The organism is Streptomyces sp. NPDC028314, from assembly GCF_055565795.1.
Genome location: NZ_JBVHTP010000002.1, coordinates 305,330 through 357,068 on the forward strand (window position 1 = coordinate 305,330; position 51,739 = coordinate 357,068).

Annotated in this window: 48 protein-coding genes and 1 pseudogene (1 of these 49 only partly in view); 23 read left to right on the top strand and 26 right to left on the bottom strand. The window is 72.9% G+C overall.

Annotation, left to right across the window (positions count from 1 at the left end; genetic code table 11):
• The 3 genes in view from paaC to paaA are tightly spaced (each overlapping or abutting the next) and all read right to left on the bottom strand, a layout consistent with a single transcriptional unit that may run on beyond the window.
• On the bottom strand, window positions 1-627 hold the 5' portion of the coding sequence (paaC, locus tag ACZ4TG_RS05575; RefSeq protein ID WP_468160030.1) for a 1,2-phenylacetyl-CoA epoxidase subunit PaaC. 132 nt of this gene lie to the left of the window's left edge; the window shows 627 of its 759 coding nt (coding positions 1-627); it begins with the start codon at window positions 625-627; its stop codon lies beyond the left edge, outside the window.
• Window positions 624-908: a 1,2-phenylacetyl-CoA epoxidase subunit PaaB gene (gene paaB / locus ACZ4TG_RS05580; protein ID WP_468160031.1), complete on the bottom strand. Its 285-nt coding sequence runs from the start codon at window positions 906-908 to the stop codon at window positions 624-626. Before paaB ends, paaC begins: the two co-directional genes overlap by 4 nt.
• Window positions 905-1,987 (bottom strand): 1,2-phenylacetyl-CoA epoxidase subunit PaaA, encoded by a 1,083-nt coding sequence (paaA, locus tag ACZ4TG_RS05585; protein WP_468160032.1) that lies wholly within the window; start codon window positions 1,985-1,987, stop codon window positions 905-907. The genes paaB and paaA overlap by 4 nt, the downstream gene beginning before the upstream one ends.
• A 147-nt stretch (window positions 1,988-2,134) precedes the next feature.
• Between paaA and ACZ4TG_RS05590 the strand changes: the two genes are divergently transcribed.
• From ACZ4TG_RS05590 to ACZ4TG_RS05600, 3 genes are read left to right on the top strand one after another with little or no spacing between them, the layout of a single operon-like run.
• Window positions 2,135-2,857: a DUF5819 family protein gene (locus tag ACZ4TG_RS05590; protein ID WP_468160033.1), complete on the top strand. Its 723-nt coding sequence runs from the start codon at window positions 2,135-2,137 to the stop codon at window positions 2,855-2,857.
• On the top strand, window positions 2,854-4,110 hold the full coding sequence (locus ACZ4TG_RS05595) for an HTTM domain-containing protein (RefSeq protein WP_468160034.1): 1,257 nt from the start codon (window positions 2,854-2,856) through the stop codon (window positions 4,108-4,110). The genes ACZ4TG_RS05590 and ACZ4TG_RS05595 overlap by 4 nt, the downstream gene beginning before the upstream one ends.
• A 44-nt stretch (window positions 4,111-4,154) precedes the next feature.
• Window positions 4,155-4,913: a TrmH family RNA methyltransferase gene (locus tag ACZ4TG_RS05600; RefSeq protein ID WP_468160035.1), complete on the top strand. Its 759-nt coding sequence runs from the start codon at window positions 4,155-4,157 to the stop codon at window positions 4,911-4,913.
• An 18-nt stretch (window positions 4,914-4,931) separates the two neighbouring features.
• On the opposite strand, the gene paaN is transcribed toward ACZ4TG_RS05600, so the two are convergent.
• On the bottom strand, window positions 4,932-6,614 hold the full coding sequence (gene paaN / locus ACZ4TG_RS05605; protein WP_468160036.1) for a phenylacetic acid degradation protein PaaN: 1,683 nt from the start codon (window positions 6,612-6,614) through the stop codon (window positions 4,932-4,934).
• Window positions 6,615-6,781: 167 nt separating this feature from the next.
• Between paaN and ACZ4TG_RS05610 the strand changes: the two genes are divergently transcribed.
• A complete protein-coding gene (locus tag ACZ4TG_RS05610) occupies window positions 6,782-8,317 on the top strand; it encodes a 3-hydroxyacyl-CoA dehydrogenase (protein WP_468160037.1) in 1,536 nt (511 codons plus the stop codon).
• The gene (locus ACZ4TG_RS05615; RefSeq protein ID WP_468160038.1) at window positions 8,314-8,901 is read left to right on the top strand and encodes a TetR/AcrR family transcriptional regulator; all 588 of its coding nucleotides are present in this window, start codon (window positions 8,314-8,316) and stop codon (window positions 8,899-8,901) included. Before ACZ4TG_RS05610 ends, ACZ4TG_RS05615 begins: the two co-directional genes overlap by 4 nt.
• A gap of 145 nt (window positions 8,902-9,046) precedes the next feature.
• Here ACZ4TG_RS05615 and ACZ4TG_RS05620 read toward each other — a convergent pair whose 3' ends face one another.
• The gene (locus ACZ4TG_RS05620; RefSeq protein WP_468160039.1) at window positions 9,047-9,631 is read right to left on the bottom strand and encodes an Lrp/AsnC family transcriptional regulator; all 585 of its coding nucleotides are present in this window, start codon (window positions 9,629-9,631) and stop codon (window positions 9,047-9,049) included.
• A 178-nt stretch (window positions 9,632-9,809) separates the two neighbouring features.
• On the opposite strand from ACZ4TG_RS05620, the gene pdhA (ACZ4TG_RS05625) reads away from it, so the two are divergent.
• Genes pdhA (ACZ4TG_RS05625) through ACZ4TG_RS05635 form a run of 3 tightly spaced genes read left to right on the top strand, consistent with a single transcriptional unit; the run spans window position 9,810 to window position 13,278 of the window.
• Window positions 9,810-10,943 carry a pyruvate dehydrogenase (acetyl-transferring) E1 component subunit alpha gene (gene pdhA / locus ACZ4TG_RS05625; RefSeq protein ID WP_468160040.1) on the top strand — a complete coding sequence of 378 codons (1,134 nt, stop codon included), beginning with the start codon at window positions 9,810-9,812 and terminating at the stop codon, window positions 10,941-10,943.
• The gene (locus ACZ4TG_RS05630; protein WP_468160041.1) at window positions 10,943-11,953 is read left to right on the top strand and encodes an alpha-ketoacid dehydrogenase subunit beta; all 1,011 of its coding nucleotides are present in this window, start codon (window positions 10,943-10,945) and stop codon (window positions 11,951-11,953) included. The genes pdhA (ACZ4TG_RS05625) and ACZ4TG_RS05630 overlap by 1 nt, the downstream gene beginning before the upstream one ends.
• Window positions 11,953-13,278, top strand: a complete 1,326-nt coding sequence (locus ACZ4TG_RS05635) for a dihydrolipoamide acetyltransferase family protein (RefSeq protein WP_468160042.1) — start codon at window positions 11,953-11,955, stop codon at window positions 13,276-13,278. Before ACZ4TG_RS05630 ends, ACZ4TG_RS05635 begins: the two co-directional genes overlap by 1 nt.
• 116 nt (window positions 13,279-13,394) lie before the next feature.
• On the opposite strand, the gene ACZ4TG_RS05640 is transcribed toward ACZ4TG_RS05635, so the two are convergent.
• Window positions 13,395-13,763 carry a hypothetical protein gene (locus tag ACZ4TG_RS05640; protein ID WP_468160043.1) on the bottom strand — a complete coding sequence of 123 codons (369 nt, stop codon included), beginning with the start codon at window positions 13,761-13,763 and terminating at the stop codon, window positions 13,395-13,397.
• Between the two features lie 23 nt (window positions 13,764-13,786).
• Window positions 13,787-14,923 carry a helix-turn-helix transcriptional regulator gene (locus ACZ4TG_RS05645; protein ID WP_468160044.1) on the bottom strand — a complete coding sequence of 379 codons (1,137 nt, stop codon included), beginning with the start codon at window positions 14,921-14,923 and terminating at the stop codon, window positions 13,787-13,789.
• 168 nt (window positions 14,924-15,091) lie between these two features.
• Here ACZ4TG_RS05645 and ACZ4TG_RS05650 point away from each other — a divergent pair, with 168 nt between their 5' ends.
• Window positions 15,092-15,877: a site-specific integrase gene (locus tag ACZ4TG_RS05650; RefSeq protein WP_468160045.1), complete on the top strand. Its 786-nt coding sequence runs from the start codon at window positions 15,092-15,094 to the stop codon at window positions 15,875-15,877.
• On the opposite strand, the gene ACZ4TG_RS05655 is transcribed toward ACZ4TG_RS05650, so the two are convergent.
• From ACZ4TG_RS05655 to ACZ4TG_RS05700, 10 genes are all read right to left on the bottom strand, one after another.
• On the bottom strand, window positions 15,874-16,851 hold the full coding sequence (locus ACZ4TG_RS05655) for an NAD(P)H-quinone oxidoreductase (RefSeq protein ID WP_468160046.1): 978 nt from the start codon (window positions 16,849-16,851) through the stop codon (window positions 15,874-15,876). The two genes, ACZ4TG_RS05650 and ACZ4TG_RS05655, sit on opposite strands and share 4 nt — an antisense overlap.
• Window positions 16,852-16,897: 46 nt before the next feature.
• Window positions 16,898-17,998, bottom strand: coding sequence for a potassium channel family protein (locus tag ACZ4TG_RS05660; protein ID WP_468160047.1), 1,101 nt, complete (start codon window positions 17,996-17,998; stop codon window positions 16,898-16,900).
• The gene (locus ACZ4TG_RS05665; RefSeq protein ID WP_468160048.1) at window positions 17,986-19,326 is read right to left on the bottom strand and encodes a molybdopterin molybdotransferase MoeA; all 1,341 of its coding nucleotides are present in this window, start codon (window positions 19,324-19,326) and stop codon (window positions 17,986-17,988) included. Before ACZ4TG_RS05665 ends, ACZ4TG_RS05660 begins: the two co-directional genes overlap by 13 nt.
• Window positions 19,323-20,183 carry an NTP transferase domain-containing protein gene (locus tag ACZ4TG_RS05670; protein ID WP_468160049.1) on the bottom strand — a complete coding sequence of 287 codons (861 nt, stop codon included), beginning with the start codon at window positions 20,181-20,183 and terminating at the stop codon, window positions 19,323-19,325. The genes ACZ4TG_RS05665 and ACZ4TG_RS05670 overlap by 4 nt, the downstream gene beginning before the upstream one ends.
• Before the next feature lie 218 nt (window positions 20,184-20,401).
• Entirely contained in the window at window positions 20,402-20,941 is a 540-nt protein-coding gene (locus ACZ4TG_RS05675) for a bacterial proteasome activator family protein (protein WP_468160050.1), read from the bottom strand.
• A gap of 115 nt (window positions 20,942-21,056) precedes the next feature.
• Window positions 21,057-23,789 carry an ABC transporter permease gene (locus tag ACZ4TG_RS05680; protein ID WP_468160435.1) on the bottom strand — a complete coding sequence of 911 codons (2,733 nt, stop codon included), beginning with the start codon at window positions 23,787-23,789 and terminating at the stop codon, window positions 21,057-21,059.
• Between the two features lie 101 nt (window positions 23,790-23,890).
• On the bottom strand, window positions 23,891-24,634 hold the full coding sequence (locus ACZ4TG_RS05685) for an ABC transporter ATP-binding protein (RefSeq protein ID WP_468160051.1): 744 nt from the start codon (window positions 24,632-24,634) through the stop codon (window positions 23,891-23,893).
• Between the two features lie 25 nt (window positions 24,635-24,659).
• Entirely contained in the window at window positions 24,660-25,319 is a 660-nt protein-coding gene (locus ACZ4TG_RS05690) for a PadR family transcriptional regulator (RefSeq protein ID WP_468160052.1), read from the bottom strand.
• A gap of 107 nt (window positions 25,320-25,426) precedes the next feature.
• Window positions 25,427-26,026 carry a hypothetical protein gene (locus ACZ4TG_RS05695; RefSeq protein WP_468160053.1) on the bottom strand — a complete coding sequence of 200 codons (600 nt, stop codon included), beginning with the start codon at window positions 26,024-26,026 and terminating at the stop codon, window positions 25,427-25,429.
• Between the two features lie 133 nt (window positions 26,027-26,159).
• A complete protein-coding gene (locus ACZ4TG_RS05700; RefSeq protein ID WP_468160054.1) occupies window positions 26,160-27,803 on the bottom strand; it encodes a protein kinase domain-containing protein in 1,644 nt (547 codons plus the stop codon).
• 229 nt (window positions 27,804-28,032) lie between these two features.
• Here ACZ4TG_RS05700 and ACZ4TG_RS05705 point away from each other — a divergent pair, with 229 nt between their 5' ends.
• Window positions 28,033-29,646: a protein kinase domain-containing protein gene (locus ACZ4TG_RS05705; protein ID WP_468160055.1), complete on the top strand. Its 1,614-nt coding sequence runs from the start codon at window positions 28,033-28,035 to the stop codon at window positions 29,644-29,646.
• An 84-nt stretch (window positions 29,647-29,730) separates the two neighbouring features.
• Here the strand turns inward: ACZ4TG_RS05705 and ACZ4TG_RS05710 are convergent, their stop codons facing one another.
• On the bottom strand, window positions 29,731-30,147 hold the full coding sequence (locus ACZ4TG_RS05710) for a pyridoxamine 5'-phosphate oxidase family protein (RefSeq protein WP_468160056.1): 417 nt from the start codon (window positions 30,145-30,147) through the stop codon (window positions 29,731-29,733).
• A 152-nt stretch (window positions 30,148-30,299) separates the two neighbouring features.
• Window positions 30,300-30,962, bottom strand: coding sequence for a response regulator (locus ACZ4TG_RS05715; protein WP_468160057.1), 663 nt, complete (start codon window positions 30,960-30,962; stop codon window positions 30,300-30,302).
• 325 nt (window positions 30,963-31,287) lie between these two features.
• Between ACZ4TG_RS05715 and pdhA (ACZ4TG_RS05720) the strand changes: the two genes are divergently transcribed.
• The 4 genes from pdhA (ACZ4TG_RS05720) (at window position 31,288) to ACZ4TG_RS05735 (ending at window position 35,905) form a co-directional block, all read left to right on the top strand.
• The gene (pdhA, locus tag ACZ4TG_RS05720) at window positions 31,288-32,490 is read left to right on the top strand and encodes a pyruvate dehydrogenase (acetyl-transferring) E1 component subunit alpha (protein WP_468160058.1); all 1,203 of its coding nucleotides are present in this window, start codon (window positions 31,288-31,290) and stop codon (window positions 32,488-32,490) included.
• A gap of 5 nt (window positions 32,491-32,495) precedes the next feature.
• Entirely contained in the window at window positions 32,496-33,476 is a 981-nt protein-coding gene (locus tag ACZ4TG_RS05725; protein WP_468160059.1) for an alpha-ketoacid dehydrogenase subunit beta, read from the top strand.
• 12 nt (window positions 33,477-33,488) lie between these two features.
• Entirely contained in the window at window positions 33,489-34,985 is a 1,497-nt protein-coding gene (locus ACZ4TG_RS05730; protein ID WP_468160060.1) for a dihydrolipoamide acetyltransferase family protein, read from the top strand.
• Window positions 34,986-35,149: 164 nt separating this feature from the next.
• Window positions 35,150-35,905, top strand: coding sequence for a hypothetical protein (locus tag ACZ4TG_RS05735; protein ID WP_468160061.1), 756 nt, complete (start codon window positions 35,150-35,152; stop codon window positions 35,903-35,905).
• Between the two features lie 39 nt (window positions 35,906-35,944).
• Here ACZ4TG_RS05735 and ACZ4TG_RS05740 read toward each other — a convergent pair whose 3' ends face one another.
• Together ACZ4TG_RS05740 and ACZ4TG_RS05745 are read right to left on the bottom strand one after the other, a co-directional pair.
• Window positions 35,945-36,358: a PPOX class F420-dependent oxidoreductase gene (locus ACZ4TG_RS05740; protein ID WP_468160062.1), complete on the bottom strand. Its 414-nt coding sequence runs from the start codon at window positions 36,356-36,358 to the stop codon at window positions 35,945-35,947.
• Between the two features lie 78 nt (window positions 36,359-36,436).
• Window positions 36,437-37,660, bottom strand: a complete 1,224-nt coding sequence (locus ACZ4TG_RS05745; protein ID WP_468160063.1) for a DUF1266 domain-containing protein — start codon at window positions 37,658-37,660, stop codon at window positions 36,437-36,439.
• A gap of 97 nt (window positions 37,661-37,757) precedes the next feature.
• On the opposite strand from ACZ4TG_RS05745, the gene ACZ4TG_RS05750 reads away from it, so the two are divergent.
• From ACZ4TG_RS05750 to ACZ4TG_RS05760, 3 genes are all read left to right on the top strand, one after another.
• Window positions 37,758-38,972 (top strand): FAD-dependent monooxygenase, encoded by a 1,215-nt coding sequence (locus tag ACZ4TG_RS05750; RefSeq protein WP_468160064.1) that lies wholly within the window; start codon window positions 37,758-37,760, stop codon window positions 38,970-38,972.
• A gap of 128 nt (window positions 38,973-39,100) precedes the next feature.
• Entirely contained in the window at window positions 39,101-40,990 is a 1,890-nt protein-coding gene (locus ACZ4TG_RS05755; protein WP_468160065.1) for a C1 family peptidase, read from the top strand.
• Window positions 40,991-41,001: 11 nt separating this feature from the next.
• Entirely contained in the window at window positions 41,002-41,322 is a 321-nt protein-coding gene (locus ACZ4TG_RS05760) for a protease inhibitor I42 family protein (RefSeq protein ID WP_468160066.1), read from the top strand.
• On the opposite strand, the gene ACZ4TG_RS05765 is transcribed toward ACZ4TG_RS05760, so the two are convergent.
• Entirely contained in the window at window positions 41,297-42,520 is a 1,224-nt protein-coding gene (locus tag ACZ4TG_RS05765; protein ID WP_468160067.1) for a DUF418 domain-containing protein, read from the bottom strand. The genes ACZ4TG_RS05760 and ACZ4TG_RS05765 overlap by 26 nt on opposite strands.
• 172 nt (window positions 42,521-42,692) lie before the next feature.
• Here ACZ4TG_RS05765 and ACZ4TG_RS05770 point away from each other — a divergent pair, with 172 nt between their 5' ends.
• Window positions 42,693-43,343, top strand: coding sequence for a GntR family transcriptional regulator (locus ACZ4TG_RS05770; protein ID WP_468160068.1), 651 nt, complete (start codon window positions 42,693-42,695; stop codon window positions 43,341-43,343).
• Complete coding sequence (locus tag ACZ4TG_RS05775) at window positions 43,340-44,647, top strand: MFS transporter (RefSeq protein ID WP_468160069.1); 1,308 nt, start codon at window positions 43,340-43,342, stop codon at window positions 44,645-44,647. The genes ACZ4TG_RS05770 and ACZ4TG_RS05775 overlap by 4 nt, the downstream gene beginning before the upstream one ends.
• A gap of 13 nt (window positions 44,648-44,660) precedes the next feature.
• Here ACZ4TG_RS05775 and ACZ4TG_RS05780 read toward each other — a convergent pair whose 3' ends face one another.
• Window positions 44,661-45,485, bottom strand: a complete 825-nt coding sequence (locus ACZ4TG_RS05780; protein ID WP_468160070.1) for a maleylpyruvate isomerase family mycothiol-dependent enzyme — start codon at window positions 45,483-45,485, stop codon at window positions 44,661-44,663.
• A 137-nt stretch (window positions 45,486-45,622) separates the two neighbouring features.
• Here ACZ4TG_RS05780 and ACZ4TG_RS05785 point away from each other — a divergent pair, with 137 nt between their 5' ends.
• Window positions 45,623-46,402 carry a carbon-nitrogen family hydrolase gene (locus tag ACZ4TG_RS05785; protein WP_468160071.1) on the top strand — a complete coding sequence of 260 codons (780 nt, stop codon included), beginning with the start codon at window positions 45,623-45,625 and terminating at the stop codon, window positions 46,400-46,402.
• 87 nt (window positions 46,403-46,489) lie between these two features.
• Window positions 46,490-46,891, top strand: a complete 402-nt coding sequence (locus tag ACZ4TG_RS05790) for a hypothetical protein (RefSeq protein WP_468160072.1) — start codon at window positions 46,490-46,492, stop codon at window positions 46,889-46,891.
• On the opposite strand, the gene ACZ4TG_RS05795 is transcribed toward ACZ4TG_RS05790, so the two are convergent.
• Entirely contained in the window at window positions 46,888-47,412 is a 525-nt protein-coding gene (locus tag ACZ4TG_RS05795; RefSeq protein WP_468160073.1) for an LURP-one-related/scramblase family protein, read from the bottom strand. The genes ACZ4TG_RS05790 and ACZ4TG_RS05795 overlap by 4 nt on opposite strands.
• A gap of 32 nt (window positions 47,413-47,444) precedes the next feature.
• Between ACZ4TG_RS05795 and ACZ4TG_RS05800 the strand changes: the two genes are divergently transcribed.
• The gene (locus ACZ4TG_RS05800) at window positions 47,445-48,263 is read left to right on the top strand and encodes an ATP-grasp domain-containing protein (protein WP_468160074.1); all 819 of its coding nucleotides are present in this window, start codon (window positions 47,445-47,447) and stop codon (window positions 48,261-48,263) included.
• On the opposite strand, the gene ACZ4TG_RS05805 is transcribed toward ACZ4TG_RS05800, so the two are convergent.
• Entirely contained in the window at window positions 48,253-49,293 is a 1,041-nt protein-coding gene (locus ACZ4TG_RS05805) for an acyltransferase family protein (RefSeq protein WP_468160075.1), read from the bottom strand. The genes ACZ4TG_RS05800 and ACZ4TG_RS05805 overlap by 11 nt on opposite strands.
• Window positions 49,294-49,570: 277 nt before the next feature.
• On the opposite strand from ACZ4TG_RS05805, the gene ACZ4TG_RS05810 reads away from it, so the two are divergent.
• Window positions 49,571-51,406: an NHL domain-containing thioredoxin family protein gene (locus tag ACZ4TG_RS05810; protein WP_468160076.1), complete on the top strand. Its 1,836-nt coding sequence runs from the start codon at window positions 49,571-49,573 to the stop codon at window positions 51,404-51,406.
• On the opposite strand, the pseudogene ACZ4TG_RS05815 reads toward ACZ4TG_RS05810, so the two are convergent.
• Window positions 51,351-51,739: pseudogene (locus ACZ4TG_RS05815) on the bottom strand (hypothetical protein); the annotation flags it as partial. The gene ACZ4TG_RS05810 and the pseudogene ACZ4TG_RS05815 overlap by 56 nt on opposite strands.

Genomic DNA, 51,739 nt, shown 5'->3' on the forward strand with positions numbered 1-51,739 from the left:
GGTGAGTCCGGCCCGCTCCAGCACACCGCCCACGGCGGCGAGCCAGCGCTGCTCCAGGGCGGCCCAGTCCATGCCGTCGAGCCCGTCGACCGGCTGGAACAGCTCTCCGGTGTACTTCCACAGCCCGACCAGCCCGGCCCGGATCCGGGTCCGGCTCTCCTCGGTGCCGTCACCGAGCCGCAGCGTCCACTGCTCGGCGTGGTCGCGGTGGTAGGCGGTCTCCTTCACGGCCTTGGCCGCGAGCGGGGCGAACGGGCCGTCACCGGCGGCCAGTTCCGCATACAGCTCGTGCTGGTAGAGGGAGAAGTAGAGCTGCCGGGCGATGGTGTGGCCGAAGTCGCCGTTGGGCTGTTCGACCAGCTGGAGGTTGCGGAAGGAGCGCTCCTCGCGGAGGTACGCCAGCTCGTCCTCGTCGCCGGCCATGGACAGCAGCACGCGGGCCTGTCCGAGCAGGTCGAGGGCGATGTTGGCGAGCGCGACCTCCTCCTCCAGGACGGGGGCGTGGCCGGCCCATTCGCCGAGGCGGTGGGAGAGGATCAGCGCGTCGTCGCCGAGGGCGAGGGCGGCGGCGAAGTGGACCGGCGCGGTGCCGGTCGTGTCGGTCCTGGTCGTCTCGGTCCCGGTCACAGGTGGCGCACCCCCTCGGGGATCTCGTAGAAGGTGGGGTGCCGGTACGGCTTGTCGGCGGACGGGGCGAAGAAGGGATCCCGCTCGTCCGGTGAGGAGGCGGTGATCTCGGTGGAGGGCACCACCCAGATCGAGACGCCCTCGCCGCGCCGCGTGTACAGGTCACGGGCGTTGCGCAGGGCCATCTCCGCGTCCGGGGCGTGCAGGCTTCCCGCATGCGTGTGCGAGAGGCCGCGGCGCGAGCGCACGAACACCTCCCACAGGGGCCAGTTCTGCGTCATACCCGTGCCTCGCTTCCGGTGCTTTCCGTGCCCGTCGTGCTGTGCGTGCCTGTCGTCGTGCTGGTCGTGTCGGCCGTGCTGGTCGTACCGGCCGTGCTCGCCGTGCTGCTCGCGTGCTTCTCGGCATACGCCGCGGCCGCCTCGCGGACCCAGGCGCCTTCCTCGTGCGCCGTGCGCCGCTGGCTGATGCGGTCCTCGTTGCAGGGGCCGTTGCCCTTGAGCACATCCCAGAACTCGGCCCAGTCGATGGCGCCGAAGTCGTGGTGCCCCCGCTCCTCGTTCCACTTGAGGTCCGGGTCGGGCAGGGTCAGGCCCAGGGCCTCGGCCTGCGGGACGGCGATGTCCACGAAGCGCTGGCGCAGTTCGTCGTTGGAGTGCCGCTTGATCTTCCAGGCCATGGACTGCGCGGAGTGCGCCGACTCGTCGTCCGGCGGGCCGAACATCATCAGCGAGGGCCACCACCAGCGGTCGACCGCGTCCTGGGCCATCGCGTGCTGCGCTTCGGTGCCCTTCGAGAGCGCCATGAGCAGCTCGAACCCCTGGCGCTGGTGGAAGGACTCCTCCTTGCAGATCCGGACCATGGCGCGCGCGTACGGACCGTAGGAGCAGCGGCAGATCGGGACCTGGTTGGTGATCGCCGCGCCGTCCACGAGCCAGCCGATCGCGCCGACGTCGGCCCAGGTCAGGGTGGGGTAGTTGAAGATCGACGAGTACTTCTGCTTGCCCGAGTGGAGCTTGTCGAGCAGCTCGTCGCGGCTGGTGCCCAGGGTCTCGGCGGCGCTGTAGAGGTACAGCCCGTGTCCGGCCTCGTCCTGGACCTTGGCCATCAGGATCGCCTTGCGGCGCAGCGAGGGCGCCCGGGTGATCCAGTTGGCCTCGGGCTGCATTCCGATGATCTCGGAATGGGCGTGCTGAGCCATCTGGCGGACCAGGGAGGCGCGGTACTCGTCGGGCATCCAGTCGCGCGGTTCCACCCGCTCGTCTGCCGCCACGGCGGCGTCGAAGGCAGCCGCCAGCTGGGCCCCGAGGTCTGTCCCCAGGGCTGTGTCCTGCCCAGATTCCGGGGTCACTGCGACCATCCCGGCCCCCTGTCAGAGTTTGTCGGCTGGCCGTTCGTCCACCCGACCGACCGATCGTTCGGTTCATCCTCTTCAATGGTGAGACGGCGGCCCGTAGGGTGTCAACCTCTGTGGGCAACCCGGTGGACGCCGGATGATCGGGGCGGGATGGATTCGAACGAGCGCGAGCCTTCGGAACAGCCCGTTCCGGGGGCCGGCACGACGGGTGCGGGAGAGGGTGCGGCGGGCTCCCCGGCAGCGGCCACGAAGCCGCCCAGGGCCCCCGGGATCGCCGGTCTGTCCACCCCGTACCGGGTTCTGACGGGTCTCGCCCTGGCCGTCGTGGCCGCGGCCGCCTGCGGGCACCTCGCGCTGGTCTTCCTGCACGTCGCCCCGTCCAACACGCTGAGCAAGCGGCACGCGGCCGCCGTCGACGAGTGGATCTATCCCGAGTTCGAACAGAACTGGAAGCTCTTCGCCCCCAACCCCCTCCAGCAGAACATCGCGGTCGAGGTGCGGGCGGAGGTGCTCGGATCCGACGGCGGGCTCACGACCAGCGGCTGGACCGACCTGTCCGCCGAGGACGGCGCGGCGATCCGGCACAGCCTGCTGCCGAGCCACACCGAGCAGAACGAGCTGCGGCGGGCCTGGGACTTCTTCACCGGCTCCCACGACGAGGACAACAAGCCGAACGGCGACCGGGGCGCCCTGTCGGAGCAGTACCTGCGGCGCATCGCGCTCGACCGGCTCGCGGCACGGGAGCGGCCGGGCGAGCGCATCGTACGGATCCAGCTCCGCTCGGCGACCACCGGCGTGGCCGCGCCCGCGTGGAGCGACGAGCAGAACGACACCCAGACCTACTACCGGGAGCTGCCGTGGTGGACGGTATGACGCCGGGCACGGGGCGGCCGGAGCCGGGGCCGGGACCTGCTTCTGGGCCGGAGCCGGGGCCGGGGCAGCCGGGGCCGGGCCTGCGGCCGCGGGCCCTGGCCGCGGCCGGGCAGGGGCTGGCGGTGGTCACCGGCCGGGCGCTGGGCCCGTACCAGAGCGCCCTCGTGCGCATCGGATTCTCCGGGACCTGGCTGTTCTTCCTGCTGCGCGAGTTCCCGAACCGCCACGAGCTGTACGGGCCCGACAGCCCCTGGAGCTGGGCGATGGCGGAGCAGCTGATCGCCTCGAACCATGCCTTCACGGTGCTGATGTGGTCGGACTCGAACGGCTGGTTCGAGCTCGTCTACGCCGTCTCCGTCGTCGCGAGCGTGCTGCTGATGCTGGGCTGGCGGACCCGGGGCACCTCGGTGCTGTTCATGATCGGGGTGCTGTCGCTGCAGAACCGCAGCGTGTTCATGGGGGACGGCGGGGACAACGTCATCCACCTGATGGCCCTCTACCTCGTGCTGACCCGCTGCGCGCAGGTCTGGTCCCTGGACGCGCGCCGGGCGCGGCTGCGGGGCTCGGCTTCGGCGGGAGCCGCGGGGCCGGTGCTGTGGGCCGTGCTGGGCCTGCTGTTCGCGTACGGGGCGATGACCGGGCGGTTCAGCCAGGGCTGGCTCGCCGCCTTCGCGGCGGTGTGGGTGGTGCTGGGGCTGTGGTGGCTGGTCGACCGCTTCGAGGCACAGGGGGAGGGCCGGGCGGTACTCGACGTCCTGGCGAACCTGCTGCACAACGCGGGGATGCTGGTGATCACGGCGGAGGTCTGCCTGATCTACGCGACGGCCGGCTGGTACAAGATCCAGGGCTCGCGGTGGCAGGACGGGACCGCGCTGTACTACCCGCTGGGGCTGGACTACTTCACCCCCTGGCCGGGGCTTTCGGGGGTGCTGGCGGGCAGCGGGACGATGGTGATGCTGCTGACGTACGGGACCGTGGCGGTCCAGGTCGCGTTCCCGTTCACGCTGTTCAACCGGCGGATCAAGAACGTGCTGCTGGGGCTGATGATGCTGGAGCACGCGGCGATCGCGGTGCTGCTGGGGCTGCCGTTCTTCTCGCTGGCGATGATCGCGGCCGACGCGGTGTTCCTGCCGACGGCGTTCCTGGTCCGGCTCGGTGCGCGGGCCGCCGCGCTCGGGCCGAGCCGGGGTCCGGCCGCTCCCGGCGCGGTGGTGGCCGTCGAGGACGTCGTCCCCAGCCCCGTGCCGCGCTGATCCCGGCGCGAGGCCGGGGGCCCGGGGCTCGTAAGGTCGGCGGTATGAGTGAGCGCTTGAGTTCCGGTGAGGTCGCGCGGGAGTGGCGGGAGGCCGCCGGGCAGGACGGGCTCGTGCTGCTCGACGGGTTCCACGCGCTGAAGCACGCCCTGCGGTTCGGGGCCGAGGTGCGGGCGGTCGTCGCGGACGACCCCGAGGCCGTACGGGCCCTCGCCGCCGAGCTGGCTCCGGACGTGGAGGCGGACGTGGCGCGGCTGGTGCGCCGGGCCGACCTCAGGGGGCTGCTGGCCCGTGTGCACCCCACCGGGGTCGCCGCGCTCGCCGTACGGCCCGACCGGGAGGCGGGCCGCGAGGAGCTGCGCCGACTGCCCCGGAAGGCACCCGTCGTCGTCCTCGACAACCCCCGCAACCTCGGCAACGTCGGGGCCGTCGTCCGCCTCGCCGCCGGCTTCGGCGCCACCGGTGTCGTCACCCGCGGCGACCTCGACCCCTGGCATCCGAACGTGGTCCGGGCCGGGGCCGGTCTGCACTACGCCACCACCGTGGACCGGGTCGAACTGGAGACCCTGCCGCCCGGGCCGCTGTACGCGCTCGACCCGGAGGGCGAGGACATCCGTGCCCTCACCCTCCCGGACGACGCCCTGCTCGCCTTCGGCTCCGAACGCCACGGCATCTCGCCCGAGCTGCGCGCCCGCGCCGACCACCTGGTGTCCCTGCCGATGCGGCCGCAGGTCTCCAGCTACAACCTGGCCACCAGCGTCGCGATGACGCTGTTCCACTGGGGCGGCCCGAAAACCGGCTGAGCCGTCCCCCTGCCGGGCCTACGCCTGGCGGCGGACCTCCACCACACGGAACCGGTTCGCGACGAACGCGCCGTCGCAGAGCGCGGCGTTCGCCGCAGGGTTGCCGCCCGAGCCGTGGAAGTCGGAGAAGGCCGCGGTCTGGTTGACGTAGACCCCGCCGGTGAGGTTCAGCGACAGCTGCGCCGACTCCTCCAGGCAGACCTCCTCGATGGCCCGCTCGGTGTCCGCGGACGTCGTGTAGGCGCCGACCGTCATCGCGCCCTTCTCCCGCACCGTGCGCCGCAGCAGCTCCAGGGCGTCCGCCGTGGAGTCGACCGCCACCGCGAAGGACACCGGGCCGAAGCACTCCGAGAGGTACGGGGCGTCCGGGTCGGGCTTGGCCGCGTCCAGCTTCACCATCACCGGGGTACGGACCACCGCGTCCGGGAATTCGGGGTTCGTCACCTCGCGCGAGGCCAGCGCGACCTCGCCCAGACCGGCCGCGGCCTCCAGCCGCGCCTTGACGTCGGGGTTGACCAGCGCGCCCAGCAGGGCGTTGGCCCGGGCGTCGTCGCCCAGCAGGCCGCCGACCGAGGCCGCGAGGTCGGCCACGACCTCGTCGTACGTCTTGTGCCCGGCGTCCGTCTCGATGCCGTCGCGCGGGATCAGCAGGTTCTGCGGGGTGGTGCACATCTGGCCGCTGTACAGGGACAGCGAGAAGGCCAGGTTGGACAGCATGCCCTTGTAGTCGTCGGTGGAGTCGAGGAGGACGGTGTTGACGCCGGCCTTCTCCGTGTACACCTGCGCCTGGCGGGCGTTGGCCTCCAGCCAGTCGCCGAACTCCGTGGACCCGGTGTAGTCGACCAGCTTGATCTCGGGACGGAGCGCGAGGGTCTTGGCGATGCCCTCGCCCGGCCGCTCCACCGCCAGCGCCACCAGGTTCGGGTCGAAGCCGGCCTCGGCGAGGACCTCGCGGGCCACCTGGACCGTCAGCGCCAGCGGCAGGACGGCGCGCGGGTGCGGCTTGACCAGTACGGCGTTGCCCGTGGCGAGCGAGGCGAACAGGCCCGGGTAGCCGTTCCAGGTCGGGAAGGTGTTGCAGCCGATCATCAGCGAGATGCCGCGCGGGACCGCGGTGAAGGTCTTGCCGAGCTCCAGCGGGTCCTTCTTGCCCTGCGGCTTCGACCAGTCGGCCTGCCCCGGGACCCGGGTCTGCTCCTCGTACGCGTAGGCCACCGCCTCCAGGCCGCGGTCCTGCGCGTGCGGGCCGCCCGCCTGGAACGCCATCATGAACGCCTGGCCGCTGGTGTGCATCACCGCGTGCGCGAACTCGTGCGTCCGCGCCGAGATGCGGGCCAGGATCTCGATGCAGACCACGGCGCGGGTCTCGGGACCGGCGTCGCGCCAGGCGGCCATGCCGGCCCGCATCGCGGGAAGCAGGACCTCGGGGTCGGCGTGCGGGTACTCCACGCCCAGCTCGGGGCCGTACGGGGAGACCTCGCCGCCCGTCCAGCCGTCGGTGCCGGGCTGCCCGAGGTCGAAGCGGGTGCCGCGGAGGGCCTCGAAGGCGGCGAGGCCGTCGGCCGGGGCGGTTTCCCCGTAGGCCTTCGGGTGCTCGGGATGCGGGGACCAGTAGGCGCGGGTGCGGATCGCCGACAGCGCCTGGTCCAGGGTGGGACGGTGCTTCTCGGTCAGCTGGGGGACGGTGGACTCGGCGGCCATCAGGGACCAACTCCTCGTTGAGCCGGGCAAGATCAGGCTGGTTCGCAGGCTGAGATCAGGCAGGGGCGGGTGAAGAAGAGCAGACTGGAGTTAGAGTAACCGAACGATCGGTCGGGACAAGAGGGCCCGGCAGACCTGTGGATAAGTCGGTGCGGGAGGATCGGGTCATGACAGCAATCGAGCGGTCCCGCACTGTGGCGGTCGTCGGCGCCGGCACGATGGGCCAGGGCATCGCCCAGGTCGCCCTTCTCGCAGGTCACCGCGTGCTGCTCTACGACATCGACGAGAACCTCGCGCAGGACGGCTGCGGCCTCGTCCAGGACCGCGTCGAGCGCATGGCCGCCAAGGGCCGGCTGGATCGCGCCGAGGCCGACGACGCGATCGGCCGGATCGGACCGGCCCGCGCACTCGCCGACCTCGCGGACGCCGCCCTCGTCATCGAGGCCGTCGTCGAGGACGTCCCCGTCAAGCGGGCGCTCTTCGCCGCACTCGAAGAGGTGGTTTCGCCGGACGCGCTGCTGGCGACCAATACCTCCTCCCTCTCCGTCACCGAGCTCGCCGCCGGGCTCGCACACCCCGGCCGCTTCCTCGGCCTGCACTTCTTCAACCCGGCGCCGCTGCTCCCGCTCGTCGAGGTGGTCAGCGGTTTCGCGACCGACCCGGCCGCCGCCGAGCTGGCGTACGACACCGCCAAGGCCTGGGGGAAGACGCCGGTGCGCTGCGCCGACACCCCCGGCTTCATCGTCAACCGGATCGCCCGCCCCTTCTACGCCGAGGCCTTCGCGGTGTACGAGGAGCGGGGCGCCGACCCGGCCACCATCGACGCCGTGCTCCGCGAGAGCGGCGGCTTCAAGATGGGCCCGTTCGCGCTGACCGACCTGATCGGGCAGGACGTCAACGAGGCCGTCACCCGCTCCGTCTGGGAGTCGTTCTTCCGGAGCCCGAAGTTCACCCCCTCCCTCGCGCAGCGCCGCCTGGTCCAGTCGGGCCGCCTCGGCCGCAAGTCGGGGCACGGCTGGTTCCCGTACGGCGAGGGCGCGGCCGAACCGGTTCCGCACACCGCCGGGCCCGAGGAGGCCCCCGCCAAGGTCACCGTCGTCGGGGACCTCGGCCCGGCGGCCGAGCTGGCGGACCTCCTGGAGGAGGCCGGGATCGCGGTCACGGCCACCGAGCACGGGGGTCCGTACATCCAGCTCCCAGGCGAGGGGCAGCTGGTGCTCGCGGACGGCAAGACCTCGGTCGAGTTCGCGGACGTCGTCTACTTCGACCTCGCGCTGGACTACCGGGGCGCCACCCGGATCGCGCTCTCCGCCAGCGAGGACACCAGTGAGCGGACCCTGGCCGAGGCGATCGGACTCTTCCAGAAGCTCGGCAAGAAGGTCTCCGTCATCGGCGACGTACCCGGCATGATCGTCGCCCGGACCGTCGCGATGCTGATCGACCTCACGGCCGACGCCGTCGCGCGCGGAGTGGCCGGCGCCGAGGACATCGACACGGCGATGCGGCTCGGCGTCAACTACCCGCTGGGCCCGGCCGAATGGCACGACCGGCTCGGCCGGGACTGGGCGTACGACCTGCTGCACCACCTCGACGAACGCTGTCCGGGCGGCCGCTACGCGCCCTCGCTGGCGCTGTACAGGCTCGGCTACGCGGTGGGCGAAGAGGAAGAGGAAGCGGCCGACGCCGAGGGGGACGCCCAGTGACCACGGCCAGACGGGACACCTACACCCCGGAGACCCTGCTCTCCGTCGCGGTCCAGGTCTTCAACGAGCGCGGCTACGACGGCACCTCGATGGAGCACCTCTCCAAGGCCGCGGGCATCTCCAAGTCCTCGATCTACCACCACGTCGCGGGCAAGGAGGAACTCCTGCGCCGGGCGGTCAGCCGCGCGCTGGACGGCCTCTTCGCCGTCCTGGAGGAGCCGGGAGCGGTACGCGGCCGCGCGGTCGAGCGCGTCGAGTACGTCACGCGGCGCACGGTCGAGGTACTGCTGGCGGAACTCCCGTACGTGACGCTGCTGCTGCGGGTACGCGGCAACACGCGCACCGAGCGCTGGGCGCTGGAGCGCCGCCGCGAGTTCGACCACGCGGTGGCGGAGCTGCTGAAGGCCGCCGCGGCCGACGGCGACCTGCGGGCGGACGTGGACATCCGGCTCGCGACCCGGCTGCTCTTCGGCATGGTCAACTCGCTGGTCGAGTGGTACCGCCCGCATCCGGGCGCGGACCACACCCAGCTCGCGGACGCGGTGGTCCACATGGCCTTCGACGGCCTGCGCACCGAGCCGTAGCCCGGACGGCCCAGCGCCGCCGCGCGGATCCGCCGGGGGCCCCGGCCGGGCTGCCGTGCCGATTCGCACTGCCGATCCGCCGGGGCCCGGCCGGGCACAGGCGCGGATCCGCAGGAACCCGGCCGGGCTGCCGGGCCGTGCGCCCTCAGGCCGGGCCCGGGTCCTCCATGACGGCCGGGCCGCCGGACGGGCCCGGGTCGAGGAGGTCCGTCTCCTCGAAGACCAGCAGGGTGCGGGTGGAGAGGACCTCCGGGATCGACTGGAGGCGGGTGAGGACCAGTTCCCGCAGGGTGCGGTTGTCCGGCGTGTGGACCAGCAGCAGGACGTCGAAATCGCCGCTGACCAGGGCGATGTGCGCCGCGCCCGGAAGCTCGCGCAGCTGCTCGCGGACCGTCCGCCAGGAGTTCTGGACGATCTTCAGGGTGATATACGCCGATGCGCCCTGACCTGCGCGTTCGTGATCGACGCGGGCCGTGAAGCCCCGGATGACCCCGTCGTCGATCAGCCGGTTGATCCGCGCGTACGCATTGGCCCGCGACACGTGGACCTGCTCCGCCACCGACCGTATCGACGCCCGGCCGTCCGCCTGGAGCAGCCGCATGATCGACCGGTCGATCGGATCCAGCGGCCGGGGCGGCGGGGGTGGCACGGGAGGTGCCGGCGGGGTCCCCGTCGCACCACCCGGCGGGACCGATGCGGAGCCCGCTCCGGCCATTTGTTCATCCGGCATTGCCCACTGCCTCCCTCTGCTGGACGTCCTGCACCCATCCCAGGGCCCCGCCGCCACTTTGTCCACAGCCTGGAGCCGCCTGTAGCCAAATTGCGCAGACAACCGAACAATCGGTAGGTGAGGCGCCTCACACCCGGGGCCCGCCCTGCCCGCTTCCCACGAGGAGGTGTACGCCGCCATGACGGTCCAAGAGCTGCCCGGTGCCGGTGCGTCCCACCGTCCCACCCCGCCGCCCGCCTGGAGGCCCCGTACGGATGCCGCCCCGCTGCTCCCGGACCCCGAGCCGTACCGGGTGCTGGGCACTCCGGCCGCGGACAAGCTCGACCCCGAGCTGATGCGCCGGTGCTACGCCGAGCTCGTGCGCGGCCGCCGCTACAACGCCCAGGCCACCGCGCTGACCAAGCAGGGCCGGCTCGCCGTGTACCCCTCCACCGTCGGCCAGGAGGCCTGCGAGATCGCGGCCGCGATGGTGCTGGAGGAGCAGGACTGGCTCTTCCCGAGCTACCGGGACACCCTCGCCGCCGTGGCGCGCGGACTGGACCCGGTCGAGGCGCTGACCCTGCTGCGCGGCGACTGGCACACCGGGTACGACCCGCGCGAGCACCGGATCGCCCCGCTCTCCACCCCGCTCGCCACCCAGCTCCCCCATGCGGTCGGCCTGGCGCACGCCGCCCGGCTGCGCGGGGACGACGTGGTCGCGCTCGCCATGGTCGGCGACGGCGGCACCAGCGAGGGCGACTTCCACGAGGCGATGAACTTCGCCGCCGTCTGGCAGGCGCCGGTGGTCTTCCTGGTCCAGAACAACGGCTTCGCGATATCCGTCCCGCTCGCCAAGCAGACCGCCGCCCCCACCCTGGCCCACAAGGCCGTCGGGTACGGGATGCCGGGCCGACTGGTCGACGGCAACGACATCGCCGCGATGCACGAGGTGCTGACCGAGGCGGTCCAGCGGGCGCGCGCGGGCGGCGGTCCGACGATGATCGAGGCCGTCACGTACCGCATGGAGGCCCACACCAACGCCGACGACGCGACGCGCTACCGCACGGACGCCGAGGTGGAGGCCTGGAAGGCACACGACCCGGTGGCACTGCTGGAGCGCGAGCTGACCGCCCGTGGCCTGCTGGACGCGGAGGGCATCAAGGTGGCCAAGGACGCGGCCGAGGCGATGGCGGCGGCGCTGCGCGACGGGATGAACGCCGATCCGGTGCTCGACCCGATGGACCTCTTCGCGCACGTCTACGAGGAACAGACCGGCAGACTGCGCGAACAGGCGGAGCTGCTGCGCGCCGAGCTCGAAGCGGAGAACGAGTGATGACGACCGCAGTGGCGAAGCCGGCCGCCAAGCCGGCGACCATGGCCCAGGCCCTGGGCAGGGCGATGCGCGACGCGATGGCCGAGGACCCGACCGTCCACGTCATGGGCGAGGACGTCGGCACGCTCGGCGGGGTCTTCCGGATCACGGACGGGCTCGCCAAGGAGTTCGGCGACGACCGCTGTACGGACACCCCGCTCGCGGAGGCCGGAATCCTCGGCGCCGCCGTCGGCATGGCCATGTACGGGCTGCGGCCGGTCGTGGAGATGCAGTTCGACGCGTTCGCCTACCCGGCCTTCGAGCAGCTGATCTCGCACGTCGCGAAGATGCGCAACCGCACGCGCGGCGCGATGCCGCTGCCGATCACGATCCGGGTGCCCTACGGCGGCGGGATCGGCGGGGTCGAGCACCACTGCGACTCCTCCGAGGCGTACTACGTGGCCACGCCCGGCCTGACGGTGGTCACCCCGGCGACGGTGGAGGACGCGTACGGGCTGCTGCGCGCGTCCATCGCCAGCGACGACCCGGTGGTCTTCCTGGAGCCGAAGCGGCTGTACTGGTCGAAGGCCGACTGGAACCCGCAGAGCCCCGCCGCCGTGCCGGGCATCGGCAAGGCCCTGGTCCGGCGGACGGGCACGAGCGCGACGCTGATCACCTACGGGCCCTCGCTGCCGGTGTGCCTGGAGGCCGCCGAGGCGGCGCGCGAGGAGGGCTGGGACCTGGAGGTCGTCGACCTGCGCTCGCTGGTTCCGTTCGACGAGGAGACGGTGGTCGCCTCCGTACGGCGGACCGGGCGCGCGGTCGTGGTCCACGAGTCCGGCGGCTTCGGCGGGCCGGGCGCGGAGATCGCCGCCCGGGTCACGGAGCGGTGCTTCCACCACCTGGAGGCGCCGGTGCTGCGGGTGACCGGGTTCGACATCCCGTACCCGCCGCCGATGCTGGAGAAGCACCATCTGCCCGGTGTCGACCGGATCCTGGACGCCGTGGCCCGCCTGCAGTGGGAGAACTGATGCCGCAGGTACTGGAGTTCAAGCTGCCGGACCTCGGTGAGGGGCTGACCGAGGCGGAGATCGTGCGCTGGCTGGTCGCGGTGGGCGACGTGGTGGAGATCGACCAGCCGGTGGTCGAGGTCGAGACGGCCAAGGCGATGGTCGAGGTCCCGTGCCCCTACGGGGGCGTGGTCACCGCGCGCTTCGGTGAGGAGGGGACGGAGCTGCCGGTGGGAGCTCCGCTGATCACCGTGGCGGTGGGGTCGGGGACGGAGCCGCTGGACTCCGAGGAGCCGGCCGGTTCCTCCGGCTCGGGGAACGTCCTGGTCGGCTACGGTACGGACCACTCGCGCCCGGCGCGGCGCCGACGGGTCCGCCCGACGGCGGGGGCCCCGGCCCCGGCTCCGGCCCCGTCCGTGCCGGTGGCGCCCGCCGCCGTGACGCCCGCCGCCGTGGCGGTCGTCGCTCCGGCCGGGCCGGTGCCGGTGATCTCGCCGCTGGTGCGGAAGCTGGCCCGGGACAACGGCGTCGACCTGCGGGCGCTGAGCGGCTCCGGGCCCGAGGGGCTGATCCTGCGGGCGGACGTCGAGGCGGCGCTGCGGGCGCCGGTGGCCGAGCCGGTGGCCGCGCCGGTCGTCGCCGCCGCGGCGGTCGCGGGCGAGGTCCGGATCCCGCTCAAGGGCGTGCGGGGAGCCGTGGCCGAGAAGCTGTCGCGCAGCCGGCGGGAGATCCCGGAGGCCACCTGCTGGGTCGACGCCGACGCCACCGAGCTGATGGGCGCCCGGGCCGCGATGAACGCCGTGGGCGGGCCCAAGATCTCGGTGCTGGCGCTGCTGGCCCGGATCTGCACGGCCGCGCTGGCCAAGTACCCGGAGCTCAACTCCACCGTGGACCTGGCGGCGAAGGAGATCGTCCGGCTGCCGTCGGTGCACCTGGGCTTCGCCGCGCAGACCGAGCGGGGCCTGGTCGTGCCGGTGGTCCGGGACGCGCAGACGCGCAACCCGGAGTCCCTGTCGGCGGAGTTCGCCCGGCTGACCGAGCTGGCACGGGCGGGGAAGCTGGCCCCGGCGGACCTGACGGGCGGGACGTTCACCCTGAACAACTACGGGGTGTTCGGGGTCGACGGCTCGACCCCGATCATCAACCACCCCGAGGCGGCGATGCTGGGGGTCGGACGGATCATGCCGAAGCCGTGGGTGCACCAGGGGGAGCTGGCCGTCCGGCAGGTCGTACAGCTGTCGCTGACCTTCGACCACCGGGTGTGTGACGGTGGCACGGCGGGGGGCTTCCTGCGGTACGTGGCCGACTGCGTCGAATCGCCGGCGGTCCTGCTGCGGTCGCTGTAGCCCGTCCCCCGGCCGGGGTCGAGCGGCCGGGCCCCGAGTCCCGGGGGCCCGGCTCCTGGCCCGGGGCGGCGCGGTGACGGCGGGCCGGCCGGCGGACGCCGCAGGGCCGGCCGCCGTCAGTTGCCCGCGGAGAGGTAGGCGCGGATCACCCGGCCCAGGCGCCCGCCGTTCCTCCCCCGGGTGGTGACCAGGAGGACCACCGTCGCCCCCGCGCCGGCGGCGCCGGCCACGAGCAGCAGGGCGGCCTTCACCTCCATGCCGACCGCGGCGAGGACGGCCGCGACGATCACGCACACGCTGATCACCAGCGCGTGGGGCATTCCGAAGCGGGCCGGGCCGCCATCGGGTACCGCTGGGGCGGGCGCGGCGGGGGGCCGTCCGGCCGGGGAGGGGGCGACGGTGGTCTCCGGCATGCGCGTCTCCTGGTCCGGTCGGCGTCCGGCGCTCTGGCGGGAACGGGTGGGGCGGGCGTTTCGGGTGGTCATGGAGGTCCTCCCAGGTGGGCTAGTTAGAAGTAGTCCGCGAGGACTTGGGACCGGACGGGGTGCCGGAGCTTGAGCAGGGCCGTCTCACGGATCTTCCTGATGTGGGCGGGACTTATGCCGTGCAGCCGCGCCAGTTCGGCCTGGGTCGCCCCCTCCATGACGACCTTGAGGATGATGTCCGCCTCCCGATCGGACAGCGTGTCCAGAACGCAGTGCACCTGCTCGGTGAGCAGGGCGCGCGTCACGGCCTCGACGGGGTCGTCCATGACGTCGGGGACGTCGTGCGGCCGGTCCGACAGGAGCGTCAGGGGGATCCCGTTCAGCTGGGTCTCCCAGGCAGGCCGGTGCAGACGGTGCTGGTGGGAGGCGTCCAGGCGCAGCTGCGTGACGGTGTCGAGCACCACGGAGAGCTGGGTGTCGACGCGGTTGCGGGTCCAGTCGTTCTCCAGCAGGGCGGCGGTGGCGCCGTCGACCCGGGAGCGGGTCGGGGCGAGTCCGAGCCAGCGCTCGATGAACCAGCGGACGGTCGCGGCGTCACCGTCGAGCGCCGCCCCGCGGGCCAGCAGCGCGGACGCCAGGGTGATGCGGGCCTGGTCACCGGTGGTGCCGCCGGCCCGGTACGCCAGGTCGCACCAGCGGCGCAGGACGGCGCGCAGCGCCGGGACGACGTCACCGTCCTCGTCCCAGTCGAGGTGGAGGACGGCGGGGAGGGCGGGCCGGATACCGACGTGCAGGGTCGTGGTGGTGCCGTCCTTCTGCGTGGGGGAGGGCAGCGGGGAGCGGACGGTACGCAGCAGGGCGTCGGCGGGATTGGCGAGGGCCGCCCAGACCTGGTGGCGCTCGGGGCCGACGAGGTTGATCTTCTTGTAGGCCCGTACCGCCTTCGCGGTGACGGCCGTGTTCGCCTTCTCGGCGGCGGGCGAGGTCACCCCCGTGCCGTACTGCCGCAGGTATCCGACCCCGTCGCGGGGGTCGCAGAGCAGGCCCCAGACGGGTTCCAGGACCGGGCCGAGGGTACGGGCGATCTTGTGGGCTCCTGTGATGACGGGGCCGGCCTCCAGCCGTCGGAGGTGGCGGCGGAGCAGCAGGAGCTCGGCGACCGTGTCCTGCCCGGTCGGCTCCGCCGTCGTGTTCGCCGTTGTGGTGCCGGCTTCGGCCATCCTGAGCTCCTCGGTCCGTGGACCCGGCGGGCCCTCCTACTTCATAGGGCGAAAAACGGGTGTGCGCGACAGTGCCTTCCGGACCCGGCTCTGACCTGCGTGGACGGCAACCGCCGGGAATCCGGCTTGGGATAACAGAACCTCAGGCCGGACCGTACTATCCCGGGCATGGACCCGGACCCGTACGAGGTGCTCGATGACTGGCTGGGGCGCGCGCCGCTCGTCGAGCGCAGCCGCGCGGACTACCGGGCCGAGGTGGGCGCTTGGCTCGCCTTCATCGGCGAGCGCGTCTGGTACGCCGAGCGCACGGACGTCGACGCCTGGTCGGGGGACGGCGCCAAACCCCGCACCAAGGCCCGCCGCGTCTCGTCCTTACGCGGCTTCTACCGGCACGCCCAGACCTACGACGCCTTCATCGACAACCCCGCCGGACGAGACCTGCGCCCCGCCGTCTCCGGCCTCCCGGCGGGCCGGCCCGCCCTGGACGGTCACCGGGCCGCCCTCTTCCTCGGCGCCCTCGACGGCTATACGGGCCCGCAGTACCAGCGCACGCGCGCCCTCGGCCACCTCATGCTCGGCATGGACCTCCGCGCCCATCAGGCCGTCGCCATCGACCTGGACGACTGGATCCGGGAACGGCACCGCACCACCGCCCGGATCACGCTCAAGGGCGGCGGCAGCCGGATCCGTCCCGTACCGCCGCCCGTCGCGCGCGCCGTCGCCGACTACCTTCCGCACCGCCGGACGGCGGCTGCGCACAGCAGCCCCGCCGCCGGTCCGCTGCTGACCAGCAGCCGGGGCCGCCGCCTCGACAGTCACACCACCCCGACCGCCCTGATGCGGGCCGTCGCCGCCGCGCACCCGCTGCTCGCGGGCACGGCGGCCGCCGTCACCGGCGACGTCCTCGCCGCGACGCCCAGCCCGTACGCCGCCGACCGGTGGGACAGCCTTTAGGTGGTCAGGAGGAGCTTGCCGACGTGGGCGCTGGATTCCAGTACGCGGTGGGCTTCGGCGGCGTCGCGCATGGGGTACGTCGCGTGGACGACCGGCCTCACCCGGCCCGTCGTCAGCAGCGGCCAGACGTGCTCCCGTACCGCCGCGACGATGGCCGCCTTCTCCTCCAGCGGCCTGGCCCGCAGCGAGGTCGCGGTGATCGCCGCCCGCTTGGCGAGCAGCGCGCCCAGGTTCAGCTCCGCCTTCACCCCGCCCTGGAGGCCGATCACCGCGAGGCGGCCGTTCACGGCCAGGGCCTCCAGGTTCCGCGCCAGGTACTTCGCGCCCACGATGTCCAGGATCACGTCCGCCCCGGCGCCGCCCGTCGCGGCCCGCAGTTCCTCCACGAAGTCCTGCTCGCGGTAGTCGATCAGGATGTCCGCGCCCAGCTCCGCGCAGCGCGCCAGCTTCTCCTTGCCGCCCGCCGTCACCGCCACCCGCGCGCCGACCGCCTTGCCGAGCTGGATCGCCATGGTGCCGATCCCGCTGGAGCCGCCGTGCACCAGCAGGGTCTCGCCGGGACGCAGCCCGGCGATCATGAACACGTTCGACCACACCGTCGTGACCACCTCGGGCAGCGCGGCGGCGGTCACCAGGTCCACGCCCTCCGGGACCGGCAGCAGCTGCCCCGCGGGGACGGCCACCCGCTCCGCGTACCCGCCGCCGGCCAGCAGGGCGCACACCTCGTCGCCCACCGACCAGCCGGACACCCCGGGCCCGACCTCGACGATCCGCCCGGAGCATTCCAGGCCGGGGTAGCGGGAGGCGCCGGGCGGGGGATCGTAGAACCCCTGCCGCTGGAGGACGTCGGCGCGGTTCACGGCGCTCGCCGCGACCTCGACGAGCACCTCGCCCTCGCCTGCCACCGGATCGGGTACTTCGGCCCAGACCAGGGCGTCGGGGCCGCCGGGCTGTTCGATCGTGATCGCATGCATGGCCCGGAGGCTACGCGAACCCGCCCGCACGGCCCAGCAGCCCCGGCTACTGGGCGGGCCCCAGGGTTATCGGCGGCGAACTCGGCGGTACCGCGCGGACGATGCTGATCAGGCGGTCCGTCAGCTGGAGCGGGCTCGCGTGCGGGTCGTCGTACGGCAGCAGCCGGTGGCCGCGGAGCACGCTCACCACCAGGTCGTCGGCCTCGCGGACCGGTTTGCCGACCTCCGCCCTCCTGACGGGCCGTTCGATGAGGTCCAGGCCGCTGCCCTGCTGGATCAGGTCCTCCATCACGGCGCCCGCGCTGGGGCTGAGCACGGACAGGCCGAGCAGCCGGCCCGCCGCGCTCGCGCTCGTGATGACCGCGTCCGCGCCCGACTGGCGCAGCAGCGGGGCGTTCTCCTCTTCCCGTACCGTCGCGACGATCTTCGCTCCGCGGTTGAGCTGGCGTGCCGTCAGCGTGACCAGCACCGCCGTGTCGTCCCGCTGAGTGGCGATCACGACCTGCCGGGCCTTCTGCAGTTCGGCGCGGAGCAGCACGTCGGAGCGGGTGGCGTCCCCGACGACCCCCGTGAAGCCCTCCGAGTTGGCCATGTCGATCACCTTGGCGCTCGGATCGACGATGACCACCTGCTCCTTGTGGAGACCGGTGGCCAGCAGCGTCTGCAGGGCCGAGCGGCCCTTCGTGCCGAAGCCGACGACGACCGTGTGGTCTCGCAAGTTCTTCCTCCAGCGGTTCAGCCGCCACTCTTCCCGGGTCCGTTCGGTGAGGACTTCCAGGGTGGTGCCGACCAGGATGATCAGGAACAGTACGCGCAGCGGCGTGATCAGCAGGATGTTCACCAGCCGCGCGCTGTCGCTGTACGGGACGATGTCGCCGTATCCGGTCGTCGACAGGGTCACGGTCGCGTAGTAGACGCAGTCGAGGAAGTCGACCTTCTCGTTGGCGTTGTCGTGGTAGCCGTCCCGGTCGATCCACACGAGCAGGACCGTCAGGAACATCACGAACAGGGCCATGAGCAGCCGGATGCCGACCTGGCGCAGGGGCTTCTCGACCACCCGCTTGGGCAGTTTGATGCGCCGTGAGACGAGTTTCTCGTCCGCGCCCCGGGCCATGGCGTCCTGGCCGTGAAGTTTCACGTGAAACATCCCCCCGCTGCCCAGGGCAGATCGAGTACTTCCAGTTCCTGCCCGGAGCGCGCGCCGTGCGGCGGTACGACGGCCAGCGCGTCGGCGGCGGCCACCCCGCGGAGCATCGCCGGGCCGTGGTAGCGCAGCGGTACCGCGTGCTCGTCGGTCAGCAGCACCGGCACGAGCCGGGTGTCGTACGGGTGGCCGGGCACGTCGCCCTGCACGGCCACCGTGTACCGGGGGCGCTGCCGGCGGCCCGCGAGGGCCCGCAGCAGCGGCTCGGCCAGGGTCAGCAGCCCGGAGACGGCGGCCAGCGGGTTCCCGGGCAGGCCCACGACGTGCCGGCCCGCGCCGCGGTCCCCGAGCCGGGCCAGCAGCATCGGATGCCCGGGCCGCACGGCGACCCCGTCGACGAGCAGTTCGGCCCCGGCGCGGAGCAGTACGGGGTGCACGTGGTCGACGGGGCCGGAGGCGGTCCCGCCGGTGGTGACGACCAGGTCGGCGTCGGAGGTGGTGACGGCCTCGTACAGGGCCTCGGCGCCGGCGGGGTCGTCGCCGAGCCGCCGCGTGGCGGTGACCTGGGCGCCGAGCCGGGTGAGCCACGGGCCGAGCATGGGGCTCAGGGCGTCCCGGATCAGTCCGTCGTGCGGGCGGCCCTCGGTGAGCAGCTCGTCGCCGAGGACCAGGATCTCCACGCGGGGCCGGGGCCGGGTCTCCAGCTCGTCGTACCCGGCGGCGGCCGCCAGGCCGAGCACGGCCGGGGTGACCAGGGAGCCCGACGGCAGCAGCAGGTCGCCGGAGCGGCACTCCTGGCCGCGCGGGCGGATGTCCTGGCCGGTGGCGACGGGCCGCTCGGCGTAGAGCAGGGAGCCGGCCTCGCGGGAGTGCTCGCTGCGGATCACGGCGCTGGTGTCCGCGGGGATCCGGGCGCCGGTGGCGATCCGTACGGCCTCTCCGTCCGCGAGGGGCTCGGGCCGCTCGGAGCCGGCCAGCACCCCGCCGCCGCGGATGCGCCAGGGGCCGGGTCCGGCGACGGCCCAGCCGTCCATGGCGGAGGTGTCGAAGGACGGCAGGTCGGTGAGGGCGTCGAGGGGGCCGGTCAGCACCTCGCCCAGCGCCTCCGCCAGGGGCAGCCGATGGGTACGGGCCCGGACGCCCGCCCCGGCCCGTGCGGCGGCCTCGCGCGCCCGGAGCCAGGGGGCGGCGCGGTGTCCACCGCCGTCCGGGTCGCGGGCGACGAGGGCCAGGGCTTCGTCGAGGGCCTGCTCGGCACTGGCTCCGGAGCGGGGGCCGGCGGCGGAGGCGGTGGTCTCGTCCGGGACGCGCTCGGCGTCGGTGCGGGTCATCCGGAGCCGGCTTCGGGGGCCCCGGGGGTTTCCTCGGCCCACCGCAGCGCCAGTTCGGCGGCCTTGCGGGAGGCTTCGGCCACGGCCTCGGCGGGGTCGGCACCGGCGGCTTCGGCGCGGGCCGCCGCGTAGCCGACGAGGAAGGTGGTCAGCGGGGCTGCGGGGCGGGCGACGCCGTGGGCGGCGTCACGGGCGAGGTCGAGCAGGGTCTTGGTGTCGACGGCGACGTCGATGCCCAGCTCGTTCTTGACGGCGGTGATCCATTCGTCCAGCACGGTCCCATGCTCTCTGATCCGGGCCCTGGCCGACGCGAGATCATCCCAGGTGTCGCAGTCGAACGAGGCGAGTGGTGCGGTGGCGGTCACGGCCGCCAGGTCGAGCTCCGCGGTGAGTGCGCGCAGCGGCAGCCCGGTCAAGTTCCCGTGCTCGGCGGCCAGGAGGGCGATCTCGCGGCGGAGCGGCTCCGCGCGGTAGGCGGCGACGAGGGGCTGGTCCCGCCCGTCGGCGTCGCGCAGCATCGCCCCGTCGGGCCCGGGCGCGTCCAGCAGTGCCCGGACGGTGTCCCGGTCCAGGAAGGGCAGATCGGCGGAGAGCACGAGCACGCGTGCGGCGGTCGTCGCGCGCAGTCCGGCGTCCAGCGCGGCCACGGGCCCGCCGCCGGGGGGGTCCTCGCGGGTCCACCGGACCGGCCGCGAGGTGGCCCGGCGTCCGCCGACCACGACGGTGGCGTCGGCGTCGGCGCAGGCGTCGAGGACCCGGTCGAGCAGGGCTCGGCCGCCGACGTGCAGGGCGGGCTTGTCCGCCCCGCCGAGCCGCCGCGCGGCTCCGCCGGCGAGGACGATGGCGTCGTAGCTCATGCCTCCGAGTATGCGCGGACCATGTTGCGCGCGGGTTCCCGCACTTACCGCGGCCCTACCGCGGCGCTGTGAGCTCGCTCCACCGCGACGCTGTGAGTTCCCGCTGCGGCGGCACGGAAAACGCCGGCCGGGCCGCGTGCGCGGCCCGGCCGGCGTTCGAAGCCCGGGCCCCCCGGCGGGGCCCCCGGCGGGGCCCCCGGAGGCCGGCGCCTAGAGGTCTAGAGGTAGGGGCCCGAGCGGACGGCGCCGTGCGGGCCTTCTTCGTCGTCATCGTGGGAGCCGCCCGGCGGGAGGGCCCGGCGCATCTGCTCCAGTTGTGCGCGCGCCGCCATCTGCTGCGCGAACAGGGCCGTCTGGATCCCGTGGAAGAGACCCTCCAGCCAGCCCACCAACTGCGCCTGCGCGATCCGCAGTTCGGCCTCCGAGGGAATGGCCTCCTCGGTGAACGGCAGGGACAGGCGCTCCAGTTCCTCGACCAGCTCGGGAGCCAGGCCGTCTTCCAGTTCCTTCACCGACGCGGCATGGATGTCCTTGAGCCGGACCCGGCTCGCCTCGTCGAGAGGTGCGGCGCGTACCTCTTCCAGGAGTTGCTTGATCATGCTGCCGATCCGCATGACCTTGGCGGGCTGTTCGACCATCTCCGTCACCGGAACCTCGCGCGACTCGTCATCGGCGCCGCCGACCGTCATCCCGTCCTGTCCGACGATCAGGACGTGCGGGGGACTGTCCTGCGACCGTTCACTCCTCGGCATCTCCATGCCGTCATTCTCTCGCACACCTGCTTACTCACACGGTGTGCCCCCGTACAGGCGTGATCCACCCTGTACGGGGGCACGAGCATGACCCCGCCGTCACCCCGCGGTCACGCAGCGGTCACCCCGCCGCCCGGCGGGCCAGGGCGCCGCTCGACTTGGTGACGAGGGCGGCCAGCACCGCCGCGCCCAGCGGGACCACGACGAGCAGCCCGACCAGCGTCTCCCACGGCACGGAGATCGGCACGTACAGCACGTCGTCGGCCCCGGCGCGCTCGAGGAGACGTTTCATCGCCTCCCGCTCGGTGAGCCGTAGCCCGACCGCCGGCAGGATCCCGGCCACCGAGCCGAGGACGACGCCCATCATGGCCACCACCCCGCACTGGAAGCCGCTCAGCGTCCGCCGCACCCGCGGCGGCGCACCGACCGCGGCCAGCGTCTTCAGGTCGGCCTCGGCGTCGGCCTGGGCCAGCCCGGTGGCGATGCCCGCCGCGCCGATGGTGACGATGCCCGCGAAGATGGTGAGGGCGAGCATGGGGAGCGTGTCCTTGCCCTCGTAGCCCTGCTCGATGTGGACGGGGGCCTCGATGCCGATCTGGTCGATGCGCCCGGCCAGCTGCTGCTTCTGCGAGCTCGTGGGCTTCTCGGCGAGGCTGAAGTACGAGCCGACGGGCGCGGTGCCCAGACCGGCCGCCTTCACGACGCTCGCGGGGAAGATGGCCGCGATCCCGTAGGAGGAGTCCTGGTCGGCCACCTCGTGGACCGGGATGATCTTGTCGGTGCCCTTCGGGTCGTCCCAGGGACCGGAGCCCTTCTGCGACTCCTCGGTGACCACCCGCAGGTTGATCCTGCCGTCCTTGATGTTGCGCTTGTCGAACGAGAGGACCTGGCCCGACTTGAACGCGGACACCGCCGCCGGGTCGGTCACCCCGAGGACGTTCAGCAGCTTCTCGTCGGCGACGACGATGTCGAAGGACGGCATCGTCCGGGGCTGCTTGCACCGCCAGTCCTTGTACAGCTCACGCCGCTGCTGGTCGGTGAAGGACTCGAACGCGTCCGCCGAGGCGTAGAGCGGGCAGCGGTTCTCCTTGGGCTTGATGATCTCCGCGCGGCCGCAGCCCGGATCCAGCGAGTACGAGTCGCACGAGGGCTTCCCGACCGCGATCCGGTCCACGTCCGCCCGTACCGAGACCGGGAGTTCCTTCGAGACGGCGTCGCGGACGGCGGGCATGTCCCGGTACCGGTCGTTCTCATGGCTCGTCACCAGGCCGGCACCGGCCGGCAGCTTGGCGACGTACTCGTAGCGGTTCTGGATGTCCTGGCTGTGTGCGTACGTGGACACCGCGACCGTGCCGGCGACGGCGGCCAGGACCGCGGCGACCGCGGGAGCCGTACGCCCCCGGTTGCGCACGGCGTCGCGCAGCGCGAGCCGCGGCGACAGCGGCAGCCACCGCCCGAGCCGCCCGAAGAGGCCGACCAGGGTCGGGGTGAGGGCGACGACGCCCAGCTCCGCGACGGCGCTGCCGCCCGCGACGACCAGCGTTCCCATCTCGGAGGCGGCCCCGTACAGGGCGATCGCGGCGCCTCCGGCGACGGCGAGCAGGCCGAGGACGGGCAGTACCCGGTTGGCCCGCCGGACTCCGCGGCGGCCGGTCAGCGAGGCCAGCACGGTCTGCCGGGAGGCGGTGACCGCGGGGACGACCGCGGCCAGCAGGCCGGTGATCACGGCGAGCAGGGCGATGGCGAGGAGTTCCAGCGGCCGGACTTCGAAGCCGCCCCAGCGCAGCCCCAGGTACCCCTCCAGCACCGGCTGGAGGGCGAGGGTGAACGCCATGCCGAGGGCGGTGCCGACGACGGCGGAGGCCGCGCCGATGACCAGGCCGCCGGAGAGCACGATGGCCCGGATGTGCCGCCGGTCGCCGCCGTTGGCGCCGACCAGGCCGAGCTGGCGGCGCGAGCGCCGGGCACCCACCGCGAAGGCGGGTCCGGCGAGCAGGCAGATCTCCAGCATGGCCAGGCCGACGACGGTGGCCAGCAGGGTCATCTCGACGGTGCGGTCCGGGCCGTCCTGGCGGAAGTTGCCCTCCTTCTTCTGCTGGTCGTACAGGGGCACTTCGGACTCGGCCGGCGGGTTCAGGCCGACGGCGCGGGAGATGACGACGATGCCCTTGGTGTTGGCCGCCTGGACCATGTTCCACGTGAAACCATCGCCGCCGAGCTTGACGAGGTAGGTGTCGCTGGCCGTCACCCCCTGGGTGCCGGCGGCCTGAAGGGCCTGGTCGAGCGGGGTGAGCAGGGTCCCGGGCGGGGCGATGAGCTCCACGTCGTCCAGCGCGGACGGAAGCTCGTACGCACCCACGACCTTGTAGGCACGGGTGGACCCGCGCGGGGTCAGCTCGGAGCCGACGGAGAAGCCGGACTGGTCCAGGAAGCTCTGGGTGGCGATGACCTCGCCCGGTGCGGAGGGCATCCGGCCGCGCAGAAGCGTCAGCATGCCCTCGACGAGCGGGCTGGCCGTGTCCAGCTCGCGCAGGTTGGTGTCGAGCAGTCCGTGCGTGGTGCGGACCTTGGCGTCGCCCTTGCTGTCCTTGAGGACCTGGGCGCCGGGCGGGACCACGCTCTGCGCCTGGTCCTTGCCCTCGTTGCGCTTGGAGAAGTCGTAGGCGCTGTAGCCGCCGACGGGATCGGAGGTGTTGCCGTCGGGCGACTGGTAGATGGCCGTGCCCATGCCCGAGTCGCGCAACCGGGCGTCGGCGGCGCCGATCTGGCGGTCCAGCGTCTCGGACACGGTCAGGGAGGCGCTGCGCACCGTGAGGTCGGCGGCGCTCACCCCGATGATCGGCAGGGCGATCATCGCGAGGACGAGGGCGCTGCGCCCCTTGGCGCGCCAGGCGTCGCGGCGGGCGATGCGGATCGCCGCGATCCACGAGTGGTACCAGGACTGGAGCGGGGAGGTCACAGGCCGGCCGCCCGCCCCGAGAGCAGGGAGTCGGCCTGGCTGCGCAGGGTCTCGTCGACGACGCTTCCGTCGCGCAGGAAGACCACCCGGTCCGCCCAGGCGGCGAACCGCGGCTCGTGCGTGACCAGGATCCCGGCCGCCCCGGCGTCACAGCGCGAGCGCAGCAGGGCGAGCACCGACTCACCGGTCTCGGAGTCCAGGGCGCCGGTGGGCTCGTCGGCGAGGACCAGGCGGCGGTCGCCGACCAGGGCGCGGGCGATGGCCACGCGCTGCTGCTGCCCGCCGGACATCTCGTCGGGGAAGCGGTCCGCGAGCTGGCCCAGGCCCATCTCCTCCAGGGCGGCCAGGGCGGAGGCCCGCGCCTTGCGGGCGGAGATCCCGTCGAGCTCGCGGGGGAGGGCCACGTTTTCGGCGGCGGTGAGGGCCGGTATCAGGTTGTAGTCCTGGAAGACGTAGCCGATGCTGCGGCGGCGCAGCGCGGCGAGCTGCTTGCGGCTCGCGGTGGTGATGTCGGTGCCCTCGACGATGACGCGGCCGCTGCTGGGCGTGTCGAGTCCGCCGGCGAGGGTGAGCAGGGTGGACTTGCCGGAGCCGGACGGGCCCATGACGGCGACGAGTTCGCCGGGGTACACGGCGAGGTCGATGCCGCGCAGGGCGTGCACCTCGGTGGCGCCGCTGCCGTGGGTGCGGACGAGTTTGTCCAGCTGGAGTACGGGCTGCTGTGACTGCTGGTCAGGCATGAAGGGTTCCCCCTGGGAGGGTGTTTCAGCTCCGCCGCGTACGGGCGGCGGAGGGAAGGTCGGTGGCGTTTCCCGCGGACGGGGCGTTTCCTGCGGACGGGGCGGCCTGCGGCGGATCGGGATCGGCTCTCCGGTCGGCCGGCAGGGAGAGCCGGACGAGCCGCGCCTCGCAGTGGTCGAGCCAGCGCGCCTCGGCCTCGGTCTGGAAGATGAGCTGTTCGAGGACGAGCAGCCAGGCGATGTCGTCGCGTTCGCGGGTGCTGCCGCTCTCGATCGCGGCGAGGGCCTGCGCCTTGAGCCGGGTGTAGTCCTGCATCGCCTTGATCGTGGCGTGCCGCTGGGACTGGATGACGGCGCGGATGTCCACACCGGGTGCGCCCACGGCCATGGCGAGCTTGATGGACAGCTCGTCGCGGGGCGGGTTGGTGCGGTCGACGGGGCGCTCGTACCACTGGTGCAGTTCGGCGCGCCCGGTGTCGGTGATGGCGTAGAGGGTGTGCCCGGCCGGGTCCTCGCCGCCGGGGGCGACGAGGCCGTCGCGCTCCAGGCGGGCGAGGGTGGTGTACACCTGCCCGACGTTGAGGGGCCAGGTGGAACCGGTCCGGGATTCGAACTCGGTACGCAGCTGAGAGCCGTACCGAGGACCCCGTTCCAGCAGGGCGAGAAGGCCGTGGCGGATCGACATACTCAGTATGTATACCGAGTATGCACCCGGGCGCAACCGTCTCAAGGCCTACGTCGCCAGAGGGACAGGAGGGTCCGCACCCGCCTCAGGTGCCGTTGGACGGGGCGTCAGCGACCCCGGCGCAGCCGCACTCCCATGAAGCCCAGACCCAGTCCCATCAGGGCGAATCCGGTCCCGAGCGGCAGTATGTGCGCGGCCAGATCGGCGGCCCGCTCGTTCGGCCCGGTGCCGAGCGCCCCGACCGTCGAACTCTTGCTCGGCGCGGGGCTCGGCCGGGCGGCGGGCTCGCGGTGCGTGCCCCGGGGCGGGTCCGCCCGCCCGGGCTGCTCCGGATGCCCGGGGTGCTCGGGGTATCCCGGCCGCTCCGGCCGCTCCGGCCGCCCGGGCCGCTCCGGATGCCCCGGCTGCTCCAGCCGGCCCGGCCGCTGGGGTCGCGGTCCGAGCGGCCGGGCGGCCAGTACGGTCCGGGGGTCGGCGGGCTCGGCCACGGGCCGCCCGGGCCGCTCCCGCCCGGCGCCGGCGGCGCTGCCGGCCAGCTCCTCGTAGGCCTCTTCGGGTACGTCGGCCACGGGGTCGGGGTGCGCGGAGGAGGTGGCGGCGGGGGTGCGGGCGGGGTTCTGGGCCTGCGCGGGGGCGGCGGCCAGCAGCGCGGCGGCGGCCAGCGCGGTCCCGGCCGTCCAGCGCGGGACGCGGCGGAGTCGAGTCACCAGAGCCCCTCCCGTCCGAGCGTCCGAGACGTTTCGCTCAGATTTACATAGTGGGGCAAAACAGGCACCCCGGACGACCCATCAGGGTCGCCCGGGATGCCGGTGTGTCGCGGACCGCCTCAGCGGCCGGCCGCTACTGGGGGTCGCCGGTCGAGACGAACAGCGTGTACTCCTGGCCTTCCTTGGCCACGTCGGCGCCGGCCACCGGCACCTGCTCCAGCACCGTGTCCTGCCCGAAGACGTTCTCGTCCCGGGTCTCGATCTTGTACTTGCCGCCCGAGGCCTGGATGCAGGACTTCACCGAGAGCAGGTTCTTGTACTTGAAGTCGGGCGCCGCGACCTTGGTCGCGTCCTTGTAGGACTTCGAGGGGTTCTTGCACTTGTCGACCTCGATGGTGCGCGTGAGGTCGGGCCCCCGGTGCCCCGCCGCCGGCGAGCCGGACGCGGAGGACGACGAGGACGGGGTCGCGGTGTCCTTGTCCTTGTCGTCGCCGCCCATGTTGAGCACCGCGATCAGCCCGCCGATGGCCAGCAGAGCCACCGCGATCGCGCCGACGATCACCGGCGTGTTCTTCTTCGGCGCGGCGGAGGCCTGGGCCGGCGCCGGATTCGGCGAGATGGTGAACGGCGGCGGGGTCTGCGGGGCGTACTGGTGCTGCGCGTGCTGCTGGGGCACCGGCGGCGGCGTGTGCTGCTGCGGCGGGTACGCGTACCCGCCCTGCGACGGGGCCTGGGGCGCGTACGGGGACGGCGCCGGGGTGTGCGGCTGGTACGGCTGCTGCACCGACTGCGGCGGCGCCTGGAAACCGGAGTCCACCGGCGGGAACACGGCCGAGCTCACGCCTGCCCCGCTGCCGCCCGCGTGCACGCCCGGGATGATCACCGGAGCGCCGGTCTGCCCGGCCGACAGCACCCGGGCGATCTCGTCGCGCATGGCCGCGGCCGTCGGGAAACGCTCGTTCGGGTTCTTCTTCAGCGCCCGCGCCACCAGCGCGTCCATCGACGGGCTCACCGAGCGGTTGATGGAGGACGGAGCCACCGGCTCCTCCTGCACGTGCGCGTACGCGATGGCCAGCGGCGAGTCGGCGTCGAACGGAATCCGCCCGGTGAGCAGCTGGAAGAGCATGATGCCGACCGAGTACAGGTCGGAGCGGGCGTCCACGCCGCGCCCCAGCGCCTGCTCGGGCGAGAGGTACTGCGGGGTGCCGACGACCATGCCGGTCTGGGTCATAGAGGTGACCCCCGACTGCATGGCCCGGGCGATGCCGAAGTCCATGACCTTGACCACGCCGCGCTTGGTCACCATCACGTTGCCGGGCTTGATGTCGCGGTGGACCAGCCCCATCTCGTGGCTGGTCTCCAGCGCGGCGAGCACGTCGGCGGTCACCTTCAGCGCCTTGTCGGCCGGCATCGCCCCGTACTGGTCGATGTCCGTCTGGAGCACGGAGCCGAGCGGCTGCCCCTCGACGTACTCCATGACGATGTACGGCATGAGCATGCCGTCGAGGTCGCCCTCGCCCGTATCGAATACCGAGACGATGTTCGTGTGCGACAGTTTCGCTACAGCCTGCGCCTCGCGCCGGAAACGCTCGCGGAAGGACGCCTCGCGGCCCAGCTCGCTGTGCAGCGTCTTGATCGCGACCTGTCGGTCGAGGGCCGTGTCGTAGGCGAGATAGACGGACGCCATGCCGCCTTCGCCCAGCAAGTCCCTTAGCTGGTAACGGCCACCGGCCAGGGAGCCGCCTGCGTACCGGCCCTGTGTGCCGTCCTGGCTCATGACTGTTGCTTCCCCTCGGGCTGTGTTCCCACACGTCTGGCAGAGCGCATGTGGCGCCCAGTCTGCCGGAGGGCAAGCACCAGTCAAGCCGGGTACCCGTTCCGTGACCACAAGGCCACCGCGCGCCATTGTCCGAACGGTGACCGGTTCCGAGGCTGTAGCGTTCGTCGGAGCACCCCAAGAGGACCACCGCTGAGTTGCGGCCCGAGAGAGACGACGGCGAGGACTGATGGCACCCGAACCCGAGGGAAACGGCGCCGGGATGGCCGAGGATCCTGAGCATTGGGGCGCAGGCGGCCTGGTGGGAGACGGCCGCTACCGGCTCACCCACCGCCTGGGCCGCGGCGGTATGGCGGAGGTCTTCGCCGCCGAGGACGTCCGGCTGGGCCGGACCGTCGCCGTGAAGCTGCTGCGCGCCGACCTCGCCGAGGATCCCGTCTCCAAGGCCCGCTTCACGCGCGAGGCGCAGTCGGTCGCCGGGCTGAACCACCATGCCGTCGTCGCCGTGTACGACTCGGGCGAGGACCGGGTCGGCCCGAACGTCGTCCCCTACATCGTCATGGAGCTGGTCGAGGGCCGCACCATCCGCGACCTGCTGATCAGCGCCGAGGCCCCGGGCCCCGACCAGGCGCTCATCATCGTCTCGGGTGTGCTCGAAGCCCTCGCGTACTCGCACCAGCACGGCATCGTGCACCGCGACATCAAGCCCGCCAACGTCATCATCACCGACGCCGGCGCGGTCAAGGTGATGGACTTCGGCATCGCCCGCGCCCTGCACGGCGTGCAGTCGACGATGACTCAGACCGGCATGGTCATGGGCACCCCGCAGTACCTGTCCCCGGAACAGGCCCTCGGCAAGGCCGTGGACCACCGGTCCGACCTGTACGCGACGGGCTGCCTGCTGTACGAACTCCTCGCGCTGCGGCCCCCCTTCACCGGCGAGACCCCCCTGTCGGTGGTCTACCAGCACGTCCAGGACGCGCCGATCCCGCCGTCCCAGCTGCCCGACGGCCACCACATCCCGCACGAGCTCGACGGCCTGGTCATGCGGTCGCTGGCCAAGGACCCGGACGACCGCTTCCAGTCTGCCGAGGAGATGCGCGGACTGGTCCAGTACGCGCTCCAGATGCTCCAGGAGCAGGGCCCGAACACCGGCACCTGGAACACCGGCCCCGTCACCATGGCGCTGCCGCACGGCCAGCCCGGCGGCAACGCCACCGCGGCGATGCCCCAGGGCGGTCCGGGCGGCCAGCGCCCGTACCCCTCGCACGCCACGACCTCGCAGTTCCAGCAGCCGATGGTGCCCCCGCTGAACCCCGACGACGGCTCGGCCTTCCCGGGCGGCGGCGGCAACGGGAACGGCGGCGGCCACGGCAACGGCCACGGCAACGGCGGCTACGACGGCTACGACGACCGCCGGGGCGGCGGCCGCTGGAAGATGTGGGTGTTCGCGCTGCTCGCGGTCCTCGCGATCGCCGGCGGTGTCGCGTACGCGGTCAAGACCGTGGGCGGTGGCGGCGGTGGCGGCGAGAACAACCCGCCGGCCACCAAGCAGAGCTCCCCGGGCAACCAGCAGAGCCCGTCGGACACTCCGCAGACCACGCCGTCCGCGCCGAGCTCGGATTCCTCGCGCACGGACGACGAGGAGACGTACAAGCCGACGCCGAGCCGGAGCAAGTCCACGCCGAGCTACAGCCAGCAGCCGAGCAACACGCCGTCGTCGAGCCAGTCGGAGAAGCCCCCGGCCGGCTCCGCGTCGCCGTCGAACTCGTCGAAGCCGTCGACGCCGACGAGCAGCAAGCCGAGCCCGCCGAGCGGCGCGCCGAACCCCGGCGTCGGCTGACCCGCGCCGGGTGACACGTACGTACGGGAGAGGGCCCGGCGGAATTGATTCCGCCGGGCCCTCTCGTGTGTTCGTATCCGCAGATCAGAGCGCGTGCTGGTAGGCGCGGTCGCGATTGCCGGCCAGCGAGTGCACGGTGACGAGCTGGGGTTCGATTCGCATGTAGACGGGGTCGAAGACGGCCCCGTCGATGAAATGCGGACCCGGACCGAATAGTTCCAGTTCTGCGTTGGCCGGTTCCACGATCTGCGCCGTGCCGGTGAACTGCACCGACCACAGTTGCCGGTCCCGGGAATTGAAGTTGTCGGCGCCGTACGCGACCACGCTGCCGTTGCAGGCCTGGTGGTAGCCGAAACCGGCGTGCATTCTCAGGAGGACCTCGCCGTCCACCACGATGTGCCGGGCCAGCGCGAGGAAGGGCAGCGCGCGCATGCTGGTGGCCACCCGGCCGTACGGCACCCGGCGCAGCAGTTCGATGGCGTGGAGTTCCTCAGGGGACATGCGTTCCACTCTCCGCCGCCGACACACGGTCGGGAAGAGGATCCCGCCCCGGGCATCCGGGACGTTGGTCCCGAATGACACGGCGCGACCCGTGGAATCCCGGGGCCGCGGGGCCCTGCCCCGCGCGGCCGTGCCCAGCCGCCCGCAGGGACCTACGCGCGCTTCTCGGCCTGCAGGCGCGCCACGTACGCGGCGGCCTGCGAGCGGCGCTCCATGCCCAGCTTCGACAGGAGGCTGGAGACGTAGTTCTTGATGGTCTTCTCCGCGAGGTGCAGCCGCTCGCCGATGACGCGGTTGGTCAGGCCCTCGCCGATCAGGTCGAGGATCTTCCGCTCCTGCTCGGTGAGGTTGGAGAGCCGGTCGTCGCCCTTGCCGCGGTTGCCGTCGCGCAGCCGCTCCAGCACCCGGGCGGTCGCCACCGGGTCCAGCAGCGACTTGCCGGCCGCCACGTCCCGCACGGCGCTGAGCAGTTCATTGCCGCGGATCGCCTTCAGGACGTAGCCCGAGGCGCCCGCCATGATCGCGTCGAACAGCGCCTCGTCATCGGCGAACGAGGTCAGCATCAGGCACTTGATGTCCTCGTTCTGGGAGCGGACCTCCCGGCACACCTCCACGCCGCTGCCGTCCGGCAGCCGTACGTCGAGGACCGCCACGTCGGGGCGGGTGGCCGGGATGCGGACGAGTGCGTCCGCGGCCGTGCCGGCCTCGCCGACGATCTCGATGTCGTCCTCGACGGACAGGAGCTCGTGTACACCCCGGCGTACCACTTCGTGGTCGTCCAGGAGGAATACCTTGATTTTTCCGATTTCGGGCACGGAGTCAGTTTCACACACTCACCCCTTCCCTGCCGCAGTTACCCGGGATAACGTGCCGTTGTTCCGGCCCCCTGCAAGGCTGTGACCAGTGGTTGTTCCCGCCACCGCGGATTTACTTGGATATCCAAGCAAAAACGCAGGTCAAACGGGGTTTCGCAGTTATGCGAGGCACTGGGTAACGTGCATTGCGCAGGGCACTCGCCGGGGCACCTGTCACGCCTGAATCCCGTACGCTCCGCGCACCCACCCCGTGCACGGGTACAGATACAGGTGAGCCGCACTGGACCCCGGAGAACCCGGGTGCCGGACCGACGGAGGAGCACACGTGACCGTGGAGAGCACTGCCGCGCGCAAGCCGCGACGCAGCAGCGGCACCAAGCGGGCGGCGGCAGGCGCGGCCAGCGCCCGCAAGACCGCCGCTGCCACCGCACAGCCGCACGACGCCGAGCCTCAGCTCGTACAACTGCTGAACCCTGAGGGAGAACGGGTCGAGAACGCGGACAACGCGGAATTTGCCCCCTTCGTCGCCGACATCACCACCGACGACCTGCGCAATCTCTACCGCGACATGGTCCTGACCCGCCGCTTCGACGGCGAGGCGACCGCCCTGCAGCGCCAGGGCGAGCTGGGCCTGTGGGCCTCGCTGCTCGGCCAGGAGGCCGCTCAGATCGGCTCCGGCCGCGCGCTGCGCGACGACGACTACGTCTTCCCGACCTACCGCGAGCACGGTGTGGCCTGGTGCCGCGGAGTCGACCCGACCAACCTGCTCGGCATGTTCCGCGGTGTGAACCACGGCGGCTGGGACCCGAACATCAACAACTTCCACCTGTACACGATCGTCATCGGCTCGCAGACCCTGCACGCGACCGGTTACGCGATGGGTGTGGCCAAGGACGGCGCCGACTCGGCGGTCATCGCCTACTTCGGCGACGGCGCGTCCAGCCAGGGCGACGTGGCCGAGGCGTTCACCTTCTCGGCCGTCTACAACTCCCCCGTGGTGTTCTTCTGCCAGAACAACCAGTGGGCGATCTCCGAGCCGACCGAGCGCCAGATGCGCGTACCGCTCTACCAGCGCGCCCAGGGCTTCGGCTTCCCCGGCGTCCGCGTCGACGGCAACGACGTCCTGGCCTGCCTGGCGGTCACCCGCTGGGCGCTGGAGCGGGCCCGCCGCGGCGAGGGCCCGACCCTCGTCGAGGCGTTCACGTACCGGATGGGTGCGCACACCACCTCCGACGACCCGACGAAGTACCGGCTCGACGAGGAGACCGCGGCCTGGGAGGCGAAGGACCCGATCCTGCGCCTGAAGGCCCACCTGCTCGCGACGGGCGGCGCCGACGAGGCGTTCTTCGCGGAGCTGGAGGCCGAGAGCGAGACGCTCGGCAAGCGGGTGCGCGAGGTCGTACGCGCCATGCCCGACCCGGACACGATGGCGATCTTCGAGAACGTCTACGCGGACGGGCACGCGCTCGTCGACGAGGAGCGCGCGCAGTTCGCCGCCTACCTCGCGTCCTTCGAAGGTGGGGAGTGACCGCCATGGCCGTTCAGAAGCTGACCATCGCGAAGGCGCTCAACGATTCGCTGCGCAAGGCCCTGGAGACGGACCCGAAGGTCCTGATCATGGGAGAGGACGTCGGCAAGCTCGGCGGCGTCTTCCGCATCACCGACGGACTGCAGAAGGACTTCGGCGAGGAGCGGGTCATCGACACCCCGCTCGCCGAGTCCGGCATCGTCGGCACGGCGATCGGCCTGGCCCTGCGCGGGTACCGGCCGGTGGTCGAGATCCAGTTCGACGGTTTCGTCTTCCCCGCGTACGACCAGATCGTCACGCAGCTCGCGAAGATGCACGCCCGGTCCCTCGGCAAGATCAAGATGCCGGTCGTGATCCGCATTCCGTACGCGGGCGGCATCGGCGCCGTCGAGCACCACAGCGAGTCCCCGGAGGCGCTGTTCGCGCACGTCCCCGGCCTCAAGGTGGTCTCCCCGTCGAACGCGAGCGACGCCTACTGGATGCTCCAGCAGGCCATCCTCAGCGACGACCCGGTGATCTTCTTCGAGCCGAAGCGGCGCTACTGGGACAAGGGCGAGGTCGACGTCGAGGCCATCCCGGACTCGCTGCACGGCGCCCGGGTGGCGCGCAGCGGTACGGACGTCACCCTGGCGGCCTACGGCCCGATGGTGAAGGTCTGCCTGGAGGCGGCGGCCGCGGCGGCCGAGGAGGGCAAGTCGGTGGAGGTCGTGGACCTGCGCTCGATGTCCCCGGTCGACTTCGACGGCATCCAGGCCTCGGTGGAGCGCACGCGCCGTCTCGTGGTCGTCCACGAGGCGCCGGTGTTCCTGGGCGTGGGCTCGGAGATCGCCGCGCGCATCACCGAGCGGTGCTTCTACCACCTGGAGGCGCCCGTGCTGCGCGTGGGCGGTTTCCACGCGCCGTATCCGCCGGCCCGCCTGGAGGACGAGTACCTGCCGGGCCTGGACAGGGTGCTCGACGCCGTCGACCGCTCGCTGGCGTACTGAGGAGCCACGTTCATGACGATCCGCGAATTCAAGATGCCCGACGTGGGCGAGGGCCTCACCGAGGCCGAGATCCTCAAGTGGTACGTCCAGCCGGGTGACACGGTCACCGACGGCCAGGTCGTCTGCGAGGTCGAGACGGCGAAGGCGGCCGTGGAGCTGCCGATCCCGTTCGACGGCGTGGTGCACGCCCTCCTCTTCGAAGAGGGGGTCACGGTCGACGTCGGCCAGGTGATCATCTCCGTGCGGACCGGGGGCGCGGACGAGGCCCCCGAGGCCGTCGAGGCGGTCGAGGTGCCCGCCGCTGCCGCTGCCGCTGCCGCCGCCGCTCCGGCGGAGGAGGAGCCGGCCGCCCAGGCGCGCCAGCCCGTCCTGGTCGGCTACGGCGTGTCCACGGCCTCCACGAAGCGCCGCCCCCGCAAGGCCGCCCCGGAGGCCGGAGCGGGCTCGGCGGCCGCTCCGGTGGCGGTTCCGGCAGCCGTCCCGGCCCAGCCGGGCGCGGCACCCGCGCAGAACGGCACCGCGGCTTCCGCGACCGCCGCCGCCGCGAACGGCACCGCCGCGCTGAACGGCAACGGGCACGCGGGCGCCGAGCGCCCGCTGGCGAAGCCGCCGGTGCGCAAGCTCGCCAAGGACCTCGGCATCGACCTGGCCTCGGTGGTTCCCACCGGCGATGGCGGCGTCGTGACCCGGGAGGACGTGCACGCGGCCGCAGCTGCCGCGATCACCCCGCAGGCCGTGGCCCCGGCACCCGCCGCCGCGGCTCCGGCTCCGGCCGCCGCCCCCCTCCAGGCCCCGGCCGAGGCGACGGCGCGCGAGACCCGCATCCCGGTCAAGGGCGTCCGCAAGGTCACCGCCCAGGCCATGGTCGGCTCCGCCTTCACCGCTCCGCACGTCACCGAGTTCATCACCCTCGACGTGACCCGGACGATGAAGCTGGTCCAGGAGCTCAAGGACGACCCGGACCTCGCCGGTCTGCGGATCAACCCGCTGCTCCTGATCGCCAAGGCCGTGCTGGTGGCCATCCGCCGCAACCCGGACGTCAACGCGTCCTGGGACGAGGCCGCCCAGGAGATCGTGCTCAAGCACTACGTCAACCTGGGCATCGCCGCGGCCACCCCGCGCGGGCTGATCGTGCCGAACATCAAGGACGCCCACACCAAGACGCTCGGCGAGCTGTCGGAGTCCCTGTCCTCGCTGGTCGCCACGGCCCGCGACGGCAAGACCTCCCCGGCGGACATGCAGAACGGCACCATCACCATCACCAACGTCGGCGTCTTCGGCGTCGACACCGGTACGCCCATCCTGAACCCCGGCGAGTCCGCGATCCTCGCGGTCGGCGCGATCAAGCTCCAGCCGTGGGTCCACAAGGGCAAGGTGAAGCCGCGCCAGGTGACCACCCTGGCCCTGTCGTTCGACCACCGCCTGATCGACGGCGAGCTGGGCTCCCGCTTCCTGGCCGACATCGCGGCGGTCCTGGAACACCCCCGCCGCCTCGTCACCTGGGCGTAGCAACCTCCGCCCGCCCGCACGGGCGACGTGGTGCCGATGGCCGGTCTCCGCACAGGAGCCCGGCCATCGGCCGTTCCCGTGGAGCGGACCCCGGGCGATCTGCCGCAACCGCTTCAGCCGCAGGCGGCCGTCCCGGTAGCCTCCCGCCGGGGAGAGGGGGCCGGGTGTCCATCGCCGAGTTGCAGGTGTACTCCGTCGAGCGGGCCGACGTCACCGGCGGGGTGTGCGTGGTGCGCTGTGTCGGCGGGACCGCGCGCGCCGGGCAGGTCTACGCCGCCGGGGAACAGCGGCTCGGGCTGCGGCGCATAGAGCGGTACGGGCGGACCGTCGGCTTCTTCGACGCCGGGCACGTGGCGAGGGTGCACCTGTCCGGGGCGATGGTCGCCCTGCTCACCCGGGGGCAGGTGCTGACGTACGTACCGCCGGACGGGCATGCGCTGGAGGAGCTGGAGGCCTGGCTGGCCACCGGTCCGCCGCTGCTCGACGAGCCCCACCCCGACACCCTGCGCTGCCTCGCCCTGGGCCGGATGCGGGACGACGGGCTCCCCGACGCGGTGCGGATCCGCTGGGGGCGGGTGGCGCTGGCCGCGACGATGCGGGCGGGCCGGCCGGACGAACTGGCCCGGTGGGCCGAGCTGGCGGCCGTACGGGGCTACCTGATCTTGGAGTTCGGCCCCGGGCGGGGCGGGGACCCGGCCGAGCTGTGCCGCGAGGTGCTGGCCCTGATCGACCTGACCCCGGCGGAGGCGGCGGCGCGGGCCCGCGCCTGGCGGGACCTGCCGCGGGGCCGCATCCTGCACCTGCGGCGGATCAAGAACCTGGTGCCCTGGATGACCCTGGTACGGCCCCACCTGCCGGCCGGCGACCCCCTGGCCGAGGCCGTCGACGCCTGGTCGGCGGTACGGGACCGGCTGCCGTGACGGGCGCCCGGAACACGGCTCCGGACGCCCGGACGGCAACTAGGCCTTGACGGCGTTGCCGAGCACCTTGGTCGGGGTGATGCGCACGATCACCCGTACCTGCTCGGCGGGGGCTTCCACGAAGTCCTTCGCGCCGCCCGGCCCCAGGTACTCCTCGGCGATCCTGGCGGTCACCGTCCGGCCGGCGTCCTCGGTCACGGAGGCGGTGCCGCGGATCTCCGCGTACAGGAAGGGGTTCGCCAGGTCGAAGACGGTCAGGCCGACCCGCCCGTCCCGCACGATGTTCCGCTCCTTGCGGCGGCCCCGCTCGGTGGAGATCAGCAGTTCGTCGCCGTCCCGGGACACCCAGACGACCGAACTCTGGGGACCGCCGTCGGGGTTGATGGTCGTCAGGACGGCGGGGTGGGACGCGTCCAGCAGCCCGCGCACGGTGTCGTTCAGCTCAACAGTCATGCTCCGGAGCCTAATTGGCTGTCCCTCGCGAGAGGCTCGGTTCACGTACCCGCAATCCGACTACCCGAGGTCTTCCGGTCATCCCCACGGGATGTTCAGCCACGGGCTGCCGGGGTCGGTGGTCAACTCCCGGTGCGCCGTGACCATCTGCTCGTACCAGCGCCCGAACTCCTCCTCGTCGAAGTGCATGCAGCGGCCGAGGACGAACCCGGCCGACAGGTCCTCCCAGGACCGGTACGCCAGCCGGCAGGCCTTCCCCGCCCGGACGACGGCCCGCTCGGTCTCCTCCAGGCTCCCGAAGCGGGCGCCGAGGCCCCAGCGGGCCATCTGGGAGGCCCGCCCGTAGTCCCAGGCCTCCACGGAGCGCACGTACCTGCCCTCGCTGAGCAGCCCGTCGGCCCGGAAGCGCTGCTCGTAGCGGGCGATCCGCCCGATGACCCGCTGCATCCCCGCTATCTCCCCCTCGACCTCGGCGGCGGGCCGGGGCTGCGCGACGGTGACCCCGTCGGGCGTGAGGCGGGGCTCGGCGGCGCGTCGGGCGTTGGCCCGCAGGGCGGACTCGGTGGCGTGCCGCCAGTGCTCGATGTCGACCGGTCCGGCGAACTCCTTCGCGAGGGCCGTGCGGACGCGCAGCGCGAACTCCCAGACGGGGCTGACCAGGTCGGCGCCCAGCAGCTGCTCGGTGGTGTCCAGCCAGTCCTCGCGGGTGGTGATCCCCCACCACTCCTTGAGCTTCTCGCGCTCCTTGGTGTAGCCCTGGCCGTGGTAGGCGAGGGCGTTCCAGAACAGTCCGTTGCTCACGGACAGGAGCGCGCCGCAGGCCAGTCCGAACGCGACGGGCCCGTGCAGCGGGCCGCCGAGGTGCAGGCCGTGGACCTTGCCCTGCTCCAGGCCCACGTAGCGGGGCCGGCGGCTGTCGTGCAGCGCCCACGCGGCGCGGTGGGCGGGGGTCGCGGGCAGGAACACCTCGAAGGGCGTGCCGGGGTTGATCGCCAGGTACGGCGGGCCCTGGGGCGGGTAGCCCTCCGCGAACCAGCCGAGGTCGACGCTCTCGAAGACCAGGTCGGGCGTGGGCACGGGGAGCATGCCGTCCGTGAAGGCCACGTACGCCTCGGCGCCGACCTGCGGGAAGTGGACGCGCTCGCGCTGGATGCGGGTGGGGTTCGCGTCCTGGAAGGCGCGGGACTGGGGGACGAAGAGGTCCGCGAGCGCCAGGGCGTCGAAGAAGGCCGGCCAGTCGCCCGCGGCCCTGGCCTCGTACAGCTCTCGTTCGATGGCGCTCGGCGCGGTCCAGGTCCCCATGGGGGAACCCTAACGGGGGCCTTCCGGCGGGAAATCGGCCCGTCCCGGGGACCGGACCCCGGCCTTCGCCGGATCCGGGACGCCCTATGGTGTTTCCATGCGAGACGCATCGGTCGCGGTCGTGGGCGGGAGCATTGCGGGCTGCGCGTTCGCCTCGGCGGCGGCGCGGGCCGGGGCGGGCGAGGTGGTGGTGCTGGAGCGCACCCTCGGCCGGCTGGAGGACCGCGGAGTGGGCCTGTGCATCCATGACGAACGGGCCGCGGAGCTCGGCGCGACCGGGGCGCTGCCCGCCGGGATCGCGCGGCATCCGCTGGCCCGGCGCAGGTGGGTGGTCCGGGACGCGGCCGCCGGCCCGGCCGGGCGGGTGATCTGGGAGCAGCCGTTCCCCTTCCACTCGTACCACTGGGGCCTGCTGTGGCGCGGGCTCCGGGAGGCCACCCCCGGCTCGGTGGTGTACCGGCAGGGCGAGGCGGTGACCGGCGTGTCGGGGGAGGCCGGCGGGGCCGGGTTACGGCTGGCGGGCGGGGCGGTCGAGCGGTACGACCTGGTGGTCGGCGCCGACGGGTACCGGTCGGTCGTACGGGAGGCCGTGTGCCCCGAATCCCGCCCCCACTACGCGGGTTACGTCTGCTGGCGGGGGAACTTCGACGCCGCGGCGCTGGATTCGGCGGGCGTCGGGGAGTGGCCCGCGGACACCGTGAGCACCGTCTGCTTCCCGGGCGGCAGCTGCGTGATCTACCGGATCCCGGGTCCGGAGGGACTGCGGGTCAACTGGGTGCTGTACGCCGCGCCCCCGGTGGCGGCCGGGCTGCGGCTGGACGACCCGACGAGCTTCCCGCCGGGGACGGTGTCCGGGGAGCTGGCCGCACGGCTCGCGGAGCTGCTGGAGCGGGAGTTCCCGCCGTACTGGGGGCAGGTGCTCGGGCTGACCGCGCCGGAGCAGACCTATGTGCAGCCCATCTACGACCTGGAGCCCGCCCGCACCACCTCCGGCCGGCTCCTGCTCGCCGGGGACGCCGCGACCGTGGTGCGGCCGCACAACACGAGCGGCGCGGCCAAGGCCCTTCAGGACGCCACCGCCTTCGAGGCGCAGTGGGCCCGCGCGGGGTCGTGGGAGGAGCTGCTGCGCGGCTACGAGCGGGCCCGGGGCGGGGCGGGGCGGGAGCTCGTCGCGCTGGCCAGGCGGCTCGGGCGGGCGCAGGTGGAACGGACCCCGGCCTGGGTGGAGATGGACCCGCCGGGGATGGCGGCGTGGTGGCAGGGCCAGCTGGCCGGGGCGTCGGGCATCGGGGGCCAGGCGATGGCCCCGTAGGACCCGGCCCGTACGACCCCCGTGCCACCGCGCGACCTCGCCGCCCCCCTTGACGCCCCCCGGCGCCAGGTGGACGCTCCCGGGTCTCGCTCGCATCGGGGCGGGCGAACGCACACTGGGGGGCCGGTATGCCGCAGGAGTCTGTCCGGACGGCGGGGGAGCTGCGGGCGCAGCTCGTGGAGCAGGGCGCGCGATGGTCCGTGAGCGAGCAGCTGGCCGACGAGGAGCCCGTGCCGCGGCCCTCGCTCGGTCTGGAACCGGGGGCCGGTCTGACGCTCGCCGAGGAGGCGGGGCCCGTCGACCTGGCGGGGCTGGTCGGGCGGGTCAGCGGCAATCCGGACCTCACCCGGCGCAGGGCCGCGCACGGCCTGCTGCCCGGGTCGGGGGGCCCGGTCGTGGGGGCGCGGCCGGCCGCCGTGGACTGGCGGAGCCGCTGGGGCTGGCCGTGGATCACCAAGGTGAAGGACCAGAACCCGTGCGGGTCGTGCTGGGCCTTCGGGGCGGCCGGGCTGGTCGAGTCGATGGCCCGGATAGAGCACGGGGTGTGGGCCGAGCGGTCCGAGGGGGACGTGCACGACGGGCTGAAGTGCGCCTGCGGGCAGGGCTCCAGCCCCGAGGCGGCGCTGGACTGGATCCAGGCCAACGGCGGGCTCGCGGACCCGGACTGCTGGCCGTACTCCACTCCCCCGCCGGGCCTGCCCGCCGAGCGGCGCGACGCCTGGCGGGCCGAGTACACGCCCAGCTGGGACCGGTCGGGCCGGACGGTGCGGATCACCGACTACGTGCGGCTCGGCGACGTCGAGCAGCAGAAGGTCTGGCTGGACGCGGTCGGCCCGCTGACCGCCTGCTTCGACGTGTACGACGACTTCTTCGGGCTCGGCTCCGGCGTGTACCACCGTACGAGCGACCAACTGGCGGGCGGGCACTGCGTGCTGATCGTCGGCTACGACGACGCGGCCGGCTGCTGGCTGTTCAAGAACTCCTGGGGGACCGGCTACCACGTCGGCGGATACGGCCGGATCGCCTACGGCGAGGCCAACATCGACCACTGGGCCAAGTGCGGGCTGCGCGGCACCAACATCGACCCGTGGAGCAAGCGGCGCCTGCACGCGGGCAGCGTCTACGAGAGCGGCAACGGCCGCGCCCACCGCAACTTCGAGATGCTGGCCACGGCCGGCGCCGGCCGTCTCCAGCACTGGTGGCGCGAGGGCGACGCCCCCTTCGGCTGGACCCGCGCCGGGGCGTTCGCGAACGACGCCTCGGGTCAGCCGGCCTTCACCGGGACCACCTACAACCGCAACATGGAGTCCCTGCACGTCACCACGGGCGGCCGGCTGCGCCACTGGTACTACGAGCAGTCCGGCGGCGCCTGGCGCGACGGCGGCGTCTTCGGCCCGGGTGACGCGGCGGTCGGCTCGACCCCGGCCTTCATCCAGAGCGATTACGGCAAGCCCGGCAACTTCGAGGTGGTCGTCCGGACCGCCGAGGGCCGGCTGAACCACTGGTGGCGGATCAACGGCGCCCCCTGGACCTGGAACGACGGCGGCCGCTTCGCCTCAGGGATCGCCCACTACGGCCCGGCCCTCGTCCAGACCCGCGGCCGCCGCCTCGACCTGGTCGCCGCCCGCACCGACGGCCGGATGCAGCTGTGGTGGCGCGACGACCACAACGGCTTCGCCTGGCGCCCCGGCGAGGTCTTCGGCGGCGGGATCATCTCGGCGCCCTGCCTGATCGAGGCCCAGTACGGGGCCGTCGACGAGGACACCGCCGGGAACTACGAGCTGTGCGCCGTCGCGGCGGGCGGCCGGGTCGAGCACTGGTGGCGCGGGAACGCCGGGGGCACAGCGTGGAGCCGCGGCGCGGTCTTCGGGCACGACGCGCAGGCCGTCACCGGGATGCTCCAGGGCAGCTTCGGGTTCAACCTGGAAGTGATCGTCCTGCGCACCGACCGCCTCCTGCAGCACTACTGGCGCGACGGCGCGGGCTGGCACGAGGGGTCGGTGATCGGCCCGGCCTGAGAGGGGTGCCGGTGGAGGTGCGGAGCATCACGCTCGCGCCGGGTGAGTCGTACGAGCTGCGGCTGACCGGGCGCGGGGCGCGCGGTTACGTGTGGACCTGGCAGGTCGCCGGGGACGCGGACGCGGTCTCGGTGCAGGAGGTCCCGCAGGACTCCGGGGCCCCGGTGCTGCCGGGGGCCCCGGTGGAGCGGGTGTACCTGGTCCGCGGCCGCTGTCCGGGAGGCCGGTCGCGGGTGCGCTTCGCCCAGGTCCGGCCGCCGTACCCGCAGGAGGCCCCGTACGACGAGTTCCTGCTGGAGGTGGAGGTCAGCCCCGGGCCTGCCGGGGCTTGAGGGCCCACTGCTGTACGGATTCCAGCGGGCCCTTCTCGAAGCGGCGCAGCCACAGCCGGGAGCCGGCCACCAGGGTCAGGCCCACCGCCGCCCACAGGCCCATCACCCACCAGGGGCCGGTGCCCGCGAGGCGGGTGGCCAGGCCCAGCCCGAGGCCGTAGCAGAGCAGCATGCACAGCAGGTTCTGGGCGACGTAGCAGGACAGGGCGGTGCGGCCGACCGAGCCGAGGGCGCCGGTCACGGCTGCGGTCACGGCGCCGGTCACCCTGCCGGTCGCGGCGCCGGGGGCCCTCAGGCGGTCCAGGGCGATGCCGATCAGGCCCATGTAGCCGACGGCGATCAGCGGGGCGATCCCGTAGCGGCCCAGGACGAAGCAGTCGGAGCCGCCGAGCGCGGCCAGGGCGCCGAGCGGCATCCCCAGGCCCAGCCCCCAGGCGGCCATCCGGCCCCGGATGCGGCGGCCGTCGGGGGTGGGGGCGAAGGCGCCCGCGCGGTGCAGGCGCACGCCGAGCAGGAAGAGGAAGACGAGCAGCCCGAAGGTGAAGACGGGTTCGATGCGCAGGGCCAGGGCGTTGTCGAACCGGAAGGAGACCTGCTCGGCCCAGCTGCCGTCGGCGTACAGCGCGACGGCGTCCGCGCCGGGCGACTTCGGGCCGCCGTCGGGGGTGGCCGCGTCGCCGGCCGTCACCAGGGCGACCAGGGCCAGGTGCAGCCCGCCCGCCGTCCACATCACCCGGCGCTGGACCCGTTCGGAGCGGGCCAGCAGCCGGGCGACGAGGAGCGCGGTGACGGCGTAGCCCATCAGCACGTCCCAGGCGAAGACCAGCAGGAAGTGGACGGTGCCTTCGAGGAAGAGGAAGGCGGCCCGCCGCCAGTAGCGGCCAGGCCAGGGGTTGCCGCGACGGGCGGCGGAGTCGTACTGGATGGCCAGGCCGACTCCGAACAGGATCGTCAGCAGGGACAGGAACTTGCCGTCCGCGAGGAAGCGGAAGACGCTCTCCGCGAGGTTCGCGGGGGACGGGTCGGCCAGTACGTCGGGCGTGTCCAGGCCGACCTGGAGCACGCCCCACTCCGAGCCGGGGGAGGCGAAGATCCAGACGTTGGTCATGAGCGTGCCGAGGATCGCGGCGCCCCGCAGCACGTCGAGGAGGGGCAGGCGGGTCGCGGTCACCGGTGGTGTGAGCAGGGTTTCGGCCATGACTTCAGCCTCCCGGCGCGCGGGGCGGCGTACGTCCTGCCGACGGACGAAGCGGCGGTACATCCTTCGATGCACGGGCGGGGCCGGCGCCTCGTCCCCGGTCGGCCCGGTGCGGCCGTCCGGATGCTGGACGGCGAGACCGTTGTACCCCTCATGTATCTATCCTGTGCGCATGCCTGCCTCAGCCACCGCCGTCACCGCCGCCGACCGCGTCTACCGGCACGTCAAACAGGGGGTGCTGGACCGCCGCTTCGAGGGCGGGGTGCTGCTCACCGAGGGCGAGGTCGCCGAGGCCGTCGGGGTGTCGCGCACGCCGGTGCGCGAGGCGCTGCTGCGGCTGGAGACCGAGGGGCTGCTGAAGCTCTACCCCAAGAAGGGCGCGCTGGTGCTGCCGGTCTCCGCGCAGGAGATCGCCGACGTCATCGAAACCCGCCTGCTGGTCGAGGAGTTCACCGTACGCAGGGCCGTGCCGGCCCCGCCCGGACTGCTGGACCGGCTGGCCGGGCTCATCGAGGAGCAGCGCCGGCACGCCGACGCGGGCGACCTGGTCGCCCTGATGGCCGCCGACCGGGGCTTCCACGCCGAGATCGTGCGCAGCGCCGGGAACCAGATCCTGGCCCGGCTCTACGACCAGCTCCGCGACCGCCAGCTGCGGATGGGCGTGGCCCTGCTGCACGCCCACCCGGACCGGGTGGAGCGGTCGCTGGCCGAGCACGCCGAGATCCTGGACGCGCTGCGGGCCGGGGACGCCGAGACCGCCGCCGCCGCCGTACGGGCGCACGTGGGCCGGGTCGGGGCACTGGTGCGGGGGTCCGGCCGATGAGCCTCCCCCAGGACCCGCCGGGCGGCCGGCGGGCCGTGGCCGTCTGGTCGATCGGCGTCGCCGTCTACTTCGTCGCGGTGATCTTCCGTACCAGCCTGGGCGTCGCCGGACTCGAAGCCGCCGACCGCTTCCAGGTCAACGCCTCGGCCCTGTCCGCCTTCTCGCTGCTCCAGCTGCTGGTCTACGCGGGCATGCAGGTCCCCGTCGGCCTGATGGTGGACCGGCTCGGCACGAAGAAGGTGCTCACGCTCGGGGCGGTCCTCTTCACCGCCGGGCAGATCGGCTTCGCCCTGTCGCCCTCGTACGGGATGGCGCTGGCCGCGCGGGCCCTGCTGGGCTGCGGTGACGCGATGACCTTCATCTCCGTACTGCGGCTCGGCACGCGGTGGTTCCCCGCCCGGCGCGGACCGCTGATGGCCCAGCTGGCCGGGCTGGTCGGCATGGCCGGCAACCTGGTCTCCACACTGGTGCTGGCACCCGTACTGCACGGGGTCGGCTGGGTTCCGGCCTTCGCGGGCAGCGCGGTGGCGGGGCTGGTCGTCATGGTCCCGCTTGTGCTGTTCCTGCGGGACCACCCGGAGGGGTACGCGCCCGCACCGGCGCAGGCGTCGGGCGCGGGCGGCTTCGTACGCCGCCAGATAGCGCAGTCCTGGCGGGAGCCCGGCACCAGGCTCGGGCTGTGGGTGCACTTCACCACGCAGTTCCCGGCGATGGTGTTCCTGCTGCTGTGGGGCATGCCGTTCCTCGTCGAGGCGCAGGGGCTGTCGCGGACCACCGCGGGCGGGCTGCTGACCCTGGTCGTCGCCTCGAACATGGCCTTCGGGCTGGTCTACGGCCAGCTCATCGGCCGCCGCCAGTCCGCGCGGATACCGCTGGCGCTGGGCACGGTGGGGGTGACGGCCCTGCTGTGGGCCTCGGTCCTGGCCTACCCGGGGGACCGGGCCCCGATGTGGCTGCTGGTCGCGCTGTGCGTGGTGCTCGGGACCTGCGGTCCGGCGTCGATGATCGGCTTCGACTTCGCGCGGCCGGCGAATCCCGCCGAGCGGCAGGGCACGGCCTCCGGGATCACCAACATGGGAGGCTTCCTCGCCTCGATGACGACCCTGCTGGCGGTGGGGATCCTGCTCGACGCCACCGGGGACAACTACCGGATCGCCTTCTCGTCGGTGTTCTTCCTGGAGCTCCTCGGCCTCACGCAGATCCTCCGCCTGCGCGCCCGGGCCCTCGCCCGCGAAGGGGAGCGCCGGCCGGTCGTCCCGGACCGGTCCGGCCCCGTCGCCCCGGCCGCGAAGACCCCGGCGTAGGACCCCGGGGTCCCTACGGGGTCACGGCGAAGTTCGCCAGGATGGCATCGGCCAGCCGGGAGTCGCCCTCGACCTTCACGCGGTCGGCGACGACGTGCGGCCGCACCCGGCCCGCCGCGAGACGGACGTACGTCTCCCAGTCCAGCGTCAGCGTCACGGCCGGGCCCAGCGACGGCGCCTTGTCCAGCGTGCCCCTGCCGTCCGCGTCCACCCGTACGGTCCGCATGAACTCCAGCGGGCCGTGCACGTCCAGCACCACCGCCGAATGCGCGGGCGCCCCCGCCCCCTTCGCGACCACCTTCGGCAGCCCGGCCAGCAGGAGGTCCCGCGCCACGTACGCACCCGGCGAGTCCCAGTTCCCCGGCACGCCCAGCGCCGCCCGCAGGTCCTGCTCGTGGATCCACACGTCGAACGCGCGCAGCCGCAGCGCGAGCTCCAGCGTCACCTGGTCACCCAGCGGACCCCGCACCATCGTGGCCGGATCCCGCTTCTCGTTGCGCAGCTGACGGGCCCTGCGGATGACGGTGTACTCCAGCTCCGAGGTCATCTCCGGCGCGGTGTGGTGGCGCCGTACGTCGACCTGGACCTCCATGTACCGGCTGAACTCGTCCACCACGTGGCGCAGGTCCCGCGCCACGGTGTGGATCGGCCGGGGGTCCCCGAGCTGCTCGCACTCGATGCCGATGATGTGTGACACGACGTCACGGACCGACCATCCGGGGCACGGAGTCGCCCGGTTCCACTCGCCCTCGGTCAGGGGAAGTACCAGCTCGGATATCGCCTCGATGGAATGGGTCCACGCGTCGGCGTAGGGCTGAAGGCTGGGATGGACGGTCAACGGGACCCCTCGCGTGCTGTTCAGTGGCGCGTTGTGGACTGTTCCCAAAACTACGCTGCCGGTGAGCACCCCGGCAGTGCTTTCGTGTGACGATCGTAGGCCCGAGTTGACGGCTGCAAGTCCAGGACGGTGGTAGTGTGCGCGCCTCATTGATCCAAATCGCGGTGAACGACGGGGAGTCGGTGGCTTCCCGACGCTCCAGGGTCGCCGATCTCGTACGCGAGCAGAGCGGCAGCGACCTCGTCGTGCTGCCCGAACTGTGGACCGTCGGCGCCTTCGCGTACGAGCAGTTCGAGACCGAGGCCGAGCCGATCGACGGCCCGACCTTCGAGGCGATGTCCAAGGCCGCCTCCGACGCCGGGGTCTGGCTGCACGCCGGATCCGTGGTGGAGCGCGCGGGCGACGGCTCGCTCTACAACACCGCCCTCGTCATCTCCCCGGCGGGCGAGCTGGCCGCGACCTACCGCAAGATCCACCGCTTCGGCTTCGACCAGGGCGAGGCGGTGCTGATGTCGCCCGGCGACACCCTGACCACGGTGACCCTGCCGGAACAGACCCTCGGCATCGCCACCTGCTACGACCTGCGCTTCCCGGAGCTCTTCCGCGGCCTGGTCGACGCGGGGGCGACGACGCTGGTCGTCGCCGCGGGCTGGCCGGCCCGGCGGCGGGCCCACTGGACCCTGCTGAACCGGGCCAGGGCCGTGGAGGACCAGTCGTACGTCCTGGCGTGCGGGCTGGCCGGCACCCACGCGGGCGTGGAGCAGGCCGGGCACAGCCTGGTGGTGGACCCGTGGGGCGAGGTGCTGGCGGAGGCCGGACCCGGCGAGGACGTCCTCACGGTGGACCTGGACCCGGCGAAGGTCGCCGAGACCCGCGAGCAGTTCCCGGCACTGAAGGACCGCCGCCTGGGGCGCTAGGCGGTCCTTTCCGCGTCCGGCCCTGTCGGTCGGCGCGGATCCGGGGTAAGAGGAGGACCGGTACCGACAGGAAGCAGGTGCGCCGTGGTGGCGGAGAAGACCCAGTACACCGACGAAGCCGAGGAGGCCGAGGCCGCCATCGAGGCCGCCCTGGAGCCCCACGAGCCCTCCGCCGGGGAGACCGCGGCCCGGGACCGGGTCCGCGCCGAGGCCACCGGCATGACGCACCACGAGGCGAACGCCGCCCTGGAGGCGGCCCTGGAGGACGCCGGCCCGCTGGCGGCCGCCGAGGCCCCCGTCCGGGCGGCGGTCGCGGAGTGGCAGCGCATCACCGACCTCCTCCTCGACCACGGCGGCCCCTACGCCCCCGAGGCGGACGCCTACGTACAGGGCCAGCTCACCGCCCGCTCTCGCCGCGGGGCGCGCGGCACCGGGCGGGGGCAGTCCGCCTGGTCGGCGTCCTCCACCGTCCCGGGGGAATCCGCCTAGTCGGCGTCCTCCCGCTCCTTTTCGGCCATCCGGATCACGCAGACCGCGACGGCGATCAGCAGCGCCGCGTCCGCGTCCTCCCGGATCACGTCGACGGCGTACGTCTCGCGGATCCGGTACCACTGGCGGGAGATCAGCGCGAGCAGCTCCCCCTCGTACTCCACCTTGAACTCCCGGTCGAGGATCCGGCCGCTGACATCGAGCTCGGTGCCCTCGGCCAGGGTGACCAGGAAGTGGTTGCGCAGCAGCGAGAACCGCTTCCTGCGGATCACCGCCAGGCGCCGCTCTCCCCCCGCCACCGCCGGGAGGTGCCCCCCGCGCTCCAGGGTCATCGCGTCGCGGAAGCTGAACATCTTCTCCCGCAGGGTGATCAGGACGTGCCCGTCGGGGTCCTTCAGCTCCAGGGTGTCGCGGACCCGCAGCGCCTTCCCGTCCACGAGGAAGGCGGGGCGGCCGGCCTCGTCCTCGATCCCGTAGTCGTCCCCGATGGCCAGCACTTTGTCCCGTACGAGGTATTTCATGCGCTGATCAGTGCCCGCGATAGGTTGCCGCCATGCCTCTTCTCTTCGTGACCGACCTGGCCTACCCGGCGCGCGGCCGCCGCTACTGCGACGAGGACATATTCCTCACCTCCCGGCTCCGCGAGCACCTCCCCCTGGCCCTGTGCCACCCGCTCGACGCCGAGCGGCTGATGCCCGGGTTCGACGCGGTCGTGGTGCGCAACAGCGGCCCGGTCCTGCACTACCAGGAGGCGTACGACTCCTTCCGCGCGGCCGCGCGGGCCGCCGGGACGCGCGTCTACAACCCGCTGACGGGCCGCGCGGACATGGCCGGAAAGCAGTACCTCCTGGACCTGACCACCGCCGGCTACCCGGTGATCCCCACGGTCGACGACCCGGCGCGGCTGCACCTGCTGCCGCAGGTTCCCGCGTACGCCGTCAAGCCCAAGCAGGGCGCGGACTCCATCGGGCTCACCTTCACGGCGGACCCCTCGGACCCGTCCGCCCGGCCCGGTCCGGCCGGGGCCTACCTGATCCAGCCGCGGATCGACTTCGCGTACGAGGTGTCCTTCTACTTCGTCGACGACGCCTTCCAGTACGCCCTCTACGCCCCGGACCCCGCCCGCCGCTGGGAGCTGGAGCGCTACGAGCCCACCGCGGCGGACCTGGACTTCGCCCGGTCCTTCATCGCGTGGAACACGCTCTCGCACGGGATCCAGCGCGTCGACGCCTGCCGCACCCCCAGCGGGGAGCTGCTGCTCGTCGAGCTGGAGGACCTCAACCCCTACCTGTCGCTGGACCTGCTCCCGGAGCAGGTCCGCGCATCGTTCGTGACGGCCCTCGTGGCCTCGCTGCGGTCCTTTACTTCCTGACCCGGCGGCTGCGCGTCAGCAGCTTGTGGCCGGGGGTCTCGACGAAGGTGTGCAGCGCCCAGGCGGCCGCCAGGGACACGCCGAAGGCCACGGCGACCAGCAGCAGGCCCTTGGGGAACCACGGCAGGGCCGGGTGGAAGCGGTACAGGTGCTCGCCGGTCCGGATCACCAGGATGTGGATCATGTAGAAGGCGAAGGAGATCTCCCCCAGCCGGACGCTGAGGCGCCCCCGCCAGGGCGAGGGCTCGCCGCGCAGGTCCGCCTGCGCGGCGGCGGCGATCAGGCAGCCGAAGCCGATCACCGTACAGGCCGCGTACTGGTACGGCTGATCCGTCTTGAGGCTGAGGAAGTAGCCGCCCATGGTGAGTGCGAGGGAGACGGTCAGCCCAGGGCCGCGCCACAGGCCGGACCGGACCAGCTCCGCGAGGGCCAGGCCGAGGATGAACTCGGGCAGCCGGCCGAGCGGGAAGTAGTAGCCGCCCCAGGCGACGTGCTCGGGCATGAGGTGTTCGAGCAGGGTGGGCATCGCCCACACCAGCAGGACGCAGCCGGCCGCGGCCACCAGGCTCGCGTGCCGGCCGAGGCGCCGCAGCGGCCAGATCAGCAGCGGGAAGGCGAGGTAGAAGAACGCCTCGCAGGCCAGCGACCAGCTGACGGGGTTCACACCGGCGTAGTAGCTGATGTCCGGGACCCAGGACTGGACGAGGAAGAGGTTGGCCAGCAGCTGCTTGAGGTGCGGCCTGTTGGAGGTGTCCAGGGTGAAGGCCAGCACCAGCGCGAGCACCGCGGCGACCAGGTGCAGCGGGTACACCCGGGCGAACCGTCGCCGCCAGAACCGCACGGGGCTGCCGCCGGGAGGGGTGGACCAGGCGAGGACGAAGCCCGACAGGATGAAGAAGAACGACACCCCGGTGTTGCCGACGGCGAAGGCGAAGGTGACCATTTCCCCGGCGCGCGCACCGAGGTAGCCGACGATGTGCACATGGTAGAAGAACACCATGAGCGCGGCGGTCCACCGCAAACCGGTCAAAGAGGGCAGTGAAACAGGCCTGCGGCGCTCGGTGGGGGCTGCCGTGGGGACTGTCTCCGCTGCGGACCCGAGGGCGGCCGCGCCGCCCCTCGGCTCGGCGATGCGGCCGGTTATACGATCTGTCGACACCCGCCGCAAACTAGCACGACGCCCGCGGCCCCCAGGCGAGCCCGCGAATCCCGCCGCCCGGTCCGCCGCGGGGCAGTGCCGCTCGGGGAGGTCCGCCGCTTCGTACGGGCGTGACGGGGTGTTCATGCCCGGATGGCAAGCTTGAAACATGAACGATGCTGCCCCGGCGCCCACCCCCGCGCCCGCGCCCCGCCGTCCCCGTGTCCGTGCCCCCGAGCTGATCGGCAAGGGTGGTTGGCTGAACACCGGAGGCAATGAGCTCACGCTCGCTGATCTGCGAGGTAAGTGCGTCATTGTCGATTTTTGGACCTTCTGCTGCATTAACTGCCTGCACGTCCTGGACGAGCTGCGCGAGCTGGAGGAGAAGCACCGGGACACCCTGGTGATCATCGGCGTGCACTCGCCGAAGTTCGCCCACGAGGCCGAGCACGCCGCCGTCGTCGACGCCGTCGAGCGGTACGAGGTGCACCACCCGGTGCTCGACGACCCCGAGCTGGCCACCTGGAAGCAGTACGCCGTCCGGGCCTGGCCCACGCTCGTCGTGATCGACCCCGAGGGGTACGTCGTCGCCCAGCACGCCGGTGAGGGGCACGCCCACGCCATCGCGAAGCTGGTCGAGGAGCTGGAGGCCGAGCACGAGGCCAAGGGGACCCTGCGGCGCGGCGACGGGCCCTACGTGGCCCCCGAGCCCGTGGCGAGCGACCTGCGGTTCCCCGGGAAGGCGCTGGTGCTGCCCTCGGGGAACTTCCTGGTGTCCGACTCGACCCGGCACCAGCTCGTCGAGCTCGCCGCCGACGGGGAGAGCGTCGTACGCCGCATCGGCAGCGGGGAGCGCGGTTTCGGGCCGGACGCCTTCAGCGAGCCGCAGGGCCTGGCCCTGCTTCCCGACGGCCGGGTCGTCGTCGCGGACACCGTCAACCACGCCCTGCGCACCTTCGACCCCGCGACCGGGGTCGTGGAGACCGTGGCGGGGACCGGCCGGCAGTGGTGGCAGGGGTCGCCGACCTCCGGGCCCGCCCTGGAGGTGGACCTGTCCTCGCCGTGGGACGTGGCGTGGTGGCAGGGCAAGGTGTGGATCGCCATGGCCGGTGTGCACCAGCTGTGGACCTGGGACCCGGAGACGGGCACCGTCCGGCTGGCCGCCGGGACGACCAACGAGGGGCTCGTGGACGGCCCCGCCGCCGAGGCGTGGTTTGCCCAGCCCTCGGGGCTCGCGGCGACCGAGGACCGCCTGTGGATCGCGGACGCCGAGACCAGCGCGCTGCGGTACGTCCACCGCACCGACGAGGGGTACGCCATCACCTCCGCCGTCGGCACCGGGCTGTTCGACTTCGGGCACCGCGACGGCGACGCCGGCCAGGCGCTCCTCCAGCACCCGCTGGGGGTGACCGCCCTGCCCGACGGCTCGGTCGCGGTCTGCGACACGTACAACCACGCCCTGCGCCGCTTCGACCCGGCGACGGGCGAGGTGACCACCCTGGCCACGGATCTGCGCGAGCCCAGCGACGCCGTGCTGGTCGGCGGGGACATCGTGGTCGTCGAGTCCGCCCGGCACCGGCTGACCCGGCTCCGGCTCCCGGAGGAGGCGGTACGGGTGGACGCGGTCGCCCACCGCACCCAGCGGGCCGCCACCGAGGTGGCCCCGGGCACGCTCCGCCTCGACGTCGTCTTCCAGGCGCCGAGCGGGCAGAAGCTCGACACCCGCTACGGCCCCTCGACCCGGCTGCTGGTCTCCTCGACCCCGCCCGAGCTGCTGGTGGACGGGGAGGGGCCGGGTACGGACCTGTTCCGAGAGCTGGCGCTCAACCCGGACGTCACCGAGGGGGTGCTGCACGTCTCCGCGATGGCCGCGTCCTGCGATGACGACCCGGCGAACGAGTACCCGGCCTGCCACGTCCACCAGCAGGACTGGGGCGTCCCGGTGAAGGTCACCGCCGGGGGCGCCGCCCGGCTGCCGCTCGTCCTCGCGGGGATGGACGCCTGACGGCAGGGCCTGGCCAGGGGGCCAGCAGTACGTCGAGCATCCGGTCCGCGAACGCGGCCGGCTGCTCGGAGCTTCCGGTGTGCCCGCCGGGGAACTCCGCGAGCCTGCTGCCGAAGTGCTGCGCCAGGGCGTCGGCCGGGCGCCGCAGCAGCAGGCCGCGCGAGTCCTCACCGGCCGCCGGGACCAGCCGGTCCGCGTGGGGGGCGAGCGCGGCCAGGTCCGGCAGGTGCCCGGTGAACTGGCGCAGTTCCCGCTCCAGGAAGAACGGCATGTTGGCCACCATCCGCCGGAACACCTCGGGCCGCGGTGGCGACGGGGTGTGGGCCTTCACGG

What these genes read in the sequence shown, in the direction of transcription:
- paaB (WP_468160031.1), bottom strand. Translation starts at nt 908, where the DNA reads ATGACGCAGAACTGGCCCCTGTGGGAGGTGTTCGTGCGCTCGCGCCGC.
- paaA (WP_468160032.1), bottom strand. Translation starts at nt 1,987, where the DNA reads ATGGTCGCAGTGACCCCGGAATCTGGGCAGGACACAGCCCTGGGGACA.
- ACZ4TG_RS05590 (WP_468160033.1), top strand. Translation starts at nt 2,135, where the DNA reads ATGGATTCGAACGAGCGCGAGCCTTCGGAACAGCCCGTTCCGGGGGCC.
- ACZ4TG_RS05595 (WP_468160034.1), top strand. Translation starts at nt 2,854, where the DNA reads ATGACGCCGGGCACGGGGCGGCCGGAGCCGGGGCCGGGACCTGCTTCT.
- ACZ4TG_RS05600 (WP_468160035.1), top strand. Translation starts at nt 4,155, where the DNA reads ATGAGTGAGCGCTTGAGTTCCGGTGAGGTCGCGCGGGAGTGGCGGGAG.
- paaN (WP_468160036.1), bottom strand. Translation starts at nt 6,614, where the DNA reads ATGGCCGCCGAGTCCACCGTCCCCCAGCTGACCGAGAAGCACCGTCCC.
- ACZ4TG_RS05610 (WP_468160037.1), top strand. Translation starts at nt 6,782, where the DNA reads ATGACAGCAATCGAGCGGTCCCGCACTGTGGCGGTCGTCGGCGCCGGC.
- ACZ4TG_RS05620 (WP_468160039.1), bottom strand. Translation starts at nt 9,631, where the DNA reads ATGCCGGATGAACAAATGGCCGGAGCGGGCTCCGCATCGGTCCCGCCG.
- pdhA (WP_468160040.1), top strand. Translation starts at nt 9,810, where the DNA reads ATGACGGTCCAAGAGCTGCCCGGTGCCGGTGCGTCCCACCGTCCCACC.
- ACZ4TG_RS05630 (WP_468160041.1), top strand. Translation starts at nt 10,943, where the DNA reads ATGACGACCGCAGTGGCGAAGCCGGCCGCCAAGCCGGCGACCATGGCC.
- ACZ4TG_RS05635 (WP_468160042.1), top strand. Translation starts at nt 11,953, where the DNA reads ATGCCGCAGGTACTGGAGTTCAAGCTGCCGGACCTCGGTGAGGGGCTG.
- ACZ4TG_RS05640 (WP_468160043.1), bottom strand. Translation starts at nt 13,763, where the DNA reads ATGACCACCCGAAACGCCCGCCCCACCCGTTCCCGCCAGAGCGCCGGA.
- ACZ4TG_RS05645 (WP_468160044.1), bottom strand. Translation starts at nt 14,923, where the DNA reads ATGGCCGAAGCCGGCACCACAACGGCGAACACGACGGCGGAGCCGACC.
- ACZ4TG_RS05650 (WP_468160045.1), top strand. Translation starts at nt 15,092, where the DNA reads ATGGACCCGGACCCGTACGAGGTGCTCGATGACTGGCTGGGGCGCGCG.
- ACZ4TG_RS05655 (WP_468160046.1), bottom strand. Translation starts at nt 16,851, where the DNA reads ATGCATGCGATCACGATCGAACAGCCCGGCGGCCCCGACGCCCTGGTC.
- ACZ4TG_RS05660 (WP_468160047.1), bottom strand. Translation starts at nt 17,998, where the DNA reads ATGTTTCACGTGAAACTTCACGGCCAGGACGCCATGGCCCGGGGCGCG.
- ACZ4TG_RS05665 (WP_468160048.1), bottom strand. Translation starts at nt 19,326, where the DNA reads ATGACCCGCACCGACGCCGAGCGCGTCCCGGACGAGACCACCGCCTCC.
- ACZ4TG_RS05670 (WP_468160049.1), bottom strand. Translation starts at nt 20,183, where the DNA reads ATGAGCTACGACGCCATCGTCCTCGCCGGCGGAGCCGCGCGGCGGCTC.
- ACZ4TG_RS05675 (WP_468160050.1), bottom strand. Translation starts at nt 20,941, where the DNA reads ATGGAGATGCCGAGGAGTGAACGGTCGCAGGACAGTCCCCCGCACGTC.
- ACZ4TG_RS05680 (WP_468160435.1), bottom strand. Translation starts at nt 23,789, where the DNA reads ATGATCGCCCTGCCGATCATCGGGGTGAGCGCCGCCGACCTCACGGTG.
- ACZ4TG_RS05685 (WP_468160051.1), bottom strand. Translation starts at nt 24,634, where the DNA reads ATGCCTGACCAGCAGTCACAGCAGCCCGTACTCCAGCTGGACAAACTC.
- ACZ4TG_RS05690 (WP_468160052.1), bottom strand. Translation starts at nt 25,319, where the DNA reads ATGTCGATCCGCCACGGCCTTCTCGCCCTGCTGGAACGGGGTCCTCGG.
- ACZ4TG_RS05700 (WP_468160054.1), bottom strand. Translation starts at nt 27,803, where the DNA reads ATGAGCCAGGACGGCACACAGGGCCGGTACGCAGGCGGCTCCCTGGCC.
- ACZ4TG_RS05705 (WP_468160055.1), top strand. Translation starts at nt 28,033, where the DNA reads ATGGCACCCGAACCCGAGGGAAACGGCGCCGGGATGGCCGAGGATCCT.
- ACZ4TG_RS05710 (WP_468160056.1), bottom strand. Translation starts at nt 30,147, where the DNA reads ATGTCCCCTGAGGAACTCCACGCCATCGAACTGCTGCGCCGGGTGCCG.
- ACZ4TG_RS05725 (WP_468160059.1), top strand. Translation starts at nt 32,496, where the DNA reads ATGGCCGTTCAGAAGCTGACCATCGCGAAGGCGCTCAACGATTCGCTG.
- ACZ4TG_RS05730 (WP_468160060.1), top strand. Translation starts at nt 33,489, where the DNA reads ATGACGATCCGCGAATTCAAGATGCCCGACGTGGGCGAGGGCCTCACC.
- ACZ4TG_RS05740 (WP_468160062.1), bottom strand. Translation starts at nt 36,358, where the DNA reads ATGACTGTTGAGCTGAACGACACCGTGCGCGGGCTGCTGGACGCGTCC.
- ACZ4TG_RS05745 (WP_468160063.1), bottom strand. Translation starts at nt 37,660, where the DNA reads ATGGGGACCTGGACCGCGCCGAGCGCCATCGAACGAGAGCTGTACGAG.
- ACZ4TG_RS05750 (WP_468160064.1), top strand. Translation starts at nt 37,758, where the DNA reads ATGCGAGACGCATCGGTCGCGGTCGTGGGCGGGAGCATTGCGGGCTGC.
- ACZ4TG_RS05755 (WP_468160065.1), top strand. Translation starts at nt 39,101, where the DNA reads ATGCCGCAGGAGTCTGTCCGGACGGCGGGGGAGCTGCGGGCGCAGCTC.
- ACZ4TG_RS05765 (WP_468160067.1), bottom strand. Translation starts at nt 42,520, where the DNA reads ATGGCCGAAACCCTGCTCACACCACCGGTGACCGCGACCCGCCTGCCC.
- ACZ4TG_RS05770 (WP_468160068.1), top strand. Translation starts at nt 42,693, where the DNA reads ATGCCTGCCTCAGCCACCGCCGTCACCGCCGCCGACCGCGTCTACCGG.
- ACZ4TG_RS05775 (WP_468160069.1), top strand. Translation starts at nt 43,340, where the DNA reads ATGAGCCTCCCCCAGGACCCGCCGGGCGGCCGGCGGGCCGTGGCCGTC.
- ACZ4TG_RS05795 (WP_468160073.1), bottom strand. Translation starts at nt 47,412, where the DNA reads ATGAAATACCTCGTACGGGACAAAGTGCTGGCCATCGGGGACGACTAC.
- ACZ4TG_RS05800 (WP_468160074.1), top strand. Translation starts at nt 47,445, where the DNA reads ATGCCTCTTCTCTTCGTGACCGACCTGGCCTACCCGGCGCGCGGCCGC.
- ACZ4TG_RS05810 (WP_468160076.1), top strand. Translation starts at nt 49,571, where the DNA reads ATGAACGATGCTGCCCCGGCGCCCACCCCCGCGCCCGCGCCCCGCCGT.